48 protein-coding genes and 1 riboswitch (2 of these 49 running past the window's edge) are annotated in these 57671 nt (G+C 41.6%); of the genes, 20 read left to right on the top strand and 28 right to left on the bottom strand.

What is annotated here, in order from left to right:
- From KPY62_RS02630 to purF, 9 genes are all read left to right on the top strand, one after another.
- Positions 1 to 841: the 3' portion of an NAD(P)H-dependent glycerol-3-phosphate dehydrogenase gene (locus tag KPY62_RS02630; protein ID WP_216580700.1), read on the top strand. It extends 530 nt beyond the left edge of the window; only the last 841 of its 1371 coding nucleotides appear in the window; its start codon lies beyond the left edge, outside the window; its stop codon occupies positions 839 to 841.
- A 50-nt stretch (positions 842 to 891) separates the two neighbouring features.
- The gene (gene sixA / locus KPY62_RS02625; RefSeq protein WP_216580699.1) at positions 892 to 1347 is read left to right on the top strand and encodes a phosphohistidine phosphatase SixA; all 456 of its coding nucleotides are present in this window, start codon (positions 892 to 894) and stop codon (positions 1345 to 1347) included.
- Between the two features lie 191 nt (positions 1348 to 1538).
- Positions 1539 to 2726 (top strand): type II secretion system protein GspL, encoded by a 1188-nt coding sequence (locus KPY62_RS02620; protein ID WP_228730536.1) that lies wholly within the window; start codon positions 1539 to 1541, stop codon positions 2724 to 2726.
- Positions 2727 to 2750: 24 nt separating this feature from the next.
- Positions 2751 to 2960: a hypothetical protein gene (locus KPY62_RS13650; protein WP_228730535.1), complete on the top strand. Its 210-nt coding sequence runs from the start codon at positions 2751 to 2753 to the stop codon at positions 2958 to 2960.
- Between the two features lie 169 nt (positions 2961 to 3129).
- Positions 3130 to 3672 (top strand): type II secretion system protein GspM, encoded by a 543-nt coding sequence (gene gspM / locus KPY62_RS02615; RefSeq protein WP_216580698.1) that lies wholly within the window; start codon positions 3130 to 3132, stop codon positions 3670 to 3672.
- 176 nt (positions 3673 to 3848) lie between these two features.
- The gene (locus KPY62_RS02610; RefSeq protein ID WP_228730534.1) at positions 3849 to 4391 is read left to right on the top strand and encodes a DUF4870 family protein; all 543 of its coding nucleotides are present in this window, start codon (positions 3849 to 3851) and stop codon (positions 4389 to 4391) included.
- Positions 4392 to 4571: 180 nt separating this feature from the next.
- A complete protein-coding gene (locus tag KPY62_RS02605; RefSeq protein WP_216580697.1) occupies positions 4572 to 5615 on the top strand; it encodes a quinone-dependent dihydroorotate dehydrogenase in 1044 nt (347 codons plus the stop codon).
- 37 nt (positions 5616 to 5652) lie between these two features.
- On the top strand, positions 5653 to 6150 hold the full coding sequence (locus KPY62_RS02600; RefSeq protein ID WP_216580696.1) for a CvpA family protein: 498 nt from the start codon (positions 5653 to 5655) through the stop codon (positions 6148 to 6150).
- A 93-nt stretch (positions 6151 to 6243) separates the two neighbouring features.
- Positions 6244 to 7779: an amidophosphoribosyltransferase gene (gene purF, locus KPY62_RS02595; protein ID WP_216580695.1), complete on the top strand. Its 1536-nt coding sequence runs from the start codon at positions 6244 to 6246 to the stop codon at positions 7777 to 7779.
- A 137-nt stretch (positions 7780 to 7916) separates the two neighbouring features.
- Here purF and KPY62_RS02590 read toward each other — a convergent pair whose 3' ends face one another.
- The 6 genes from KPY62_RS02590 to yajC form a co-directional block, all read right to left on the bottom strand.
- Positions 7917 to 8276 carry an AzlD domain-containing protein gene (locus KPY62_RS02590; protein WP_216580694.1) on the bottom strand — a complete coding sequence of 120 codons (360 nt, stop codon included), beginning with the start codon at positions 8274 to 8276 and terminating at the stop codon, positions 7917 to 7919.
- Entirely contained in the window at positions 8269 to 8907 is a 639-nt protein-coding gene (locus KPY62_RS02585) for an AzlC family ABC transporter permease (RefSeq protein WP_216583054.1), read from the bottom strand. Before KPY62_RS02585 ends, KPY62_RS02590 begins: the two co-directional genes overlap by 8 nt.
- A 280-nt stretch (positions 8908 to 9187) precedes the next feature.
- Complete coding sequence (locus tag KPY62_RS02580; protein WP_216580693.1) at positions 9188 to 10606, bottom strand: MATE family efflux transporter; 1419 nt, start codon at positions 10604 to 10606, stop codon at positions 9188 to 9190.
- A gap of 325 nt (positions 10607 to 10931) precedes the next feature.
- Positions 10932 to 12227 carry a protein translocase subunit SecF gene (secF, locus tag KPY62_RS02575; protein ID WP_228730533.1) on the bottom strand — a complete coding sequence of 432 codons (1296 nt, stop codon included), beginning with the start codon at positions 12225 to 12227 and terminating at the stop codon, positions 10932 to 10934.
- A gap of 9 nt (positions 12228 to 12236) precedes the next feature.
- A complete protein-coding gene (gene secD, locus KPY62_RS02570) occupies positions 12237 to 14117 on the bottom strand; it encodes a protein translocase subunit SecD (RefSeq protein ID WP_216580692.1) in 1881 nt (626 codons plus the stop codon).
- A gap of 152 nt (positions 14118 to 14269) precedes the next feature.
- Positions 14270 to 14596 carry a preprotein translocase subunit YajC gene (gene yajC / locus KPY62_RS02565; protein ID WP_201622188.1) on the bottom strand — a complete coding sequence of 109 codons (327 nt, stop codon included), beginning with the start codon at positions 14594 to 14596 and terminating at the stop codon, positions 14270 to 14272.
- A 540-nt stretch (positions 14597 to 15136) separates the two neighbouring features.
- On the opposite strand from yajC, the gene KPY62_RS02560 reads away from it, so the two are divergent.
- From KPY62_RS02560 to KPY62_RS02550, 3 genes are all read left to right on the top strand, one after another.
- Positions 15137 to 16264, top strand: coding sequence for a CNNM domain-containing protein (locus KPY62_RS02560; protein ID WP_216580691.1), 1128 nt, complete (start codon positions 15137 to 15139; stop codon positions 16262 to 16264).
- Positions 16265 to 16651: 387 nt separating this feature from the next.
- Complete coding sequence (locus tag KPY62_RS02555; RefSeq protein ID WP_216580690.1) at positions 16652 to 17146, top strand: hypothetical protein; 495 nt, start codon at positions 16652 to 16654, stop codon at positions 17144 to 17146.
- Between the two features lie 306 nt (positions 17147 to 17452).
- Positions 17453 to 20464, top strand: coding sequence for a LysM peptidoglycan-binding domain-containing protein (locus tag KPY62_RS02550; protein ID WP_216580689.1), 3012 nt, complete (start codon positions 17453 to 17455; stop codon positions 20462 to 20464).
- 102 nt (positions 20465 to 20566) lie between these two features.
- On the opposite strand, the gene KPY62_RS02545 is transcribed toward KPY62_RS02550, so the two are convergent.
- Entirely contained in the window at positions 20567 to 21766 is a 1200-nt protein-coding gene (locus tag KPY62_RS02545) for a transglycosylase SLT domain-containing protein (RefSeq protein ID WP_216580688.1), read from the bottom strand.
- Positions 21767 to 22516: 750 nt separating this feature from the next.
- The gene (locus KPY62_RS02540; protein ID WP_216580687.1) at positions 22517 to 23395 is read right to left on the bottom strand and encodes a Nif3-like dinuclear metal center hexameric protein; all 879 of its coding nucleotides are present in this window, start codon (positions 23393 to 23395) and stop codon (positions 22517 to 22519) included.
- 289 nt (positions 23396 to 23684) lie between these two features.
- Between KPY62_RS02540 and KPY62_RS02535 the strand changes: the two genes are divergently transcribed.
- Complete coding sequence (locus KPY62_RS02535) at positions 23685 to 25004, top strand: S1C family serine protease (RefSeq protein ID WP_216580686.1); 1320 nt, start codon at positions 23685 to 23687, stop codon at positions 25002 to 25004.
- A gap of 112 nt (positions 25005 to 25116) precedes the next feature.
- Here KPY62_RS02535 and yfaE read toward each other — a convergent pair whose 3' ends face one another.
- From yfaE to KPY62_RS02460, 15 genes are all read right to left on the bottom strand, one after another.
- Complete coding sequence (gene yfaE, locus KPY62_RS02530) at positions 25117 to 25383, bottom strand: class I ribonucleotide reductase maintenance protein YfaE (RefSeq protein ID WP_216580685.1); 267 nt, start codon at positions 25381 to 25383, stop codon at positions 25117 to 25119.
- Between the two features lie 184 nt (positions 25384 to 25567).
- Positions 25568 to 26701 carry a class Ia ribonucleoside-diphosphate reductase subunit beta gene (gene nrdB / locus KPY62_RS02525; RefSeq protein WP_216580684.1) on the bottom strand — a complete coding sequence of 378 codons (1134 nt, stop codon included), beginning with the start codon at positions 26699 to 26701 and terminating at the stop codon, positions 25568 to 25570.
- A gap of 84 nt (positions 26702 to 26785) precedes the next feature.
- Positions 26786 to 26932, bottom strand: a complete 147-nt coding sequence (locus KPY62_RS02520) for a hypothetical protein (protein WP_216580683.1) — start codon at positions 26930 to 26932, stop codon at positions 26786 to 26788.
- Positions 26933 to 26977: 45 nt separating this feature from the next.
- The gene (locus tag KPY62_RS02515) at positions 26978 to 27334 is read right to left on the bottom strand and encodes a hypothetical protein (RefSeq protein WP_216580682.1); all 357 of its coding nucleotides are present in this window, start codon (positions 27332 to 27334) and stop codon (positions 26978 to 26980) included.
- A 564-nt stretch (positions 27335 to 27898) separates the two neighbouring features.
- A complete protein-coding gene (locus KPY62_RS02510) occupies positions 27899 to 28702 on the bottom strand; it encodes a DUF6602 domain-containing protein (protein ID WP_216580681.1) in 804 nt (267 codons plus the stop codon).
- Positions 28695 to 29159, bottom strand: a complete 465-nt coding sequence (locus KPY62_RS02505; RefSeq protein WP_228730532.1) for a Mov34/MPN/PAD-1 family protein — start codon at positions 29157 to 29159, stop codon at positions 28695 to 28697. Before KPY62_RS02505 ends, KPY62_RS02510 begins: the two co-directional genes overlap by 8 nt.
- A complete protein-coding gene (locus tag KPY62_RS02500) occupies positions 29156 to 30814 on the bottom strand; it encodes a ThiF family adenylyltransferase (RefSeq protein ID WP_216580680.1) in 1659 nt (552 codons plus the stop codon). Before KPY62_RS02500 ends, KPY62_RS02505 begins: the two co-directional genes overlap by 4 nt.
- Before the next feature lie 2 nt (positions 30815 to 30816).
- The gene (locus KPY62_RS02495; RefSeq protein ID WP_216580679.1) at positions 30817 to 31758 is read right to left on the bottom strand and encodes a nucleotidyltransferase; all 942 of its coding nucleotides are present in this window, start codon (positions 31756 to 31758) and stop codon (positions 30817 to 30819) included.
- Between the two features lie 157 nt (positions 31759 to 31915).
- Positions 31916 to 34192 (bottom strand): class 1a ribonucleoside-diphosphate reductase subunit alpha, encoded by a 2277-nt coding sequence (gene nrdA, locus KPY62_RS02490; RefSeq protein WP_216580678.1) that lies wholly within the window; start codon positions 34190 to 34192, stop codon positions 31916 to 31918.
- A gap of 544 nt (positions 34193 to 34736) precedes the next feature.
- Positions 34737 to 35096, bottom strand: a complete 360-nt coding sequence (locus tag KPY62_RS02485; protein WP_227677302.1) for a YbeD family protein — start codon at positions 35094 to 35096, stop codon at positions 34737 to 34739.
- A 397-nt stretch (positions 35097 to 35493) separates the two neighbouring features.
- A complete protein-coding gene (locus KPY62_RS02480) occupies positions 35494 to 36192 on the bottom strand; it encodes a class I SAM-dependent DNA methyltransferase (protein WP_216580677.1) in 699 nt (232 codons plus the stop codon).
- A 50-nt stretch (positions 36193 to 36242) separates the two neighbouring features.
- Positions 36243 to 36890, bottom strand: coding sequence for a thiaminase II (gene tenA, locus KPY62_RS02475; RefSeq protein ID WP_216580676.1), 648 nt, complete (start codon positions 36888 to 36890; stop codon positions 36243 to 36245).
- A gap of 280 nt (positions 36891 to 37170) precedes the next feature.
- Positions 37171 to 37314, bottom strand: a riboswitch (TPP riboswitch).
- A 195-nt stretch (positions 37315 to 37509) separates the two neighbouring features.
- A complete protein-coding gene (rpoD, locus tag KPY62_RS02470; protein ID WP_216580675.1) occupies positions 37510 to 39429 on the bottom strand; it encodes an RNA polymerase sigma factor RpoD in 1920 nt (639 codons plus the stop codon).
- A gap of 499 nt (positions 39430 to 39928) precedes the next feature.
- On the bottom strand, positions 39929 to 42232 hold the full coding sequence (locus tag KPY62_RS02465; RefSeq protein ID WP_216580674.1) for a DNA primase: 2304 nt from the start codon (positions 42230 to 42232) through the stop codon (positions 39929 to 39931).
- Between the two features lie 208 nt (positions 42233 to 42440).
- The gene (locus KPY62_RS02460) at positions 42441 to 43640 is read right to left on the bottom strand and encodes an outer membrane protein assembly factor BamD (RefSeq protein WP_216580673.1); all 1200 of its coding nucleotides are present in this window, start codon (positions 43638 to 43640) and stop codon (positions 42441 to 42443) included.
- Between the two features lie 661 nt (positions 43641 to 44301).
- Here KPY62_RS02460 and KPY62_RS02455 point away from each other — a divergent pair.
- The 6 genes from KPY62_RS02455 (at position 44302) to KPY62_RS02430 (ending at position 52353) form a co-directional block, all read left to right on the top strand.
- Entirely contained in the window at positions 44302 to 45525 is a 1224-nt protein-coding gene (locus KPY62_RS02455) for an RluA family pseudouridine synthase (RefSeq protein WP_228730531.1), read from the top strand.
- A 42-nt stretch (positions 45526 to 45567) separates the two neighbouring features.
- Positions 45568 to 46593 (top strand): polyphenol oxidase family protein, encoded by a 1026-nt coding sequence (locus KPY62_RS02450; RefSeq protein WP_216580672.1) that lies wholly within the window; start codon positions 45568 to 45570, stop codon positions 46591 to 46593.
- 82 nt (positions 46594 to 46675) lie between these two features.
- Entirely contained in the window at positions 46676 to 47281 is a 606-nt protein-coding gene (locus tag KPY62_RS02445) for a flavodoxin family protein (protein ID WP_216580671.1), read from the top strand.
- A 1035-nt stretch (positions 47282 to 48316) separates the two neighbouring features.
- Positions 48317 to 49801, top strand: coding sequence for a cytochrome c (locus KPY62_RS02440; RefSeq protein WP_216580670.1), 1485 nt, complete (start codon positions 48317 to 48319; stop codon positions 49799 to 49801).
- Positions 49802 to 50059: 258 nt separating this feature from the next.
- Entirely contained in the window at positions 50060 to 51655 is a 1596-nt protein-coding gene (locus KPY62_RS02435; RefSeq protein WP_216580669.1) for a flavin monoamine oxidase family protein, read from the top strand.
- 35 nt (positions 51656 to 51690) lie between these two features.
- The gene (locus KPY62_RS02430; protein WP_216580668.1) at positions 51691 to 52353 is read left to right on the top strand and encodes a c-type cytochrome; all 663 of its coding nucleotides are present in this window, start codon (positions 51691 to 51693) and stop codon (positions 52351 to 52353) included.
- A 154-nt stretch (positions 52354 to 52507) separates the two neighbouring features.
- Here KPY62_RS02430 and KPY62_RS02425 read toward each other — a convergent pair whose 3' ends face one another.
- The 5 genes from KPY62_RS02425 to tolQ form a co-directional block, all read right to left on the bottom strand.
- Positions 52508 to 53809, bottom strand: a complete 1302-nt coding sequence (locus tag KPY62_RS02425; protein ID WP_216580667.1) for a translocation protein TolB — start codon at positions 53807 to 53809, stop codon at positions 52508 to 52510.
- Between the two features lie 223 nt (positions 53810 to 54032).
- Positions 54033 to 54524 (bottom strand): FlgO family outer membrane protein, encoded by a 492-nt coding sequence (locus KPY62_RS02420; RefSeq protein ID WP_216580666.1) that lies wholly within the window; start codon positions 54522 to 54524, stop codon positions 54033 to 54035.
- 81 nt (positions 54525 to 54605) lie between these two features.
- Positions 54606 to 55571, bottom strand: coding sequence for a TonB C-terminal domain-containing protein (locus KPY62_RS02415; protein ID WP_216580665.1), 966 nt, complete (start codon positions 55569 to 55571; stop codon positions 54606 to 54608).
- A gap of 187 nt (positions 55572 to 55758) precedes the next feature.
- Positions 55759 to 56217 carry a protein TolR gene (tolR, locus tag KPY62_RS02410; RefSeq protein WP_216580664.1) on the bottom strand — a complete coding sequence of 153 codons (459 nt, stop codon included), beginning with the start codon at positions 56215 to 56217 and terminating at the stop codon, positions 55759 to 55761.
- Positions 56214 to 56936, bottom strand: coding sequence for a protein TolQ (gene tolQ, locus KPY62_RS02405; RefSeq protein ID WP_216580663.1), 723 nt, complete (start codon positions 56934 to 56936; stop codon positions 56214 to 56216). The genes tolR and tolQ overlap by 4 nt, the downstream gene beginning before the upstream one ends.
- Before the next feature lie 495 nt (positions 56937 to 57431).
- On the opposite strand from tolQ, the gene KPY62_RS02400 reads away from it, so the two are divergent.
- A protein-coding gene (locus KPY62_RS02400; protein WP_216580662.1) for an NCS2 family permease crosses the window boundary here: on the top strand, positions 57432 to 57671 show its start. Its footprint extends 1056 nt past the window's final position; the window shows 240 of its 1296 coding nt (coding positions 1-240); its start codon is at positions 57432 to 57434; the stop codon falls past the right edge of the window.

Genomic DNA, 57671 nt, shown 5'->3' with positions numbered 1-57671 from the left:
GACGCTAAAAAATATCGCCCCGTATATTACCGGGCAATCGATCGTGTCGCTGACTAAAGGTATGGAAAAAGATACCTTTGCGATGATGAGTGATATCATCAAAGAAGAGTTGCCAGAAGTGAACTTCGGGGTAATGTCAGGGCCGAATTTGGCTATTGAAATCATGAAGAATATGCCTTCAGCAACGGTCATTGCTAGTCATTCGGAGCCATTGCGTCACGCCGTACAAGCCGCATTACATAGTGCTTTTTTCCGGGTGTTTGCTAGTGATGATATACGGGGCGTGGAACTAGGCGGCGCACTCAAAAATATCTACGCTATTGCTATGGGCATGGCTGCCGCTTACGATGTCGGTGAGAATACTAAAGCGATGTTATTGACTCGAGCATTAGCAGAAATGAGTCGTTTTGGGGTAGAGGAAGGCGCTAATCCTTTGACTTTTTTAGGACTGTCTGGTGTTGGCGATCTATATGCTACTTGTAGCTCTGAGTTGAGCCGTAATTATCGAATAGGTAATATGCTTGGCCGTGGCATGAATATTGATGCTGCGATTAAAAAACTGGGCCAAACCGCTGAAGGAGTTAACACTATTCAGCAAGTGCATGAAAAGGCCAGTAAGCAAGGTATTTATATGCCCATTACTCATGCTTTATATGCGGTTATTTATGAAGACAAAGCAGCATTAGGGGTGGCTCTACATCTTATGGAAGCAGGCTTCCGTAGTGACGTAGAGTTCGTCATGGCGCATGATCACAGCAATGCTGCGCTTAGCGCACAAATGCAAGCGGCTGCACAAGATAATACTGACACTGACACTGACACTGACACTGATGATAAATAGCCGTAAAGGCTAAAGTGTTAAACGTTGGCAAGTGATATAGAAGGAAAGTTATGAAGATTATATTGATGCGTCATGGCCAAGCAGAAGATGAAACTCGTCCTGATAGTGCGCGCCAATTGACTGATTTTGGTCAGCAACAAGCGGCACGAACAGCGCAGTATATTACCGCCAACTATACGCTAGATTATTTAGTAGTCAGTCCTTACACTAGAGCCCAGCAAACCTTGGCCCAGTTACAGTCACGCGCTATCGATGTGCCAGTAAAAATCCAGAACAATATTACTCCCGCTGATGATGCGCATACTGCTTTGGCTACACTGGCTACTATTGACGCTGAGTGCTTAGTAGTGGTCTGCCATATGTCTATTGTGGCTTATATCGCCAGCTTGCTTACCGGCGATAGTCCAGAGAGTTTCGCTTTGGCAGAGGCACGCATCTTCGAGATGGAGTTTGTTATGACTGGCATGGCCACAGAGATCGATCGTTTTGTTCCTATTCAACCCTGAGCAGTCTTAATCACTCATAACTAGTAATAATAAGTGATAGCTAGTGATGATAGTTGGCCTTGATTGATAAAGTACGTTGATAGGGTTAAGATTATAAAGACGTTGTTGATGACAAATCTATAAACAAAATTCGATGCGCATAGCGTACCCTACATCAGATGTTTTGATAAATTGATTTAAGGATGTGCTTGGTGTTACACGTATGGTTAAGAGCGCAGCACAGTCCGCTTGCTGTTTGGCATGAGGCAAATAGTCAATGGCAAACGCTTGAGGGCTGGCAGCAACTGCAGGATTACGTTGGTTATAACGGTTATAAGACCAATAGCAGCAAGACCTTGTGCTTATATTTTCCTACTAGCCATATGCGACAAGTCGATACGGCGTTAAACACCACGCAGCTCAAGCAGTTGGGCAATACTGGCAAACAGTACTTGTTTGAAGAAACTTCGTTAACGCCGATAGAACAATTAGTATTACGGCAAACCACTCAAGCTAATCCGTCTCATCTTTATGCCTTGGCTCAGCACGATATTGAAGCTTGGCAACAAAGCGCCACTTTTGCCGGCTTATCTATTGGGGCCTTATTACCAGACTTTTTATTATTGCCGACGCCAGAAGAGGGTGCCGGACAGCAAGTAGTGCTTTATCAAGACCGCTTTACCACTTTATTGCGCCAAGCTGATTACCAAGGCGTAGCCGTTAGCTATTTGCCATTAATATTTGATCGATTAGCGCATTTAAGCGAAGTTTGCACTCTATCGGCTATTGAGTCTGACAGTGACGCAGGTAATAAAGCTACTAATAACGCTCCTAACCACTCTTTTGCAAGCTCAGTTGATCCTAACACCACTAGTTCGATCATTAATAGTGATAGTGATAGTGATAGTGATGGCCCAGTTGAAATAGTAAACACCGACTTGCCATTAGCGCTGTCTACTATGGGTAACGATAACCCTAATGTGTCAGCAGAGACCGCTCAGATTATTGCTGAACAGCAGCTATTGTTAACACTGCTAGCAGCTAAGCCTAAACCTGTCGAGCGCCCTCAAGGTCATACGCTTAATTTTTTTACTAAATTATCAGATGCTAAGCTTTCACCGTACTTACGAGTAGCGGTCATAGTGGCTTTATCAGCGCTAGTACTGCAAATCGCCACTGATGCTGTACAGTGGTATCGCTACGATGCAGCCGCTACCGCTACTCAGCAAACGATTGGCAAGCAGTATCAAGCTTGGTTTCCTGAAGAGCGTCTAAATCCACGTACTGAACTTGAAACTCAGCTGCGCCCGAAACTACGTACTGATACGCAAGCGTCCTCCTCTATGGCGGCAATGGCACGGATATCGCCCCTTATCAAGCAAGCATCGTTACAAGCGTAATCACTGAGTATACAGCCGACAGCTTTGAGCTTTACCCTGCTAGCGCCGGATCGTAATAGCCTAGATCAGTTCGCCGCCACTTTGAAGGAGCAAGGATTAAATGCTAATTTAGAGCGGATCAGTAGCAATGAGCAGGGACAATTTAGTGGTCAAATTATTGTCAATATAGCGGATAACTCAGCTAGTGAGTCTCTAGCTACTCAAGCCACAGCGGGCAATTTTACTGACTCTTGATAAGGGTTTCAAACTATTTGTTGCTAAAAGCGCTAGGCTAGAGCTGCCCGCTAGAGTAAAAGTTATGACCATTGAAAGGGTATTGGCTAAGATTTATTATTTATAAACAACTATTTAAAAAAGCGTTAATAGTCTTTAGTAGTAAAATCATCATTCACTAGGCTAGTTGATGAGTGTTTTAACGTGTCGCACTAAAGGGAGTATGCCAGTGGCAAGCAGTTGGTCAGCACGTCTAAGTCTTCAACAGGATCTGCTATGGTCACGCTGGCAAGCGCTATCAAGCCGTGATCAGGTGGCCTTGAGTGTTTTGATGGTGTTTTTGATTTTATTTGTTGGCGTTTATGGCGGCTATACGGTTCATCAAGCCGCTAAAGCCAGTAAAGAGGACTATCAACAGCGAGTAACAGATTATTTTTGGCTGCGCTCGCAAGCTACAAATATAGATAGTACGGTGCTAGATAGCCAAAATGATAGTAGTGCCCAGCCACCCGCTAGTAGAGTTAATACTCTATTAAATAGTTCTGGAATTGATAATGCGCAAGTAGTAGCGGAGGGTGACAAAGTGCAACTAAGCTTCACTAATGACAGTCAAGGGGTAGTGAGTGCGGCGTTAGCTAAGCTTGAGCGACAAGGATTACAGTTTAGCCAATTGACTATGCAGCAAGATCTCGCCAGCAAACAGATTCAGGTGCAAGCGACGGTCCCTTTTTAGTACTGATCTTGAAAGTAGCAAGATCAATCACAATTAAATCGTAATAAAACCACAATTCGTCCTTGTAGATAATAATAAAAAGTTATTAGTTATAAAAAGCCCTCAAGGGTAAAACTTATTAGTGGTTGTCGCTTACTATTAAACCTTACTATGAAACTTTATTAGGGATGTTCACTATGAACAATAATTCTGATCCTCATCTTGATCGTCGACCGGATACTAACGTTGACCTCAATGCTGAGCACACACCAGCCTATAATGATGCTTTTATAAGATCGCAACCAACCCATGACTTGTCGCAACAACCTGGCTCTAATCTGACTGATAGCCAGCAACGCTCGTTAGTTGGTTATAATCATATTACTTATCTGCTGTACATACTCAGCTACTTTACGGCTGGTCTATTGTGGATTGTGCCTATAGTAATCAACTATGTTAAGCGCCATGATGCTGATAACACTTGGCTGGCCACACATTTTGACTGGCAGATCAAGACTTTTTGGTACAGTATCTTCTGGTTTATTATTGGCAGTGTCATGGTATTATCAGCCTTCGGAGTGCTAGGTGTTGGTATGTTGGCTGAAAGCAATAACATGGCTTTTGGATCGTTTTTCATAGCAGGCTTAGGAGTATTTATCATTGGCATCGCCTTTATTTGGCACTTATACCGTATTATCCGTGGTTGGATAGCTCTCACTGATAACCGTCCTATTCCTTAATAATCCATATCACCCCTTATCTATAAACGGATGGCTGATAAGCCGATGCCGATGCCGATTGGCAATGCTGAGCATGAAACTTTAGTCTTCGTCCTGTTTAGCTGATATAATCGCTGCGATTATAGTTATGCATCAAATATTATTTGTCTTGTCTTTTTTTTAATTAGGTTAACTGTTGCTATGTCCTACGTTCTATTACGCCCGCTGTTATTCAAGATGGATCCTGAAAACGCTCATGATATTACGCTATCCTTATTGGATAAGGCTCATCGAGCACGGACTTTGGGCTTGATCTATGGCCAACATATGCAGCCGACCACTTGTATGGGTTTACAGTTTTCCAATCCAGTAGGATTGGCAGCTGGGTTGGATAAAAATGGCGACTATATCGATGCACTTGCTGAGCTAGGCTTTGGTTTTATTGAAGTAGGTACGGTGACGCCAAAACCTCAGTTAGGTAATGATAAGCCACGTATGTTTCGAATCAAACAAGCGAACGCTATTATTAACCGGATGGGCTTTAATAATCATGGCGTTGATTATCTAATTGAAAAAGTTAAACAGTGCAAATATAAAGGCAATATAGGTATTAATATTGGCAAGAATGCTAGTACTCCTGTAGAGAAAGCGGCAGATGATTACGTCTATTGTCTAGAGCGTGTCTATCCTCATGCTTCTTATATTACCGTTAATATCTCCTCGCCAAATACTGAAAATCTTCGTGATTTACAAAGCGGTGAAGCACTTACTCATCTGTTAGAGCGTATAAAAAATCGTCATAGCCAACTGGCTACAGAGTATGGATTCTATGTGCCGCTAGTATTAAAAGTAGCCCCTGACTTAGAGCCGTTACAAGTCGATTACATCTCGCAACAACTATTAGATTTTGAGATTGATGGTCTAATCGCCACTAACACTACCTTAAGCCGAGTAGGGGTTGAGGATTTGCGTGATGGTGACCAAATGGGTGGTCTTTCTGGGCGTCCAGTCAGTCACATTAGTACTCAAATATTAAGACAGTTCTCTGATCAATTAGAAGGTAAAGTAGCATTAATCGGTGTCGGTGGTATCGATAGCGGTGAAAAAGCAGTAAAGAAAATCACTGCAGGTGCTGAGCTAGTACAGCTTTATACTGGTTTGATATATCGAGGTCCAGGTCTAGTGCAGTCTTGTATTCAAGCTATTGGCGGTTATTATGATGCGTTGGAAACCGAGTTATCGTAAGGCTCAGTCAAGTCAATAACATAATAAGGCGGTGGTTATGAGTGGCATAGATATTATCATTGCCGTAGTGGTACTAATTGGTTTATGGCGCGGTTTTCAAGTAGGGCTAATAAAAACAGCAGTCGGTTTGGCTGGCTGGTTTATTGCTTTGATCGCCGCCACTCGTTTAGCAAGCTCGGTTGCCCCCCAGTTATCATCAATAGTACAAAACCCAGTTTTACAAACAGCCTTAGCATTTTTAGCAGTAGTCATTGTCATTCTGACAGTGATGCATTCGCTAGCCTTTGTATTCTCAAGTGCGCTAAGAACTTTGCGTTTAGGTATAGTCGATAAGATGGCTGGCGGCGTATTAGGCGCAGCAAAAAACGTGTTAGTAATCTTAGTTATACTAAGTATCAGCGCGCCATTATTAGTACAAACACCGCAATGGCAAGCTTCAGTTATAGCCCCTGAACTATTGCCTTATGCTCCTATAGGTAAGGCTTTAGCTGCTGATGTGTTAGGGGCTGCTTGGGATCAAATCAACCAATCCTAAGCCCTAATCAGTAAGCTATTCAACTATCACTACTTTGTGATCAAATTGACAATCACCTCATTACTACTATTTGTCTAACAACAGGATATATCTATGTGTGGAGTCGTTGGAGTTGCAGCTCATGAGCCAGTCAACCAAATTCTTTATGATGCGTTAACTATGCTACAGCATCGCGGGCAAGATGCGGCAGGTATCGTAACTTTGCAAGATGGACGACTATATCTGCGTAAAGAAAACGGCATGGTTCGCGATGTGTTTATGAACCGTCATATGCTTAAGCTAGTGGGTAAGTTCGGTATTGGTCACGTGCGTTATCCGACTGCGGGTACTTCAAGTAGTGCTGAGGCCCAGCCTTTCTATGTCAATTCTCCTTACGGCATAACTCTAGCGCACAATGGCAACTTGACTAACGCTGAGAGTTTGGCTAAGTCGCTGTATATTGAAGATCGTCGCCATCTTAATACTGATTCAGATTCAGAGGTTTTGCTAAATGTATTTGCTCATGAAATGCAAAGTTTAGACAAAACTCATCCAACTGCTGAAGATATTTTTTCTGCGGTAAAAGCAGTTTATGGTCGTGTTGAAGGGGCTTATGCGGTAGTCGCACTGATAACCGGTCATGGTCTATTAGCGTTCCGTGATCCTAACGGTATCCGACCATTGATTTTTGGTGAGCGTATAGCGGCTAATGGGGGTACTGAGTATATGGTTGCCTCAGAGTCAGTAGCGCTATCAAGCTCAGGATTTAAGATCGTTCGTGACGTTAAACCTGGTGAAGCGATCTTTATTGACCTTAATCATCAGTTGCATACTCATCAATGTGTAGAGCCAAAAGAGTATACCCCATGTATTTTTGAATATGTGTACTTTGCGCGTCCTGACTCTATTATGGATAATATTTCGGTCTATAAATCACGCTTACGTATGGGTGAAAAGTTAGGACAAAAAATTCTTAAAGAGTGGGGGGAGGATCACGATATTGACGTGGTCATTCCTATTCCTGATACCTCACGTACTTCAGCGATGGAACTGGCGCTGATGATGAATATTAAGTATCGTGAAGGCTTTATGAAAAACCGCTATATTGGCCGCACCTTTATTATGCCCGGTCAGCAACAACGCAAGAAGTCAGTAAGACAAAAGCTCAGTGCAGTACCGTTAGAATTTAAAGGTAAAAACGTGTTATTAGTGGATGATTCCATCGTCCGTGGTACTACTTGTCATGAAATCATTCAAATGGCACGTGATGCTGGTGCGCGCAAAGTATTCTTTGCTAGTGCAGCGCCTCCAGTGATATATCCTAATGTCTATGGCATAGATATGCCAGTGCGTAGTGAGCTTATTGCTGCTGGTCATACTGTCGAGGAAGTACGCGAGATCATCGGTGCTGATCGCTTGATTTTCCAAGATTTAGATGACTTAATCGATGCGGTAAAAGACACTAAGCATAGTACAGTTGAAGGCTTTGATTGTGCGGTATTTAATGGCTGCTATATCACTGGTCAAATTAATGAAGCTTATCTTGACCATTTACAAGAACAGCGTAGCGAAAGCGCTAAAACTGGCAAAAAAGGTATGCAAATAGTTGCCGATACCCCAGTAGATATGATGGGTATAGCTGAGCTATAAGATTTAATTGGTAAGCTTCGATGATTAGACTTCGATGATTAAGTTTTAATTATTAAGTCTCAATGACTAACTTTTATTAGCAATTATAACAAAAGGCTGGGTTCATATCGAATCCAGCCTTTTTATTTATTGCGTCGTTAGTTTAAAAAACGATCAAATAACCACAGCAAACCATTTAGAGCGGCGATACCAACCACCATACTAACTAGCAATTGACGGCTAATATGATAGATTGATAATACTAAAACCAGCGCTCCTATTTGCGCCAATACTAAATGCAGCTCCGCACTATTTATGGCTGTAGCTAGGCTTAAATTTTGATAGCTAATACTAGTTAGAACTAATAACACTAAGACGGATAACGGTAGACTCTCATTAAGTCGATGCAGCCAAGGCTGATCCATTAACTTCTGTGGGATTAACGCTGGAATAGCCCGAGTAATAAAAGTGACCGCTGCCATCGCTAGGGTTGCGGCTATTAAATAACTACTAGTCATTAGCCTCTCCAAGGGTTTTATTGAGCCAATAACCACGTGCCAATATTAGCAGCATACAAATGATGATAGCGACTAGTAATAGCCAGTTGCTGGTGAATAGCGAGGCCACAACTAAGCCGATGACCGCGATACCGATAGGGAAGTAGCGTTTGATATTTTGAAACTGCTCATAAGCCAAAATGACAAACAAACAAACCAAGGCAAAATCTAAATGCGGTACTAAATCGTCAAGAGCACTGCCTATCAGTACCCCAACGGTGCTTGCCAGCACCCACCAGCTTTGATTGAATAAACTTATTGGTAATATCAGCGCTTGCCGAGACTCAGCGGGTAAGCTAGTCATTACTGAGAAAGTCTCATCGGTTAAGGCAAACAGACAATAGGCTTTGGCCAGCTTATTAGTCGGCAAATACTTCAACAGCGGTACTCCATAGAATATATGGCGCAGATTGATGGCAGCGATATTAGTGGCGATGCTACCTATAGGTAAGCCTGCGCTTAGCATCGGTAAGCAAGCGTACTGTGCAGCGCCAGCATATAGAATGATACTGAGCATAATAGTGGCCCAGATAGGCACGCCTGCGACTTGAGCGAGTACCCCAAACGCTATACCAGCTGGCAAGTAACCCATAGCTACAGGAACGCTTTTTTTAAAACCTGCAGCCCATTGGTAACTGGGCTGCGCTTGAGAATAAGTGTCCACAGGATGTCCTAAGTGCTGATGATTTTATAAACAGTATGGTTCACTACAAAATCAATCATGATTATCAATTGCTTGTTAGTCTGGTAGCCTACTAGCTGTGGCTTGTTATTTTTACGGCTTATTTTACCGCTTTATTGTTAATAGCCATAGCTTAAAGGGCTACTTAACGCGCTACCTAATTTATTACTTAGTTTATTGCCTGATTTATTTATAAGTCAGGCTGTAAAATTTCATAACTACCCGTTCGTTGGGCTCGATATAGATACACTCCAAGTACTAACATCCTTAGTATTAATATGCACCAGACGCTGAGCCAAATACCAGTCATAGCATACTGCCGATACAGTAGCCAACTAATGGGGAAGAAGATAGCTGCCCATATTAACGCCGCATTGCGGATCACACTGCCAGCGGTTAAACCAAAGAATATTCCATCGAGCCAGTAAGCCCCTACGCCTATTATCGGTAATAATATGGCATAATTTTTATATGCATTAGCCAAACTTAGGACTGGCTCAATGTTAGTCATTAACTCTAAATATATCGGTGTAAACAACCACCAAATTAAACTAAGAACTATTGCTAATCCATAGCTGACTATGCCAGTACGTTTGACGATGATACTAAAGCGTTGCCAATCACGTCGTCCTGCCGCTTGACCAGTTAGAGTCTCACCGGATACGGCTACACCATCTAAGGCAAAAGCTGAAATACTCAATATCTGCAATAAGATGGCGTTGGCTGCTAGTACTAAATCGCCACTTTGTGCTGACAAGCGAGTGACCCAAGCAAAGCTCAAGGTCAGTATTAAGGTGCGAATAAAAATATCTTTATTTAACGAAAATAGCCTAAACATCTTAGACTTAGTAAAGCGCTCTGGGTCAATAGTAAATAGCTCTCGCCAGCTTATTTTTAGATTTTTACGGCTAAGCCATAACGCTAATAGTATCCCTGACCAAAAGGCTATAGTGGTTCCTAAAGCCACACCTGCTATACCCATTTGCATCACGTAAACAAAGAACAAGGTCAGAATGATATTAGCAACAGCAATAAATCCTTGTTGATAAAGCATGTATCGAGTTTTACCTTGTCCTGCAAACCAGCCGATAAAGGCAAAGTTCATCAGCTCAGCTATCACTCCCCAAAAGCGCACATTTAGATAGGTTTTTGCGGCTAGACCACTGTCAGGGTTGGCCGATAAGGCTCTTAAACCAAAGTCAATCAGCCAAGGCTTTGCAAGCAGTAATACGCCGCCAATAATAAAAGCTAACAGCAATGCCCGTTGTAGTATGGCCAATAAAGGAGAGGGGTTAATCGCAGTGCTGCTGCCACCACTGGAAGCTAGATGACGGTTATCGGCCATCTGACCTAACGCTTGAGCAGATAGACCAGAGGAGGCATATTGCAAGAAGTTAAAACTCACCAATAATAACGACAGCAGCTGAATAGCCAAACCCATACCAGCAAGCTTTGCCGCATCATCCATATTACCGACGATAGCAGTATCGATAACGCTTTGTAGCGGCATGGCCAAGTTAGCAAGCATAACTGGTACGGCAATACTGATGATATGCTGATAGCGAGTATCTATAGGGGCTAAAGTGGTTGATGCTATAGTAGAGGACATGGAGGAATCACTTAGGTAAAAACATAAAATAGTCTGCCTATCATCTTATTTTGAGCCTCGATGATAGTGCGACTTGATAAGTATTGGCTGTTGCACAAGCGCTGCTAACGATGACTATTAAAACTCTTATTTAACTCATAATAAAGACGTTATTCTAACGGCTGTTAATTAAAAGACTGTTAAAACAAATATTATTAAAAAGACAAAAGCACCTATAAGTTAGGTGCTTTTATCGATGTCGGTGATAAAGAACTAATGACTAGTGATTAACGAGTAGCAATCAATAATCAACAACGGTTAGCTCTAGACCCGCAATAAACGATATTTATTCTTGTTCGAACATTTTTGGATCATTAAAATTTACGATCTCTTCTTCAAACTCAGGTTTTACTTTTACTATGAAGTCATCACGTGATAGACCCATCGCCAATGGAATAGAGCTGGAGATATAAGTAGAAGAGTAAGTACCCGCTAGCAAACCTATAAATAGAGCTACTGAGAACCAGTATAGACCATCGCCGCCTAAGAACAGCATAGCCAATACTACTAGTAGTACGGTTGAGATAGTCATAATGGTACGGCGTAGAGTCTCAGTCAATGACAGATCAACCGTTTGACGTGGAGTCATACCTCGGACGCGGCGGAAGTTCTCACGAATACGGTCATAGACGACAATAGTATCATTCAGTGAATAACCAATCAGGGCCAAAATAGCCGCTAACACTGTTAAGTCAAACGGAAAACCGAACAGCGCAAACACACCAATCGTGACGATAGCATCATGAAATAGCGATATCACAGCGCCAAGAGCCAGTTTGAACTGAAAGCGCAAAGCCACGTAACCAAGCATACTAAGTAACGCTAACACTAAAGCCATAATTGAATTTAGGTAAATCTCATTACCTACTTGGCTACCAATAATATTGACATTATTGATTTCAACATTGTTATTTGGCAATGCTAAGGCTTTTTCGAGATTAGTATTGAGTCCACTAACATCGTCAGACTGTGGCGGTAAGCGAATCAGCAGCTCATCACGTGTTCCTAAGTACTGCACTACCGCATCGTCAAAACCATTATCAGCCAACGCTTTTACTACAGTGACTTGTTCAACAGGCTGCTGATATTTTATATCAGCTGATACGCCACCAGTGAAGTCAAGACCGAAGTTTAGGCCGTTGACTGCAATAGCAATAATACTAGCAATAACCAATATTATCGATAGAATGGCCATCGGCTTTTCTATACTCATAAATGGAATAATACGCTGATCACCAAGAGCTTTAATACCGCCCTCAGCATTAGCCGCTTCAAGTTCAGCGGTGCTATCCCTACCATCAATGGGCTCATAATTAGCTACTGATGATGGTGCTGTCAGTGCTTGTCTAGATTTTTCACCACGAGTTTTGCTATTAGCAGATTTCGTATTGGTTTCAACTTCTGCTTTAATAGTCGATTTATTGGTTTGGGTGTTGCTGCCCTTACCATCACGACGCGGATTATTACGACGGCGACGTGTTTTGTCACTAGGGTTGCTATTATTGCTGTCTGGACCACCACCTGAACTGTTTGAAGTCGGTGTGTTTTCTTTATTGGTGGGATTATTACTTTCAATCGCCATGTGTTTCTCCTAACCGATGCTCAAACGTTTGAGTGATTTGCGCTTACCATAAGCAAGTTGTACTAATGCGCGCGTGACCAAGATAGCAGTGAATAGCGAGCTGATGATACCTATAGCTAAGGTAATCGCAAAACCTTTGATTGGACCAGTACCAATAGCAAATAGAATAAAAGCAACTATTAAAGTAGTGATGTTGGCATCAAAAATACTACTAAAAGCACGATCAAAGCCGGCACTAATAGCGCTCTTTGGCCGGACGCCGTTGGCTAGCTCTTCTCGTATGCGCTCAAAGATCAGCACGTTGGCATCAACCGCCATACCTATAGTCAATACAATACCGGCAATACCAGGCAAGGTTAGTGACGAGCCTAAAATAGACATAATTGAAATAATAATTATCACGTTCACCGCCAAAGCAAGGTTGGCGATGACCCCAAACAAGCGATAGAAGATAATCATAAAGGCGAATACAAGCAAGTAACCTACTTGCGTTGAGAATAAGCCTTTATCAATGTTTTCTTGCCCTAATGAGGGACCAATAGTACGCTCTTCAACGAAATACATAGGGGCTGCAAGTGCGCCTGAGCGTAACAGTAGTGCCAGCTCTGCAGCTTCAGCACTGCTATCAAGACCAGTAATACGAAATGAAGACCCTAGTACTGCTTGAATATTGGCACGATTGATTACTTTAGTTTCAGAGTAAGGGGTACGTATTTCAGTTAACTCACCCGTTGTAGGATTCTCTTCATAAGTAATTCTTTGCTTATTTTCAATAAACAATACTGCCATCTGATCGCCAACAGCAGTACGAGTGGCATTCTGCATCAGCTTACCACCAGCACTATCCAAGGTGATACTGACTTCAGGCTGACCACTTTCTGGATCGATATTGGTCTGTGCATCCGTGACCTTTTCACCAGTGACAATAGCTTTACGCTCTAATAGTACTGGAGGACCATCGAGGGTCTCAAAAGGAAAGGCTTCAGTGCCTGCAGGAGCAATACCACCAGTGAAGTTTTCACTGCCTTTGGCAACCATTCTGAATTCAAGATTAGCCGTACGACCTAGTACACGCTTAGCTTCTGCAGGATCTTGAATACCAGGCAGCTCAACGACGATACGACTAGAGCCTTGTGACTGTACTAAAGCTTCCGAAACGCCAAGCTCGCTAATTCGGTTACGTAGAGTATTCAGGTTTTGATTGACCGCATAGCTGTTGATCTCATCTAGCTTAGCATCGTTATAGGCCATTATTAGGGATGGACCTTGCTCATCGATAGAGGATTGCAAGCTAAAGTCATTACCCATCGCTGCTTGTAGAATATTCTGAGCACGATTACGAGTGTCAGTATCAGCAAAATGTAAAGCGATACTTTGCTTTTCGGTTTTAATGCCCTTTATAGCCACACGTTCAGCACGCAAGCTACTACGTGCATCACGACTAGCACTACTCAGACGCTGCTTAATCGCTTCATCCATGTCTACTTCTAAGACAAAACGTACTCCGCCACGCAAATCCAAGCCCAGTTTCATCGGTCTAGCACCAATATCACGTAGCCATTGGGGTGTTGTTTGTGCTGAGTTTAAGGCGACCACATAGTCATCGCCTAAGTTCTGAACTAAAACCTCTTTGGCTTTTAGCTGAGTGACAGAGTTGTCGAGACGTAATAGCGCACTATTACCCTCAAAGCTACCACCTTTGTAGCTCACATTAGCTTCATCGAGCAAACTTTGTGACTGAGTCAAGACACTTTCAGATAGCTGTGTCCCAGCTGCAGCACTAGTAATTTGTACTGCTGGCTCATCAGGATAAAGATTAGGCGCTGCATAAAGACCGGCAACTATGAGCACGATGATAATGACGAAGTATTTCCAAGCAGGATATTGCATAATCACTTCTTTATGTTAATAAAATATTGGCGATGCAGGCCACAAGTAAGCACAAAATGACCGTAAGTAATGAACGGTCATTTTGTAGGATTATATAAGAGCAGGCTAATACAGTAATAAAGTTTCTAGACGGCCAGCGTTGTTGAACCAACTTAGACGCTTTCAATAGTGCCTTTAGGCAATACTGAGATGACCGAAGCACGTTGTACTTTAATATCGGTGTTGTTATTCAAGCTGACGATAGCATAATCGCCTTCTAGGGTTTTGATACGACCCATCAGTCCACCAGCGAAAATAATCTCGCTACCGACAGTAAGGGCAGTAACCATAGCGCGATGCTCTTTAGTACGTTTAGATTGGGGACGAATCACCAAAAAGTAAAAGATAGCAAAAAAGGCTACAGGAAGTAAGATTTGACCGAATATCGAAGCGCCGCCAGCAGTTTCAGCAGCGTGGGCTGACTGGATAAAAAAGCTCATAAGTTCTCTCAGTGAGTTGCAGATAACAATAAAATTAGACGCATAGTAACAAAAATTCTTCCACTTAGTAACTGTTAATCATAAGCTGAGAGTATATTTATACGCTAAGACAGACAGTTTTGAAAGATATTGACATGCAACTTAGCTCAGATATAAGGATTAGTCGTTCTATACACAAGAGTGAAAGCAAAACTTGAAAAAATAAAAATCAGATAAAATGACAAATTATTGTTAAAGCACAGCATCAATGCTACTATCAAAACGTTAAAATGGTCTATATTGAACGATAATAGTAGATTGTTTAATCCTTTTTAAGTCCTCTTAATATTCAGGTTACCTACCTTGTTGCCCATTTTTTTGTTTGTACCTCGTTTATGTCGTCAGCGCGCTCATAGTGAACCAGCGTCCGCGAAACCTCCCCCGACGACGCTTGCCTCTTTAGGCAGCTACTCATATCAGCATAACTACCAGCATAGTTATCTTAGGCTTTTTAGTAAGCCTTTAACTATAGTTGCGCTGTTGTTATTATCCCTATTATTTATGTTCCCTTATCCGGCTTTTGCTGCCGAAGCCCTCGCTGAACCAAGCACTAGCAATGTTATGCTGCTAATAGGCTTTGTTAGTATGGCGATTGGTCTGTCTTTTGTCTGTTCAATGGCCGAGTCTGTTCTGCTTAGCATGACTCCGTCATACATTGCAGATGTACAAGAAAGCAATCCCAAAAAAGCCAAAATGCTCAAACGCTTAAAACAAGATAGTGTTGATCAGTCTTTGGCGGCCATCCTAACTTTAAATACGATTGCCAACACTTTAGGATCTATTGGTGCTGGTGCGCAAGCAACAATCGTATTCGGTAGTGCTTGGTTTGGCTTATTTTCAGCTTTGATGACTCTGGCTATTTTAACCTTTTCTGAAATCATACCCAAAACTTTGGGAACGGTGTATTGGCGGCAGTTAAGCGGATTAGTAGCTTATTTCGTCCGCGGTATTATCATCTTGCTGTATCCGATTATTTGGTTGTCTGAACGTTTAACCAAACTATTGGTTGGTGGTAAAGACACCAATGTGTTTAGCCGTCGTGAGTTTGCCGCTTTAACTAGCATAGGGGAAGAGGCTGGGCAAATCGATCCGTTAGAGGCTCGTATTATTCGTAACTTGCTAGCCTTTGGGGCGATAAAAGTCGAAGATATTATGACTCCGCGTTCGGTCATGCTGGCATTTGAGCAAAGTAAAACAGTCGCTGAAGTGATGGCTGATCGACCAAAACTAACTTTTTCTCGCTTACCTATATATGAAGGTGACTTGGACAACATAACTGGTTTTGTATTAAAAACGGACATGCTACTGGCAAAAGTAAATCATGCAGTACACAAACCTTTAACTCAGTTTCAACGCGAAATTAGCTTTGTATTTTCCAAGATGAAACTTTTTGATCTGCTCGAATTGATGTTAAAGAACCGTATTCATATTGCCATTACAGTGGGTGAGTATGGTGAAGTCAAAGGGCTAGTTACTTTAGAGGATGTGTTCGAGACCCTATTGGGTTTAGAGATTGTCGACGAGATTGATCGGGTTGAGGATATGCAGGCGCTAGCACGGCAAATGATGGACAGACGAGTAGAGCGCTTAGGGATGAAGCTCAGCGATGATGAAGATTATCATAACTAGACTTTTTACTACTTATCTTATAAGCAATTAGATATACGGCTGTTAATATGGCATAACTGCCAATGTTACAGCCGCTAGCGCTAGTGTATAAATATTTATTTCAAAATGTTACAGTTGTTATAGCTATGACCTATCAATAGTCATATAGACCGTTACATGAGTGTTAGAAATTAGTGATAGGCTAAAACAATGACTACTTAAGGTCTACTCAACTGACCCTAAACCTCTAGTATTTAGCAATAGCAGCTTATATAAAGCCATTTCATTGCTCGCTATTAGCTAGTAATAAAAGTTAGTTAATAATAAAGTTTGATGAGCTCAGAACGATACCAATGGATTTTAACGACCTGTCAATAGTTAATCTTACTATTATCGCTAAGGATTACGATGCAAAATATATGGGTAAAACGATTGCTGACGGTAATAGTCAGAAGTACGAGCATAGCGGCAATAGCAGCTACAGCTATTACGTTCTCTATCAGTGCGCAGGCTGCAACTATGACTGAAGGCTTAGTACAGAATTATTCTGCGGCTATGAAAGCGGCAGCTAATAGTAAAAATATCAGTCAAGTATCACGTCTAGTCTCTGATGATGCGCTTATTTCTTTATCTAGAAAGGGCAAGTCTACTAGCTTGGATAAAGAGGCTTATCTAAGACTGTTACAGACAGGATGGAATCAAACTTCAAATTACCGTTATGAGATCAGTATCAATAATATAGTGACTACTGGAGAACAAGCAAAAGCTAACGTGACGACTACTGAGAGCTGGGTTAAAGATGGCCAGAATGTGTCTTTTGTTACTAATTCACGAGTGACATTAACGGTTGCTACTGGTAATGCAGTATTGCTAAGAGCTGTATCACAAGTCACTATTGATTAGAGTGATGGCTATTATAATAAAATGTCTTCAAGTGTAGAGTGGCTTAATCAAGCTAGTGCTCATCGGCCAAGCAATATAAAAGTTAACTTATATTGATTTATACTAAAGGGTGTTGAAGGGTGATAAGTAGACGGTGCTATGGTCGAATGTTCAATACCTATTAATATAAATCTACTACGCTCCCAGTGAGCGTTATCATTTTTTAAATATCTTTTAGATAGCTATGGTTTTTGCTTCGCTTTGCATACTATACTGTCAATTATTCATATCGGTACTCATACTAGCTGCTAGGAAACGCCAATTATCATGTCTAATGTGTTCTTTAAATCTCGCTCATTTATCGCTTTGCCTTTGACGCTAGCGGTATCGACGCTGCTTATCAGCGCTTGTAGTAATACTTCAGCAGTCAAAAATACTGGTGCTACTAATTCATCGCCAGTCATTACTAAGCGTCCTGCTAATCAAACAGCAGCTACTACTCAGCCTAATGTAAATGCTGGTGGTGACTATTCAACTGCCTATTTAGATGCGGAAAGCTTAGATGAGCTAGCGGATTTGCTTGAAGCCAGTGATATGACAATGGTTGAAGGTAATAAACTTGCGATTCAGCAGTATGGTGATTTGTGGGGTCGTTTGCGAGCTGGTTATCGCATGAATAGTGGCAACCCAGTCTATAATCAGCGCATTGAAGGTCAAAAAGGCTGGTTTACTAGCCGACAAGACTATCTAAATCGTCTAACGGCACGGGCAAGTCGCTATCTTTATCATACGGTGCGTGAAGCTGAGCGCCGTAATATTCCAACTGAGCTCGCTCTGTTGCCAGTCATCGAAAGCTCCTATGATCCAGGTGGTACTAGTAGCGCTGCAGCAGCAGGGTTATGGCAGTTCATTCCTAGTACGGGTCGTATCTATGGTCTAAACCAGAGCAGCACCTACGATGGTCGCCGTGATGTTATCGAATCTACACGTGCCGCTTACGACTTTTTGACGGCATTACATAATCAGTTTGGTAGTTGGGAGCTAGCCTTAGCCGCTTATAATGCGGGTCCAGGACGCATACAAAAAGCGATTGATGCCAATAGAGCTCAAGGCTTACCTACCGATTATTGGTCGCTTAGATTACCTACTGAAACTATGAATTATGTGCCACGCTTTTTGGCGGTTGCTGAGATTGTCGCTAATCCAGAGAAGTTTGGGGTTTATCTCCCAGCTATCGCTAACCGTCAGCATTTTCGTAGTGTGCCTGCTAACTATGGTGTCAGTCTGGCTGAAGTAGCCCAAGTGACAGGCGTGAGTTACGATGAGCTTGAAAGACTCAATACGGCGTTAACGTCTTCGCGCATTGATTCATCAGGCCCACAGCGGATCATTATTCCTAATGATGTCGATGTCAATATAGATGCTAAGCTTAGTAGCTTAAGAGGCAACGGCAGTAGTAATGTGATCGCCGCTACGACTACTTTTAATAATAGCCCAACAACTAGCACTCCTAATTATAATAGTAAGCCATATCCTAGCTCGTCATTGCCTGCGACTGGTGGTGGCTTAGCGGCATATGCGTCTAGCGCCAGTGTGCCGCAGCAAACCACCAGCTATATTACACCGACACCAAATCCAACTAGTAGCTCTGTTTATGGTAGTAATACCTCGTTTAATACTGAGCCTCTTATTACTAGTAAAGAGACTAACAAAATCAATGCTGAGCTTAAGAGTAGTAATAGCTTACCAACCACTTCAGCACAGATCACTCGCAACAACACTATTACTCAAGAGCCGCCATTGAGTAAAGAGGAACGTGACTTCATCGCTCAACAGATTCAAATGCAGACCCCTGAGCAGCGTGATATTGTCAGCTCCATCGATGGTAATATCAAGCTATCAGCGATACAGACGCAGCAGTCTATATTAGAAGCTAGTGGTAAAGAGAAGAAACTAAGCTTCCCTACTAAAGCGGCAAGCAAACCAAAACCACAAGGTCAACGTACTACTTATACGGTAAAACGTGGTGATACCTTATCTAATATTGCTAGCCGAGCAGGGGTTAGCTGGCGTGATATTACCGAGTGGAACCAGATAGATGCTAGTACAAATCTGTTATCCGGTAGTACTTTATATCTTTACAACGCCAAAACTATTGCCCCTATTAGTGACACGAGTAGCAGTGCTGCCAGCCAGCCTGACAGCTACGTAGTACAAAGTGGTGACACCTTGATCGGTACTGCCAATCGCTTTGGTTTGTCGGTTACTCAGCTGGCCACTTATAATAATCTAAGCAGCCGTGCTGACTTACTAAGAGGTCAGAAACTTTGGTTAATTCCTGGCAAAGTGACGCCTCCAATCAGTACTCCTGCGGCGCCATCGACTAAGCTTAGCAAGGCTAATGTAGCGACCAAAAATTATAAAGTAAAACCAGGTGACGGACTTATTGCTCTGGCTCGCCAGTTCAATATCTCTACTGAAGCTTTAGCTAGCTTGAATAATATCGGCACTACAGACTCATTGTATGTTGGTCAAACCTTAAAGATTCCTGCAAACGCTAATACTAATATAAGCAGTAGTAGCAGCTCTGCAAGTACTAGCAGCAGCTCAAGTTCAGCAGCTACTAGCAAATATACTGTCAAATCTGGCGAGACTTTGATTGGGATCGCTAATAGTATTGGCGTTAGTGCCGAACAAGTCGCAGCTATTAATAGTAGCTTCGATGCCAACGCTCGCTTGCAACGTGGTCAAACTATCAAAGTGCCGGCTTCTAAAGCGCAAGTTGATAATAAGTTAAACGATAAGCCAATCAGCTATAAAATCCAATCAGGTGATACTTTGACTGGGGTTGCCAAACGCTATAATATCGGCGTCAGTGACTTAGCATCAGCCAATGGCTTGACGACGACTTCAAACTTGATACTAGGTCGCAATATTACTATTCCTGCTGGTGGAAGCAGTAGTAGCTCTGCAAGTACTAGTAGCAGTTCTAACAGTAGTTCGAGTAGTGGCTCAAGTAGTAGTGGCAAAAAGCTGGGCAATACTGAAAATTATAAAGTACAATCTGGTGATGGCTTAATTGCTTTAGCGGGTCGCTTTAAAGTATCAGTTGAAGATCTAGCGGCTACTAATGGTATAGCGGTTAATGCACAACTGCAACGTGGGCAAACTATCAAAGTACCTAAACTGACGGTTAGCTATACGGTCGGCTCTGGCGACAACTTAATCAGCTTAGCTCGTAAATATGGGGTATCGACCCAAGAGCTTGCTGATATGAATAAAATACCAGCGGATACTATGATACAACGTGGCCAACGCTTGACTGTACCCAATCGTTAAAAGTTAAGTTAAGCGATGGTAATTAAAATCTAGCTACAAAAAAAGCTGCTCTTATAGATAAGAGCAGCTTTTTTATTAACGGTTTTTACTTATTAAAGCTTTTTAAGTAGCTGTAGTCTTAATAGTTTCCAGATAGCTCCTGATATTACTCACATAGTGCATAGCTTGTCCATAACGACTATTTGCCGCTTTATTATCTGATAAATACGCATAGACATTGGCCCAGCTCTTATCATCAATATCTTGTGCACGCAACTCGCTTTGAATACGTTTGACAGCATTGGGACCCATATTATAGCCAGCGAGGGCAAACCAAACCCGATCACTTTTGGGCACATCGGTAAAATCAGACTTCATTTCTTCTAAGTAACGAGCACCGCCACCGATGCTTTGATAAGGGTCTATACGATCAGCAACTCCCATAGCTTTTGCAGTGCTATTAGTTAGCATCATAATACCACGCACCCCAGTCGGTGAAACAGCATTAGCGTCTAAATGCGACTCTTGATAACCCATAGCAACCAGTAACTCCCAGTCGTGATTGTACTGCTGAGCTTGCTGTTTAAATGTTGACTGGTAGTTAGGGAGTTTTTCGGTCAAAGTCTGTTGAAAATGTTGCTGGCTATAAGCATCTTTTAATAAATCTTGATTATAAAATGAGGCTAGCTTTTGGGTATTATCAAGCTTAATGCTGTCACATAAAAAGTTACTGGCCTTTTGCGATAATGGATCATCAGTGTTTTTGAATGACCAATTAACTTTAGGGTTTAGGCCATTTTTAGTTAAGCTAGTATCATAACCACAGCTGACATTGATTGAGGGTAGGGCCAACTCATTTCTGAGCTCAGTACTAGCCGTAGTCAAGGCCATATCAGCAGTACCTGATTTTAACGCTTTTAAAGCATCTTCTTCATTAGCATAAGCTTTTAGCGTAATAGTGACCCCCAGCTCATCGGCATAGCTACGTACTAAGTCGTAGCCAAAACCATGTTGGAAACCATCAGTAGCGAAATAAGTGCTATCGCCAGGCACAGCAGCAATAGTCAAAGTCTTATCTGTCATGACATGGTCATAAGTAGAGACTTGATTATTCATAGTCGTCAGACTTTCAGCAGGCAAAGACAGTAAGGCAATACTAGTGACTTGCATAATCTTTTTGGTCTTAGAAAAACGGCTTGACGGAATGAAAGGAACGAGGTTACTTTTAGTGTTAAGTTCACGCCTGGCTGGACGCAGTAAATAATCCATACGGCGTTTAGCACTTTGCGCCGATACTTTGACATGATAAGTAATACGCTGCATAGAGGTCTCCTAATTTTAGCCATCCTGCTCACCCTAAACAGATATTCGACTTATTGAGCTTATTATAAATGCCCAGTTGAATGACGCTGTTAAACAGTAGAACACTCCTCAATTGACCTTAAGCCCATTGAACCAATGAGTGTGGGACTATTTGGTAATATAAAAGCCACTACTAGTTAATAGTAACTATCAGACAGCTATATATTACTTAGGTAAGGTCATGAATAAGTTATTGAAACAAAGATCTAGGCAATAATATCGATTTACTATAAATAATGACTAAAATCGAATTTATGGTCTGGCTGCTGACCAATGATGGCCGTTAACTTTTAATAAGATGCTTAAAAGTCAAAAGCATTAAGGTTTGAGCGGTGTGATCTTGTCCAGAATTGCTTTAAGTTGGCTATTAAAATCTCTATAGTGCCTGCTAATAATATAGTTAACGCTTAACTAGATACAGGCAAGTATATAAGATTATAAAAACTAACCTAGCAATTGCAATATCAGGCGTACAGAAATGGCCGCTGTTAAAATCGACTTTATTTCTATAGTTATAGGACTATGCCACTGTTGAAATTACTGTTAAAAAATAACAGTTAACCACACAGCCCTAAAGCCCCTGATGCTATAACCGGAAGCTACCATTGATGAAAAGTTTCATGACAAAACAGTCTCTTACTATTTCTTTGTATGCGGTCTATCTAATTATCATTCAAGTAAGGTTAACAAAACAGGGAAAAATCTTAACCATTAGGCAGGATTATCTATATCGACAAATGTCACCGTTAGCTTGAACTGCTCAGCGATTAACTCACCCAAAGCCTGAATGCCACCACGTTCGGTAGCATGATGACCACAAGCAAAGTAATCTAGCCCTAACTCACGCGCGCTATGCGTGGTTCTCTCAGATATCTCTCCTGATATATAAGCGTCGCAACCCATAATAGCGGCTTGCTCAATCATATCTTGTGCGCCCCCTGTGCATAGGCCTATACGTTCGATTTTTTTGTTATTAGCATGGTCTAATAAACTTGAATTATCAGCAAGACTGTCACTATGAGTAAAACGATAGTCACTGCAGATATGCAGTGGTGCTCGTCCTAACACTTGAGTAATAGTTGCCGCTAAATCGTCTGCACTCTGCGCTGCACAAGTAGCGATGTTACCGACTGGATGAGACTCATGCGGATACAATGGGCCGCTGATGGTCAGGCCAAGTATTTCAGCAAGCTTGGCATTGTTACCTATCAGCGGATGGGCATCGAGAGGCAAATGATAGGCGATTAACGAAATGCCATTCTGTATGAGCTTACGAATACGTTGGCCTTTGATACCAACGATAGGCTCAGGCTCACCTTTCCAAAAATAACCATGATGTACCATGATAGCATCAGCTTTAGCAGCGATAGCGGCATCGATTAGCGCCTCACAAGCGGTAACCCCAGTGATAATAGTTTTGATAGGCTGACCCGCGTCAACTTGTAGCCCATTAGGAGCATAGTCTTTAAAGGCGGCGCTCGATAAATACTCATCACAAAACTGCACTAAGGCTTGCGCCGTTATTGATTGAGTTACTGATTGAGTTGCTGGCTGGTTTTCTACACTAGTTGCAGAGTTTTTATAGGGCATGATGGTTCCTTGGGCTTAATTTTATTACGGAGATTTTAGCACAATTATAAAACCCTCGAGTTAGCATCCAAACCTAGCAAAGAGACTGCCGCTAACGATTAAGCTATAAGGGCTAGTAGAAAAATAATAGACAAATACACTAACTGAAAAGGTACACGATGCGTGACTCTTTTATGCCAATGCCAGTTATAATTTGCATAGGTGGCAATGTATCTATGGTATACGCTCATTGGCGTTCAACGCATAGCAACTGTTAGTATTTATTCATATAACTTTATAGAGGTCATTTATGTCGTCATTGCCTAATACCAAGAATAAGGCTTTTTTTTGGAAGTGGTTACCTTGGATGTTATTGCTAATCATGATCGCTGGTTTTATTTGGTTATTCATGAGTATGAAGAGCGCATCGAATGCTACTTGGGAGCCGCCTAGAACTACTGCTGCTCAGCAACAAGCCTCAGCTCCTGTCTCGGCAGATAATACCTCAGCGCCTATCTCTTCGTATCACAATGCGGTTGCCCGTGCTTCACAGTCAGTAGTCAATATTTATACTACCCAAACCGTGGCTGAGCATCCTTATATAGATGATCCTGTGATGCGCCAGTATTTCGAAGATAACAATCAACAAGATCAAGGCTCAACTAACCTAGGGTCAGGAGTCATTGTCTCAAAGGATGGTTATATCGTCACTAACGCTCATGTAGTCGAAAAGGCGGACGAGATTACAGTTGCCTTTAGTGATGGTCGTAAGAGTCGTGCTAAGGTTATCGGTACTGATCCAGATAGTGATTTGGCGGTCATTAAAGTAGAGATGACTGGACTTACGCCTTTAGGTTTTCGCGAGTCCCCTATTCGGGTTGGTGATTTAGCACTAGCTATTGGTAATCCATTTGGAGTAGGTCAGACCGTCACCCAAGGTATTATCTCAGCGACTGGTCGTACTGGTCTAGGAGTTAATAAGTTTGAGGACTTTATCCAGACCGATGCTGCTATCAATCCAGGTAACTCAGGGGGAGCACTAGTTGATGCTAATGGCGAGCTAGTCGGTATCAATACGGTTATCTTCTCACGCTCTGGTGGCTCGATGGGTATTGGTTTTGCTATTCCAACCGCTTTAGTTGAGCAAGTAATGAATGCGCTGATCAAAGATGGCCGTGTTAGCCGTGGTTGGTTGGGCATCGAGATTCAATCACAATTGCGTGATCCTACTCAACTTGAAACCTCCACTGGGGTTGAAGTGCTTAAAGTTATTCCACAAGGCCCTGCGGATAAAAGTGGTCTAAAAGTGGGTGATATCATATTGACTATTGATGGTGTTGAGATGACTGATGCCAATAGTCTTATTCAATATGTGGCACGCAAACCCCCTAATACTACATTAGTTACGCAGATTTTACGTAATGGTAAAAATGCCCAAGTCGATGTGCTACTAACAGAACGCCCAGCGCAACAAGTGGTTGAAGTACCAGTAGTCATTAATGAGGGTCTGAGTGGGCAGCCTAACTATCATGGCGAGTCAGAGAATAGACCTATGATGTCAAAAGAAGAGCGCGACCGGATGCGTGAAGAGTTATTAAAGCTATTTGAACAAGACGCTGTCGCTCAGTAGCATCAAGCTAGTAGTAGTCATAAAAAACGCGCTGCCTTTACTAAGACAGCGCATTTTTTATGGCTAGTATTTTTGTGGTGGCGATTAAAATCTTGTAGCAGTTTGCCTGATTTTATTCATCAATAAATTCATGATTAATATAGATAACCCCTTGTACTCGGCAGCAGCAGGGCAGTATCTCGTTGTCTTCAATCATTGCCAAAGGCACAAACGGATAATCAATCGGATGTGAGCTGGCAATACGTCGTACTCGGCAGCTGCCACAGTAGCCTTCTCGGCACTGAAAGTTGACATCGTGCCCCGTACGCAGTAAGCCATCTAGCAGGCTCTCATCGTCATGCAAGTAAAACTGCCGCTTACTAGTCATCACCCATGTCATAATGAATCCTGCATACTAAAAGGGAGTAAATAAAGTGTCTTTTATACTGTAATTATAAAACTCAGTTCTATAGCTAAAGTCCATAAATAAATTCTATATCTTTGCGATAAAGCCCAATTTTATAATTAAGCTTTGTAGCTGATGCTTATCGTTCAATCTTACAATTGAATCTTATAACTCAATCTTATAACTCAAAGTCATCAAAATCGCTGTTAGATAAGTCTGAATCAATCTGACCTACTAAGTAAGAGCTAATCTCTGTCTCTTGTGGCGCTACTTGGACGTTATCAGAAGATAACCAAGTATTGATCCAAGGAATAGGATTAGATTTCGATTTTGGGAACGCTGATGGCAAGCCAACCGCTTCCATACGTAAGTTAGTAATGTATTCGATATATTGGCAAAGAATGTCTTTATTTAGACCGATCATTGAGCCATCTTTAAAGAGATAACCCGCCCATTCTTTTTCTTGCTCAGCGGCTTTACGGAAGATCTCGATACCTTGCTCATGACACTCAGCGGCAATCTCTACCATCTCTGGATCATCTCGACCATTACGCATTAAGTTTAGGATATGCTGAGTACCCGTCAAATGCAGCGCTTCATCACGAGCAATTAGCTTGATGATCTTGGCATTACCTTCCATCAGCTTACGCTCAGCAAAGGCAAACGAGCAAGCGAACGAAACATAAAAACGAATGGCTTCTAAAACGTTAACCGCCATAATACAAAGATACAGCTGTTTCTTTAGCGATCTAAGATCCACAGTAACAGTCTCGCCATTAATATTATGGGTACCGGCACCATACAAGCTATAAAGCTGCGAGTTACGATACAGCTCATCATAATACTGGGCAATATCAGAGGCACGCTCAAGAATATGCTCGTTTTTCATAATATCATCGAACACTAAGCTTGGATCATTGACGATATTACGAATAATATGAGTATAGCTGCGTGAGTGGATAGTCTCGCTAAAAGACCAAGTCTCAATCCAAGTCTCAAGCTCTGGAATCGATACTAGAGGCAATAACACAATATTCGGGCTACGACCTTGGATAGAGTCGAGTAGGGTCTGGTACTTTAGGTTGCTCAAAAATATATGCTGTTCATGCGAGGACAAGTTGCCAAAGTCCATACGATCTTTTGAGACATCGACTTCTTCTGGACGCCAAAAGAAGGACAGTTGCTTTTCGATCAACTGCTCAAAGATAGGGTGCTTTTGTTGGTCATAGCGAGCGATATTGACTGGCTGGCCGAAGAACATAGGCTCTTTCATAGCATCATTTGGCGTTTGATTAAAGATTGAGTAAGTCATGAGGTTGGCCTTTGTTTTTATGCGTTTAGTAGGTGTTGTATACTGTGGTTTTAGCCCAGCAAAAATAAAATTTTGGTTATACTATTATAGATCGTCTAGTGTTACTCGAATAGGTGTTTGCTCGTCATTCATTCGCTGTTCAACTATTTTACCCAGCTCTATATCATCTTGTTCCTCAGAAACATCTACTCCACTCAATATATTTGTCTGTTCATGAATTTCGTAAGTCACCACAACTTCCTTTTTTCATTGATCTTGACTATTTTCCAAAAACAACTATAAATTCTCTAAAGATATCTGCTCTGGTACTTGTTCATTATTCATATAAGCTTTTAGCATTTCGCTTAACTCACCATCATCGAATGACTCTAGTTCATCGATATTATTCTTGCGCAGCGTATCTACTGCTGCTGGTTTTTGCAGCTCTTTTTTGCCCGATTTCTTTATGGGTTTTTTTGCTTGTCTAGGCGCTACTTTTTTAGGGTCTTCGTTCAAGCCTAACTGTTGACGAACTTCTTCGATATCAACAACCACTTCCACTATGCGTGAGTGCCCATCATTTCCATTATTTAGGTCGGAAAATACGTTAGGGATAAACAAACCACCGTCTTTGATGATTGCGGTATAGTGCACGTCTATGACCTCCGTCGTTTTCGTTATTGGTATGTATTTTAATTATAAAAGCTTAAATTCATTGGTTAAATATTATAAAACTTCAGCAGCTAATCCCGCCTACCGCTTGTATCTGCCTAGCCGCTGGCGTGCAGTCTATGGTGTCTGATAGTGTTCCAACGTTCGAGCGACCACTCCCAGCCACAGCCTACAACACCATCGTCGTCGACAGGATACCGCTATAGTCGGGGCTGAACGACCTCCTTAGGGCAGAGTTGGTCTTTCTTACAAGTATCACTATTTATGCTTATTTCGTAGGGTGCTTTTTAAGCACCGTTAAACTTAACTTTCAAACTATGGGTGCGTGGAACGCACCCTACATCACGAGCCAACATAAGCTATAAAGTTAAATATGTTTTTGCGTAGGCTGGGTTTTTAACCCAGCATCTTACTCTTGCAAGGTTACAACGCTGGGTTAAAAACCCAGCCTACAACAACCGCTACGATCTAAGGGTAGGTTGGTGTCGAGGAACGAGACCCAACGGAATTAATGGTCAGTTATTTTTCTATCAAATTCTACAAATCTTAAATCTCTTTATCAATCTTTTCGCCGATTACATTAAGATAGGCTTGCAAATCAATAGCTGGAATAGTACCGATAGCTTGTTGTAAGTAGCGTGTTAATTGCATAAAGAAAGTGATTAAAGAGTTTTCAGGGCGACTAAAATGTATTTCGTTGAATTTTCGTTCTTCATAGTATTCATTTATACGCTTACTAAAATCCTTCTCTTCAGGATTCTCTTTACCACTGTAATCTACAGAAAAACTACCTGTCTCAACAGCACAACCTAAATCAATTGTTTGTAATCCTTTTAGTTTTGATATGTTACTTTCGACTGTCTTATTCTGTTTATAAGTGTTGCTAGTTGCTAATATACCTCCTACTATTTTTGTAAGGGGTCTCGCTGGAAGTAGATTTCCAGAACTAATCATCGATGTAGATGTTCTATCTAACGACCTAACACTAGCTATTTTCTCACCCGCATATTCTATGTTTCCATAAATATCAGGCTTAACTTCAAATACAGCATATACACCTTCAGCAGGAATATAGTGAAAACCATTCTGTGAAAAAATAAAAGGCGTAAAATAATTATCGTATATCACGATATCAATTTGATGGCTAGTATTGCCGTGATAATCAATAACGATAGCTTTATCTACACTATATCGGTTAGGAAGATAATGCTTTAACCATTCAATCCAAGCGTTTTCTAATGCATCACCCTTCGAGCCAGGATGTTCTATAAAGCTTCTATTGGTACTTAATTGAGCTTTCATTTGCTCCTGCATACCTTTAAATAGCTCGGGCAGTTCAATATTACTCATATATTTCTAACCTATTATTGTTAAGAATAAAGAAATTGAAATCCCTCAAACTATTGTTAGTAATACTCAAAATAAGTAAGACAGGATTGTCGATCTTTACATTTTTCTCATGAGCTATGCTAATCATGGCATTTAAATCTGTCGAGCTATACCATGCTTCACCATCTGGATGAGTATGCCACTCACCGATATAGTAGAGTCCTTTGTGTATGAATAGTTTTTCAAACTCGCACTTCAGATAGCCAGACTCTCTAGTAAACTCAATTCGACTACTCTTAAAAATCCCTGCTGTGATAGATTGTTGAATATGTAAGGTTTTAAAGTCATGAGAATATTTGCCAATCAAAAAACCGCCATACTCTTTGGGGTAGTGCCCACAGCTTGACTGATAAATACTTTCTAACAAGCTATCATCAACAACTAACTTCAGGTTCTTATAGTGCCTAGTAATAGTCAAAACTTACTCACTTTTAAGCATTCGCCGTTATCATGATAGTTGATAACAAAATTCCTTAATTCATGATTGTCAGTCATATTATTAATTTGTTTTAAAGCAAATTGTACAAGGGTAGAGATATCATTATAAGAAGCTCTAAAAGTCGGACTCCAACAACCTATAGGGTTATATAAGTCTTCAACGTCATTCTCTAAAATACTATCAAACTGATGTCTAACAAACTTATAAGTATTTGGCGATATGCCACAAACTAGTGATTGAGCATGATTAGTAACAGATAAGTTGATAATATTAGCTGTAATATTAAGACTATCTAAGATATGCATCAAATCATCGTCAGTAGAACAATCAAATATGTAATCATAGTTTGATAATTCTTTTTCAAGTTTATTAGAAAGAAGTTTAGCGTAAGGTTCAGACTTAAGGTGTTCTGTAATAAGACTTCTTGTTGCTCTGACTTCCACAAACGGTGATATTCTATAAAGCAAGTCGCATAGCTCATCTACCTTATTATTGTAAGGGTACATAAATTCATATTCTGAACGACAAATATTCTCAGGTTCCTTAATATCGTAATCGACCAAAAATATATTTTTACACCCACATCTTACTAATGTTTTAGAAACATTACTGCCAACTGCACCAACACCAATAATTAATATCTTCGAATTAGTCAATACTTCACTAAACGCACCACGACCAAAAAAATATGAATAAGAAGAGTTATTCGTTATTGCCCAATTTATTACAGTATCTTTTAAAATATACTGCTCTTGATTCTCAATATTAATTTTACTTTCAAAAAAAACTTCATCTATGCTTACTAAAGCTACTTGCCAGTGCGCTTCATTGTTTGCAGTGTCAAAACCTATAAAAATAGGCAGTGGTTTAGATGTATCGAAGCTACTGCTATTTAAAAAAATATACTTCCATAAATAACTCAAAAAATCTTGACTAAATTTTCCATTAAATTGTGACCAGTTATTGAATGAAAATCGTTGATTAACAGCTGGCGCTTCTTCCAAAAAAATGTATATACCTTGTTCACTGCTACTTGCTTTAAGATAGTAATTACTCCAGTCGCAATCTTTTATAGTAGGTTGAGCTGAGTCATTGAAACTTTGAACAAGGTGGTTATTAATAGTGTACTGGTTATAGTTGGAGTTAGACAATAGTTTGATAGAGACTGTACCAAACTCACCTTTTTTAAAGCCTTCTTCTATATTAGTAAATTGATAAGAGTAAAAGCTACTATCGAACTTACTATTATCAACTATTAAATGCTCATAATGACTATCTGTTTCTTCTTTGATTATATATTTAGTAATCCAGCATTTGATAGCATTAAAGTCCTGCATTAACTTTTGTCTAAAATCAATACAATGTTCATTATGAAAACATACTGAGCCATTACTCATTACATGACTATATTCAATCAGATCAAGATTATTAAAGCTTATGGTTTCAGAACCACTAAATTTAAATGGATATTGAGAATTGATTGTTACTTCAAAAGTTATTTCTTCGTTAAGGCCCTCAAAGTCAAAAGCTATATTGAAACTTACGAGATTTTTATCGAAGTTAAAATCTCGTAAGTTAGATACGTAGCTTATGCTACTAATAGTATCTAGTAGCTCTTCTCTAGAGAATCTCATATCTAACCAAAACGCTGTGTAGATGAAGGAGTAGAAACTGGGCTAGCTCCAGCAACACCATAGCTCAAACTATTATTGTTAGCTTCTTCAGAAAATTTCTCGTTTTTATCGAAATAGTATTCAATTTGTTTTTCGTTGTTCTCAATATTGGTTAGCATGAATTCAAAATCACTTTTTAATAATGTTTTTTGATATGAATCTAATGTACTCATTAAATCATTGTTGCTGTTACCCGGGTCAGGCAGTTTAAATGTAGAACTTTCAATATTATCTACAATATATTGGAGAACAGTCTTAAATTGTTCCCATAAATTACCTGTAGGTAAGGTACTGTCATAAGCTTTGATAACTAAAATTTCAAAGAAAAATGACTTATATTTCTTAGATTTTTGAAATTTCCAGATCTTCAGCAATCTAATAATTTTTCGTTCATTATCCTTACCATTTATATGATTAATCTGACTTTGGATATTAGTTTTTAAATACCCAGTCTCCGATGGATCTAAGGAGTTGATATGAAGGTTTAGGTTTCTTGTTTCGGCATAGCCATCTATTCGTGTTTCTCGAGCAGGTACAATATCTATATCAATACCATCTTCTTCAAAGGCTAGTCCAATAGAAACACCTTGCTTTCGAACAGTAGTTCTATCATTAAATTTATCATTTAACTTGTCATAAATATCACTGAACATATCTTCTAATGTATTAAAGCTTTTATATTTAAAAGGTACAACTGCATCTAAATCAAACTTTGTATTAACAGCAGTATGTTTACTATAAGACCCTGAATCAAAAGGACTATAAATTTTGCTACCGTATTCGGCATTTAAGAAATCTTTAATTTCATTACGTCTATCTCTGTATTTATCAAAAACATCTTTTATGTGCTTCATCTTATGTGTTTCAAGTACTTCTTGCAGGTAGTTACTTTTATAGTCAGCCATTATCTTAGTCCTTTAAATAGTGTTCACAAATCCATCTCAATAAATTAGTACTGGATAGCAGGCTTAACCTTAAAGCTAAACCCGCCATCCATCAGAAATTCTATTTTAAGAATTTCTCTTGCGACCCTAAAATTGACATGCAATTTTTTAACGGTTCTCAAATCTTACAAGCGCCACCAGCACAATCATCTTCCATATCGGCTTGGGCGTCGTTGGCACCATCACGAGTGTTGTGATAATACAAAGTTTTTACGCCTAGCTTATACGCCGTCAACAAGTCTTGTAGGAGCACTTTCATCGGCACGCGGCCCCCTTCATAGTGTGATGGGTCATAGTTAGTATTAGCTGAGATACTTTGATCGACAAACTTTTGCATAACAGCCACTAGCTTGAGGTAGCCATCATTGTTAGGCATTTGCCATAGTAGCTCGTACTGACTACCTAGCTTTTCAATCTCAGGCACTACTTGCTTTAAGATGCCATCTTTTGACGCTTTAATAGACACTAAGCCGCGTGGTGGCTCGATGCCATTAGTAGCGTTGGCAATCTGACTAGAAGTCTCAGACGGCATCAAGGCAGTCAAAGTCGAGTTGCGCAGACCATGAGTAGTGATCTCGGTACGCAAAGTTTCCCAATCAAGATGCAATGGCTCTTGGCAGATTTTATCAAGATCCTTTTTATACGTATCAATCGGTAAGATACCTTGCGAATAAGTGGTCTCATTAAAAGCTGGGCAAGCGCCTTGCTCTTTTGCTAATTTATTGGAGGCTTTTAAGAGATAGAATTGCAAGGCTTCAAAGGTTTGATGCGTCAGACCAAGCGCACTACCATCTGAATAGCGTACGCCATTCTTAGCAAGGTAATAAGCATAGTTGATCACTCCGACACCTAAGGTACGGCGACGCATACTGCCGTTCTCAGCAGCTTTGACCGGATAGTCTTGATAATCAAGTAGGGCGTCAAGAGCACGGACGATCAGCTCAGCTGGCTCTTCGATATCGCTGACCTGCTCAACTTTGCCTAAGTTAACCGCTGATAGAGTACACAGAGCAATTTCGCCTGCTTCGTCATTGATGTTATCGAGTGGCTTAGTCGGTAGCGCAATCTCCATACATAGGTTGGACTGGCGGATAGGCGCCACAGTGGGGTCAAACGGGCTATGAGTATTGCAATGATCGACGTTTTGAATGTAGATACGACCAGTGCTGGCACGCTCTTGCATCATTAAGCTGAACAGTTCCGTCGCTGGAATCTTACGCTGACGAATAGACTCGTCATTCTCATACTTAGTATATAGCTCTTCAAACTTATCTTGATCTTCAAAGAACGCATCGTACAAGCCCGGAGTATCGCCCGGTGAGAAGATAGTGATGTCTTGGCCTTTGATTAGGCGAGTGTACATAGTCTTGTTTAGCTGTACGCCATAATCCATGTGACGGACACGGTTGTCCTCAACGCCACGGTTATTCTTCAGTACTAATAGCGACTCAACTTCTAGATGCCATAACGGATAGAATAGGGTAGCCGCACCGCCCCGTACGCCGCCTTGTGAGCAACATTTGACCGCAGTTTGGAATAGCTTGTAAAAAGGCACACAGCCAGTATGTTGAGCTTCGCCGCCACGGATAGGGCTACCAAGGGCACGAATACGGCCAGCATTGATGCCGATGCCAGCGCGCTGCGAGACATAGCGTACGATGGCGCTAGTAGTGGCGTTGATAGAGTCAAGGCTGTCACCACATTCAATCAGTACGCAGGAGCTAAACTGGCGTGATGGGGTGCGCACACCAGACATAATCGGCGTAGGTAGCGAGATCTTAAACTGTGAGGTGGCATCATAAAAACGCTTTACATAGTCCATACGCTCAGCTCTATCGTAGCTAGCGAACAGACACATGCCTACTAGCACATACAAGAATTGCGGGCTCTCATATACAGTCTTAGTGACGCGATCTTGCACTAAGTATTTACCAGCCATTTGCTCAACAGCAGCATAAGCCAAATTCATATCACGCCAGTGATCGATGTAATCATTAAGCTCATCAAACTCTTCACGGCTATAATCAGCTAGAATATGGGCATCATATTTACCAGCATCGGTTAAGGTTTTGACTTGGTCATATAAATGCGGTGGGGTAAATTTGTTATAAGCGATTTTGCGCAGATGGAAGATAGCCAAACGTGCGGCTAGATACTGATAATCAGGAGTAGATTCTGATATCAAGTCAGCAGCAGACTTAATAATAGTCTCATGGATATCACGAGTCTTGATACCTTCATAAAACTGAATATGCGACTTTAGCTCAACTTGTGATACCGACACATTATCTAACTTGTGAGCTGCCCACTCGATAACTTTATGGATTTTATCTAAATCAATAGGCTCTAAACGTCCATCGCGTTTGGTCACTTGAATCTGGTCGATATGTGTCATGCTACCCTCGTAAATAATTGCTTATATTATTCGCCAAGCGGTTAAGTCCGCGAAGCGTTTATTATCAAATGAATAATCAAACTACTAATAATCAACAGCTTAGCTGAGCTTTTTAAGGCAAAAACAGGCTACTGCTCACTATAGTGATAAAAATCACTGAGCACTACATATAGCGTGTTTATTAGTAGGTAGGCACAATATAGCGGGAAAATTTTGAAAATACTAGGTTGATTTTATATGTATTATATGTTGCGAGTAGAGCCGATTGGCTGGTTTTTGCTCTAAAGAACGATGGGGCAAGGGCTAGGCAGAATTAACAAAATATTAAAATAATTTATAAAAAATAGATTGGGTTTTGCTTTATTGAGCTTGGCATATTTGTCAAGAATAATAGTAATTATTATAGCGATAATAAGCCTAAAATTAGCGGAGCTGATTGTAGCGCAAATCGTAAAAAATCGCCACCCATAAGAGTGACGATAGTGATGCTAAAAAGTTATTTCTATATTTTGTTAATGTCTTATTTCACTAATGGCTTTGCAGCTTATACCACCATGCGTACGGTTTTTGCCTCATCAAGAGCAGCATAAAGGCTGTTAACTTGCTCGGCAGTAGTCAAATATAGATTGACACGGGCAGAGTGAAAACGACCGGTTTTTGAAGGTTTAACTTCGATAGAAGCTAGATCAAAATCGGGGAACTGGCTACCTAAAATTAGCTTTATTTCATTTAGTAAGCTCTCATGCTCACCTTCATGACCAATAATGCTCATCGGATAATCCATTGGGAAGTCCCATAATTCTGGGTTCTGGATATCCGTTTTTTTGCCTTTTAAGTTATCGGTACTGTTCTCTAATTCGGCTATATTGAGCTCTTTTTTAGTGGTTTGTTGCTTATCACTCATTAGGTAATCCTTATGGCTAATTTCAGTTTTAATTTCAGTTTTAATTTCAGTTTTAATTTCAGTTTTAATTCAACTTCTCAAGGCAATGCACTATAGTAAATTTTTTGCGTGACACCTTTAATAGGTGAAAACAGCAGCCACAAAAAAGCTGAGAGCGACTCAGTCTTTCGATGTATTTAACTTTTTGTTAGGCATGACTAATGATAGTAGCTGTTGTATGCATGGTTTATAGTGGCAGTTAAGCGGTTATTCAAGGGTTGTAAGGGTAAAGGCAATAGGCCGTTACCGTAAAGCGCCGGTTGATCTTTATCTACCTAAAGGCTAGCTATGCTTGCACCACTTAAGCTAGGCTCTTGGCATTAACAGAGATGGGCTGCCAAAAATAGTCATCAGTTAGCTATTTTTTAGAAGCACAGATAGCCACATAGTCGCCACGGTCATAACCTACAAGCACTTCTTGTACCTTATCGTTGGCGTACATAGGGTGAGTGAGTAAAGTCTGCGCATACTGAAAGTCGACGAAGCCATTGCTTTGCATAAGGGCGATTTTTTCATCAGAGGTGCGCCAGTTGGCCGATTTAACCAACTCGATAGGATAAGGGTCGGCGGGTGCTATATGCTCAAGTAGCGGGTGTTGCCAAGTGTCTAATGAGCTGGCCAAGTTGTATAAGCTGGCAAAGCCACTCTCCTTTGGTACATCGATAAGCACCAGCTTACCGCCACGCTTTAAGGCAGCAAAAGCTTTTTTAATACACAAGTCTAAATCAGTAATATAGCTGACACTGCCATTGAACATAATGATATCGAACTTATTGGCCTCAATCTCACATGTTTCCGCAGGACTGATATCGACTTCAATACCGCGCTTTTCAGCGACTTCTGCCATATCTTTTGAAGGCTCAATGCCGTGTTTGATATGGATGTCATAGTCCTTCGCCAACAGCATCTCAAACAAGCCACTACCACAGCCAACAGATAAGATCTCACTGTGCTTATCCAAAAAATGGGCGACTAATTTTAACTCGCTAGTAAGTAAATTCTGGTTATCAAAAAACCAGCTGTCGTAGGCGCTTGCGTGTTCATCGAATGCAGCCATGATAGTTATCCTCCAAAAGGTTTATAGTGATGGGTTGATACAATAATTAACTAAGTCCGATCTAAAGCCATTTGCCAAAAATTAACTTCCATCCGTGAGGCGGTGTTAAATAACTGTTGAAATTTGTCTGCTTGCGAGGGGCTTGCTTGGGCTAATAACTGATTAATATAAGCCTCGTTTTGGATGGTGATCGCCTGAAAGTCATCGCTAGCAAAGACATCAATCCATAATTGGTAAGGATTATTGGCAATAAATCCCTGAGCTTTAAGGCGTTTACCGATTTCGCCATAGCCCATCAAGCAAGGAGCAATAGCGGCATAGAGCTCAGCAAGGGAGCCTGACATAGCGGCATCTAACAGATAGCGGCTATAAGCGATAGTGGCGACAGATTCAGCCGTGTTTTCTACCTCTTCTACTTTTATGCCCCACTGCTGACAAAAATCTAAATACATGCCTATTTCCATATCTAGCATAGCGTTAATGCCTGATTGCCCGATACGCATTTGGGCTAGCGTAGTGCTTTTGTAGACGCTTAAAGCCATTATCCGAGTGTAGTGCAACAAATATAAATAGTCTTGCACTAAGTAATGGCGAAAGCTGTCAGGATCGAGAGTACCTGCGGCGAGCTGATTGACGAAGTCATGCTGAACGTAACTATCCCAAGTCGGGCAGTTATCACGTAAGATTTGATAGTTCATAAGATTAAGAGACCTATAAAAAGTGTAAAGCTATTGTCGACATCAATTAGCAATCAGTCATCAGTGAGGCTGCACGTATAAGCTAGTGACAAAGTTGTTAGCTTAGGCTGCAATAAGCACAAATAAGTAGCACAAGCAAAATAATAACGAGGGTTAAAATAAGTACTTAGCAGGTAATGAGCAAGCAATGAGTAGGCAATGAGCATGCAAAAAACAGCTACAAAAAAACCTCAGCCGTTTATAGTGAATAAACGACTAAGGTTTTACTAAAAGGTATGGGCAAAGAGTCACGCTTGTTTCCTACGTCAGTGTTAACTGCATCAGGTTCGCGGGTAATTCTCAGCAATGGTTATCATAGTGCCACTAGAGCCAAAATAAGCTCTAAAAGGGACATCTAATAGCCAAAGCACCCCGACAAGGTTGGCTGGTTTTTTTAAGCTAAATATCTAAGTTAAACGCTGGTTGGTTAACCTATTGGCCTCTATGATAGACGAACTCAGTCATCATAAGCAAGCCATACTCAGAGTTAACTGTACCTATCTAGCAGACACAAAAAAGCTGAGACTTAGCTCAGCTTTTTTGTGATTAATCAGGACTGTTTAAGCGACTGGTCTAAAGATTAGTCATTTTCAAGGAACGAGCGTAGATGCTCAGAACGTGAAGGATGACGCAGTTTACGTAGCGCTTTGGCTTCAATCTGACGAATACGTTCACGAGTAACATCGAACTGCTTACCGACTTCTTCCAAAGTGTGATCCGTTGGCATATCGATACCGAAACGCATTTTTAGCACTCGTGCTTCACGTTCAGTCAAGTTACTCAATACATCACGAGTCGCTTCACGTAGACCTGCTGAAGTCGCATCATCGACTGGGCTAGAGATAGTTTGGTCTTCAATGAAATCGCCCAAATGCGAGTCCTCATCATCACCGATTGGCGTCTCCATAGAGATAGGCTCTTTGGCAATCTTCAGTACTTTACGTACTTTGACTTCGTCCATCTCTAAACGTTCGCCTAATTCCTCAGGCGTCGGCTCACGGCCCATCTCTTGCAACAGCTGGCGAGAGACACGGTTGATCTTATTAATAGTCTCAATCATGTGTACTGGAATACGAATAGTACGCGCCTGATCAGCGATAGAGCGGGTTATTGCCTGACGAATCCACCAAGTGGCATAAGTCGAGAACTTGTAACCACGACGATATTCAAATTTATCGACCGCTTTCATCAGACCGATGTTACCTTCTTGGATAAGATCCAAGAACTGTAGGCCGCGGTTAGTATATTTTTTGGCGATAGAGATAACTAGACGTAAGTTAGCTTCCACCATTTCTTTTTTGGCGCGGCGAGCTTTAGCTTCACCGATAGCCATACGACGAGCTACGTCCTTCATATCGTGAATTTCCATGTCGAGCTTTTGCTCGTAATCACGGATTTTACGTTGCAGGAGAATAACATCGTCAGTGACTTTTTCTAGAGTCTCAGCGAATGCAGGCTTACCTTTAAGACGTTCAGTTAACCAATCAACGTTAGCTTCATTACTAGGGAAAGTCTTACGGAACTCTTCACGCGGCATACGACCACGACGAATCACCAAGCGCATGATTTGACGTTCTTGTTTACGCACATCATCATAAACGTCATGCATAATAGCCATAACTTGATCAGACATGCGATTATTGAGTTTGAGCATCATAAAGCGTACGGCAAGCTGCTCGTAGGCTTCGTTAGCTTGTACGCTGCCACGACCAAAATCAAGCAAAGCTTGCTTGGCAGTCATGAATAAGCCTTCGATCTCTTCTAAACGAATACGGACTTCTTCTGGATCGATACCGCTGGTTTCTTCTTCTTCGCTCTCATCTTCTGCGTCATCAGCATCGTCTTCGTCATCATCTTTATCAGCTTTAGCTTTAGCCTTAGCTTTGACAACTGGCATTTTTTCTTTTTCTTTTTCTCTTTCTCGCTCTTCTTTAACTCGCTCTTTTTCTAGTTTTGCAGCGGCTATATCTGCTTCGGTTTCAGGATCTAAGAAGCCAGTGATTACGTCAGAAAGTTTTTTATCACCTTCTAAAACGCGCTGATATTCATCGAGGACATACTGTACAGTACCAGGCCAATATGACATGGCATGCTGAACGTCACGAATACCTTCTTCGATACGCTTAGCAATAGCGATCTCGCCTTCACGAGTCAGTAGATCGACTGTACCCATCTCACGCATGTACATACGTACAGGGTCAGTAGTACGACCTGGATCAGTCTCAACCGCTGCCAATACTGCTGCTGCTTCGTCAGCTGCTGATTCATCGTCACTCGAATCGTCGTTCATCAAGATATCATCGTCGTCAGGTGCAGACTCAAATATCTTGATACCGACATCAGTCAGCATCTGTACAATATCTTCGATTTGATCACTTTCAGTGATAGAGTCGGGTAGCTGGTCATTAACCTCAGCATAAGTTAAATAGCCTTGCTCTTTACCCATTTGGATTAAGGTGGCTAGCTGAGATGTGGACTTAGAAACTGACTTATCGTTCATAAATACTCACTTTTGCGTCGGACATTTTCGCATTATGATAAGCTAATTCTGGCTTTGACCAACGGATCTAGTGAATCGATCACAGCTAAGCACAGTAATTATAAATAATTATCAATAATAACGAAAATGAGTTGATATGAATAAAAAACTCAAAATACTACAATAATAAAACTCAAAAAGCAGGTAACGAGTAAAATATGGTAAAACAGCCGCAACGCTTTAACTAATGTTCTATTTCACTATTACTCACCAGTCGAGCATAGCGTCTTTTAGGGAGTAAAAAGGTCAATCCAAAACCCCTTTTCATCATTAAATAGTAACACTACCAATATAGCGACGGCGTAGTTTAACACAGACCCTAGTCTTCAAACATAACTAGTGCATTTACTATGGCGCTATTAGCACAGACATTATCAGCCATAATCATAAACAATGGGGACAATCGGGTTGCTTTTAAAGGCCTGACGTCTGCTTTGATTGATTAAGCACTAAAAACTCATTAAATAATGACCATTTGTGCTGACTGCTCTGCTTGCTGCTCACGCAACCAGTCATTTAAGCGCTGGGTCTGTTTGCGTACGATAGCCAGTTTGACATGATCTGGATTTTTGATCAGCTCTTGCATCTTTTTTTGTAGATGTAGTTTGAGCAGCTGCATCACTAGATTTTCAACCAGCTCATCTAAGCTCAACACATTGCGCGCACTTAAAGTTTTATAAAAAGCCCCCCAACTCCGGCTCAACGATACTTGAGTAATTGGCTTGAGATTAGATAAAATGAAATGCGCTGCTGCATTCGCATCACTTGGCAAGTAGTTTAAGCAGCGCTTGATAGTGCTAACCATATCCAGTAAGGCAGCGTCCTGTAAATCCTCCCATGCCAGCGCCCGAAAGGCATCAGTAGCTGCTCTTTTCTGAATATGGGCAGGGAACTGTAATCGATCGATACCAGCCTGTTGCCAAATCATCGCAATAGGATCATCGACTAGAGCGCTAGGCTGAAACAAAAAACACAATTGTAGTTGCTGACTGATGGTCATATCGCCATCGAAATCTAACAAGGCATCTTTGGCCTCGATATTCTGACTGCGCTTGCCACCTAGCTTTTGATAGATATCGTTATTGAGCAAATAGCGAAAACTACTTCCTTTCGGCAATAGCGTAGTCAAAGTGCGTACTTGTGACATCAGCTTAGCTTTACCTTCTGCTAAGCTCAAGTCATAGCGCTCGCTCAGATAAGCAAAGATATACTGCGATAACGGCATGGCATTGGCAATCTGCTCACGCATAGCCTCAGCCCCTTGACTGCTAATAAAAGTATCAGGGTCATGATTATTAGGTAAGCTTAAAAATCGCAGTTCTTTATCATCACCAAGGACAGGCAGTGCAATTTCAAGAGTACGCCAAGCTGCCTTTTGACCAGCGCTATCGCCATCAAAGCTTAAGGTCAAGGTCGGATTAAGAGTCAATAGACGGGCAATTTGGCTCTCATTAATAGCCGTACCCATAGAGGCAATCGCCCCGTAGATACCGGCTTGATACAGGGCGATCACATCCATGTAGCCTTCGACTACCAGCCAATGGTCTGCGCGCTGCTGGCGAGACTCATAATAGCCATAGAGTACATGTTGCTTATGAAATACTGGCGAGTCAGAGGAGTTGATATATTTAGGTTTAACTTCATCATCGAGTGCCCGTCCAGCAAAACCAATGATTCGGCCCTGATTATCACGGATGGGGAAGATAACCCGATCACGCAGTAGGTCATAGTCCCGTCCTGAATCTGAGCTGCGCACTAAGCCTAGGGCCTTGAGACCAGCGATATCTTGCGGAAACTCATGCTCTAGATGCTGCCAACCAAAAGGCGCGTAACCTAAGCCAAAAGTATCCAAACTCTGCTCAGTGACGCCGCGAGTCATAAAGTAATGCTTAGCGTGCGGGTGAGTGTTTAGATTACGTTGATAAAATTGCTGGATCTGTATCAGTAGCTCATATAAGTTGCCGTCTTTTTCACTACTATCATTGGCGCTCGACACTACAAATGAGTCATCGCTCAACCAAGTAGGTGCAGAGTGTTGTGGTTCAGCTGACGGGTAGTCAGCAGGGTGATAGTGGTTCTGATCATAAGGGCTACTGCCGTAATCTGGATTGCCATATTGTTCATTACCGTACTCTCCAGTACCGTAATCCATATCACCAGCATTGCTGTAGTCGATATCTGAGTAAGGAATATAGGGCGTTACGCTCAGCTCATTAGCGCTGTGCTCATAAGTAGGGTAGCCGGTGTTACTGTTGTCAGGTTGGCCACTTCGCTGTTGATTATTATCACTATAATCAGTGGTACTAGACTCAGACGACAGCTTGGACGATGGCGTAAATGACGGCTTAGTAGAAGGCGCTGGCGCTGTTCTAGGACTAGAGCTAGGTTGTGGCGAGTTATACGCTGGCTGGCTGGCTGATCTATTAACGGCTTTGGCTTTGCTGCGCTGATAACTAACGTTTTGCTGATCTTCTTCGGGAATTTCTATCCCCGTCTGCTTGGATAGCTCTTTAACCGCTTCCATAAAAGTTAGGTTTTCGTAGTCACGCAAAAAGCTAATAGCATTACCACCGACGCTACAGCCAAAGCAATGATAGATGTTCTTTTGCGGATTAACATAAAACGAAGGCGACTTCTCACCATGAAACGGACAACAGCCCTTATACTCGCTACCAGCGCGTTTAAGCGTGGTATGACGACCAATAATGCTGATAAGATCAGCTTGGCTACTGAGTTGTTCGAGGATGTGGTTGGGAATACTCATGAGAGAAATATTTTACCCTAAGACTGCATAATTAAAGGTTATTACGAATATTTTATTCTAGGATAGTAGCTACTCTATAGACCCTATCATAAATAGAAGACTAAAAGTGCTTAGCCAAAGCTCAAAAAGTAAGGCCAACATAGTAGTTGACCTTACTTTTATAATTTATCCTAATAGAAATGATAGTGACTAGTTTTGTGACAGCGACTTATCGTTCATTATTAGTATTGCCTGGATTCAGCTGAATACGATCGCGGCCACTGTCATTAGGCAGAGTAGTGAGGCGAGTCGGATTGGTATTTAGCGGATCGACGGCAGCTTCTATAGCAGCAGCGCTAGCACTACCTTGTCCAGAAACCTGCTCAGTAGCACTTTCAGGCAGACCTAAACCGATATTGATTCCACCACGGCGAGTTGGTAAAGTGCCAATGCCCGATATAGAAGTGTTGGCGCTAGGCAATTGCAGTTGCGCCGCATTAAGGACAGTTTGGGTTTTGGTAGCACCGCTATACTGACCTTCAGCGTTGGAAGTATCAGTCATGCTGGCCCGACCTAATTGACCGAAGGTTAGCTTGTTCAACCATGAGCGATCGGCTCTAGTATCGAGCTTGACTTGCCCATTGCTAGTCAGCATATTTGGATAGTTAATCTGCAGCAGCGTGCGGTATTGCTCAGCTAGATCATTCAATCCTAACTGCTTATTGCTATAAGCTAAAATAGCAATGGCATTTGGTACTGACTCGCTAAGAGGATAATATTGGAAAGCCCACTTAGCACGATTGGCAGCGGCGACATAAGCCTCACGTTTGATATACCAATTGGCCGCAGTCAACTCACTCTCAGCGAATTGATTATAAATAAAAGTCATGCGTTGAGCGGCATCAGGGGCATAAGGGCTGTTAGGATATTTATTAACCAGCTCTTGAAAGTTGGCAAAAGCAATACGCAAATAAGCGGTATCACGCTCAGCTTGGTTGGTTTTGAACAGTTTAATGCCTTCAGATGAGCCTTGCATATTAGCCACACCGCGTACGTAATAAGCGTAGCTGACTTGTGGGTTTGAAGGATAAAGACTTATAAAACGCTCAGCACTAGACGCTGCCGTCTCATAATTACCCGCAGCAAATTGCGCATACATGATATCGAGTAGCGATTGCTCGGCATATTGGCCTGTGGGATAAAAGGTACGTAGACTGTTCAGATCTTCAATCGCTTGAGTATAGCGACCCTTATCAATCTGATCAACAGCATCACGATAGTAAGCTTGCTCCGTTTTTTCGGCGGTTTCAACCGCATCGACATCTTTACTAGTCAGATTCTTAAAAGTCTGACAGCCCACTAAATTTACGCTTAATGCCAGCAAAGTTACTGATGATAATTTGATAAAGGTGTTGCCTAAAGGACGCATACTTCTCTCCGCACAAAATGCATAACAGCAGCAATGCCATCATACTTATAACAGGTTAATGATAAAAAGGCAGCCCTAGCCAAGTACCGTAGAGTCGTCTGCAAAACAATGGATAAAGCCATCTGCAAATAACGGGGCATGGCTTATGCTAACGCTAGCAACAAAATCTTGCTTACTTTATAGAATAATAGCAGTCTAGTCTATTTTTTCATGGTTTATTTTAGTCAGTTGCAAGCAGCTTGATGTCCTACTACCCTTATTTGATAGCCTTTAGCTAGAACAATAAACCGTTTAAGAAAGCACAATGATCTTGCTAGTTTAGCACGAGCAACGATAATGGGCGACGAAGAATCCAGTCGACGCTGTTAAATATACAGTAAATTACCACGATGTTATATTGTAGAGAGTTAATAGCGTGCTAATAATGACTACATAATTGAGCAATTATTGCTAGGGCAGCTCAAGCATTAGAGGCGGTTGAGCCATCAAAAATAACAGATAACTCACAGTGGCTATAGGGCTTGAGCATTTGCCATGCTACACTAGCCAATAACTAAACCGGCTTTTTGTTTCGGCTATTGCCTATTGGCTAGATAGTCAGATAATTATCTATATTTTTCATAAAGTCCACTATCGTGGCTTTACTATGTATGAATTTGCTATGAATGATAATGCTATGAATAATAATCCAGCGCTAGATGACCAACGAGTTGCAAAAGATTTGTTAGCTACTGATGAGCTATCTGATAATAATGCTAATGACGAGCTCGGCTATGACCTTGACGATGGGGTTGCGGTAGACTTCGATGATGAAAACGCTGAGCTACTTGACGATGATGAGTTGCTTGATGATGAAGACGAAGATCAAGATGAAGAAAGCAGTTATAGTGATGAGCCGCGCGTAGCGGGTCAGCCGATACCAGAAGTGATTAACGTCACTCATATCGTTGCAGAAAACGAAGCAGGCTTACGTATTGATAAAGTGGCTTCACTGATATTTACCGACTTTTCGCGGGCGCAACTGCAAGGTTGGATTGCTGATGGCAGTTTATTACATAATGGTAAAGTGCAAAAATCAAAGCAACGAGTAAAACCTAATGATGTTTTACACTTATCGACTACTCTACAGCAGCACGGTGAAGATCAGCCAGAAAACATCGACATCGATGTGGTTTATGAGGATGAGGCGGTATTAGTCATTAATAAACCAGTCGGCATGGTAGTGCATCCTGGAGCAGGCAATCAGACGGGTACTTTAGTCAACGCCTTGCTTTATCACTATCCTCAGCAGCATCATTTGCCACGTGCTGGACTAGTCCATCGTATCGATAAAGATACTTCGGGGCTACTACTCATAGGCAAAACTAAGCCGGCGCAAATGGCATTGATGGCGCAATTAAAAGATAAATCAGTTTATCGTCACTACCAGTGTGTAGTAGCTGGTGATCAGGCCAGCTTGATGCGTCACCGTCGTATCGATGCCCCTATTGGTCGCCATCGTAATCAGCGTACTAAGATGACCGTGATGACCGCAGGGCGTGATGCGGTGACCCATTTATTAGAAGTCACTGCTCTTAATGACAATTATACTTTATTAGATGTGGGTCTTGAGACTGGCCGTACTCATCAGATTCGGGTGCATTTAAGCCATATCACTTATCCTATAGTCGGTGATCGGGTTTATGGTGGTCGTCGCCAGTTGCGGGCAGGGCTAACAGACAAGCAGCGTGAAACTATTACTAACTTCCCACGTCAAGCTTTGCATGCTTATGCTTTAGGGTTTGTACATCCAACGACTGGTGAAGATATTGAAGTCACTACCCCTATTCCTGAAGACATGCAGCAGCTAATCGCCGTCCTAAGCGACGGTTACTTTCCTGAATAAAAATAGGTAAATAAGCTGTTTATAAAAGGCGGGCTATAACAGATGATCGATAAGTTGCCTATTAATGTTTATCCTGATAATAGTCAGGCAGTTAAGCCAGTGCCTATAACTGTGCTGGCTCGGCTCGATGATATTATAGTGTTGCAAACGGCCGCTTTTAGTAAAGCGAGCTTATTATCAGCTGTGGTTGCAGCTACTGCTATAAGTTCTGATGCTGATAGTGGCAATAATGGCAACGCCATCGATGATACTAATAGCTGGGATGCTGAAAACTATCAGCATATGCTCGCAGAAGGCCGGAGCAGTTATGCTGCGCTAAATCTAGGTCTACACGTACAAGATAACGCTGAGCAAGTACTGCAAAACCGTATGCGGTTATTGAGCGCTATTAATGCACAGCTAGCGAGCACACATCAGCCTATCAAGGCTTTGCACTGGGTTAATCAAGTGCATGGTAAGCAAGTCCACGATATTGATGCCACTATGCTAACTATGCAACCGGTGAATGCTGATGCTATGGTCAGTTACCAAGACAATATTGGCTTAGCTATTATGACTGCCGACTGTGTACCTATCGTAATATATCAGCCTACTACTGGACAGATAGCAGCCATTCATGCTGGCTGGCAAGGGCTGGCTTGTGGGGTTATAAAAGCTACAGCTGAAAGCTTTGATCTGAGCGCACCGATTATGGCTTGGATTGGGGCCTGTATCAGTCAAGAGCATTACCAAGTTAATGCAGAAGTAGCAGAACGTTTACTGACCGGCTGTGTCGATAATTGGTTATTAGCGCCAGAGGCTATCGACAATTTTCAGTCTTGGTTCTGCAAGTCTGTTGATACTGATACCGATGCTAACAACAATGCGGGTAAGCTAAAGCTTGATTTACCAAAGATTGCCGCCGCTCAGCTGCAGTCATTAAATATTACTGTCGCCAATGAGTTGCCAGCTGACTGTAGTTATAATGACAGTCGCTATTACTCTTATCGGCGTCAAACTCATAGACAACAACCAGCAACGGGGCGCATGGCGTTGATTATTGCCCGCAGTGACCCAATAAAAAGCTAGCTGCTGACAAAACAGTGAGCGTTAGTTATTGTAGCACTGAGTTTTTGCTAACAGACATCATCAATTTATTATTAGAGTTTGTATGAATACATCTATAGAGCCCCCTTTAGTACCTCCTAACAATACGATATCCATAGCGGTTATTTACCATAGTAACTATGGTCATACTAAGCGGGTCGCTGAAGCTATAGTGACTGGTGCACGCCAGCAGTTGCCAAAGCTTCAGGTTAAAGCAGTAGATGTTCATGAGGTCGACTGGGATTTTGTAGATCAAGCGCACTTATTAGTATTCGGAAGCGCAGTATATATGGGTAGTGTGCCCGCCGGCTTTAAGACTTTTATGGATGAGACCTCAAAGCGTTGGTACAATCGTGAGTGGGAAGGGAAGTGGGCGGCAGGCTTCGCCAACTCAGGGGGTTTGAGCGGTGATAAGTTGGCGGTATTACAGCAAATCTGTCTTTACACTATGCAGCATGGTATGAACTGGATTGGTTTACCTTTGATGCCTACAGGTCACAAGGAGCATGATCTAAATCGACTATCTAGTTTCTTAGGTTTGATGACTCAGTCAGGAGATGCCTCTCCTGAAGAAACCCCTTGCAAAGGTGATATTGATACCGCTATTTGGTTTGGTGATCATTTAGCCAAGACTATTATTAAGCATCAGCCAGCAGCCATTAAGGGTTAGCATAGTGAAATATAGGGGAAGTAGCAGTAGTATAGCGAGTCAATGTTTATAATCAGTAGTCGGTTGAATGCAGTGTTATCAGCAAATTTTATAACTAAATTTTGCAACTGTACTTTAAGGTAAGTGCTTTAAGTAAGCTGCTTAAATAAGCGCTTTAACCATATTTTATAAATAACTTTTACTAGCATCAAAGGGCAGATATCTTAATAGATATCTGCCCTTTTTAGTGCTGGTGAATTTACCCATAACTTTAAAATCGGCAAAGCTTTTAGCAACTAGAAAATAGCTATTTGCCACTATTGTAAGCATTAACAGGAATAGGGCTGGCACCAAGCTGTATGTTTTGACAGCCATTTAACCCTATCGTTAGTGTCAATAGCCCAGTGAGCATCAATATCTTCATATAATTTTAAACCTAGGATAACTAAGAAGTAGAAGAGGCGTAAGTATAGATAGAAGTCACCAATGCATTCGCAGGTTTTCTAATCAGCTATTGCCTGTCAGGGGTTATCGATAACTTAACGCCATTATAGCTATGACTAATTTGCTGTCTATCCCTATCAAAATCTCATAATTCGCCCGTAATCTTGTAGTGATTATGTAAAAACTATAAATGTCATGAAGCTAGCAGTTAATAGCTACTCTACAAAATTACTTAATAAATAGCACGTAGCGTTTAGCTACGTTAACAGCTTGTTAAGCTTAGTGGCTGTTTTTAATTAACTTTATTAATAAGTTATCAATGTGGTGAGAGTCGATAACATTAATGTTGCTAAACTTACTTAATCAATCACTATTTTTACTTTTGTAAAATAATAGAATAAATAGGGTACTATTCAAGCAATATTAGCGAAATAGTTCTAAATTGCTAGCTAAGGAATAACGCTAATGCTCTGTGACTACTGACTGGTATAAACCGCCTGAAGCAGGATTATTCTAAGCATTTATAAGTAGTTATAACATTATAATCGTAAAATATTGAAGATAATTAAAACACCAGCAAGCTACTTAGGTTGCCAGCTATAAGAGGAAATTATGAAGCCACTTTCTATGATGTTGTCGATGCTTACCGTCGGTATCATCTCCAGTGCCGCCATGGCTGATGTCGCTACCTCACCTGTTGTTATCGCCAACACTAACAGTGTCGCTAATGCCAGCAGCCTACCGGAAGCAAGCAGCCTGCCCAATGTCAATCCAACTAACAGCGACTTAGCCAATCGTGGCGCTTACATTGCGCGCGCTGCTGACTGTATGGCCTGTCACGGCGAAGACTATACTGGCGGCTCACCAATTGCCACCCCTATGGGCGATATCTATTCTACTAATATCACCCCGTCCAAACGTTATGGTATCGGTAAATATACTGAAAAAGATTTAAAAAACGCTCTGCAAAAAGGTCGTACCCCTAAGCATATGCTATATCCTGCCATGCCATATCCTTCTTACAATGGTATGACTGATGAAGACATCAATGCTCTGTTTGCGTATTTACAGACTGTACCAGCATTCGATGAAGCGCCTGAGCACAAAACTAGCTTACCATTCCCGTTTAATTTTCGCACTCTAATGTTAGGGTGGAATGCTATTAATATTCCTTCTTCACACAAGCGTGAAGGTTTAACTGAGCCTCAGAAACGTGGCGAATATTTAGTCAATAATTTAGAGCATTGTGGTACTTGTCATACACCGCGTAACAGTACTATGGGCTTTAATAAGGGCATGTACTTATCGGGTGCGCCTTTAGGTAACTGGTATGCCCCTAATATCACTCCTGACAACGACAGTGGTATTGGTAGTTGGACTGAGCATGACATTGTCACTTATTTGCGTACGGGTAAGCTTGATAAGCGTGCCTATGCTGGCGGACCTATGGCCGAGGCAGTGGCACACAGTACCCGTTATTTAAAAGACGAAGATTTAAATTCTATAGCTTCTTATCTAAAAGTCGTACCGGCAATTGCTACTGAAAACAAAATCACTGCTGTAGATATCTCAAAGCTACCAAATCCAGTCAATCAGTCAATCACTCATGACCTTATTGCGCAAAAAGACTATCTAAAACAAGCTAAGGCTAAGGTCGATGGTAACTCTGCAGAAGGTTTGTACCTTGCTGCTTGTGCTAGCTGTCATGGGGTCAATGGATACGCTCAGCCAGATGCAGGTTATGCCCCTATCGTGGGCTTAACTAGTTTGCGCCGTGAGCAGCCTAATGCCATTATTAATGTGATCGCACATGGGGTTAAAGGCGGTACTAATACTAGCCCGAGTATGCCAGGATTTTCAGAAGATTTGAGCAGCGCACAGATAGCCGATATTACTAACTATGTACGCGTCAACTTCGGTGGTTTGCCTAGTAGTGATGTCAGTGCTGATGATGTTGATCGGGTGACGACTGCTGAGCCTGAGCAGCCTTTTTTAATCAAATATGCTGGCTTTTTAGCGATTTTAGGTATTCTCATAGCTTTAATAGTCATTGCCTTTATTATTCGCATTATGATCCGCTCACGTCGTCGTACTTAGCTACAAAGCATAAGTGATAGCTTATAAGTTACAACTGATCATTTGCAAGGTATAAGCTATTGGTTTAAAAAGCATTAGCTTACCGTATTAATTTTAAAAATAGCTATAACAAAATTAGGGTCAATGACGAGGGGGTAGGGTATTTATTTATGATTGACTATTATTTTGAGTAACAGCAAAGATAGAGTGCTACTCAATAGTAATCGTACTACTAAATACAGCCTACAGTCATACTAGTTGTCCCATAAGGATAAGATCATGAAAGATATGCTTCAATCACCCACTCGGCGTCAACTGCTGTCAATGATTGGTAAGACTGCTGGCGCAACGGCAATGTACCAAGCGATGACCACTTTGGGTTTTGCCTCAGAGTCTAGCTTTAAACAGGGCATGGACTTATCTGGTGCTCCTGCTGGCGCTAGTATTATTATTCTCGGGGCCGGCCTTGCTGGACTCACTGCGGCTTATGAGCTACGTAAAGCGGGTTATAGCGTCAAAGTACTAGAGTACCAAAATCGTGGTGGCGGTCGTAGCTGGTCTGTCAATGGCGGTGAGAGTTACACTGAGCTTGGTGGCGAAACGGTAACTTGTGATTTTGAAGAGGGTAATTATCTCAATGGTGGACCTTGGCGTCTGCCAAGCCATCACTATGCCGTTATGAGCTACTGCAAAAAATTCGGTGTGGCGATGGAACCTTTTATCCAAGATAACTCTAGAGCCTATTTGCATCGTACTAACCACTTCAATGGGGTGCCGCAGCGTTTAGGAGATGTACAATCTGACGTCAGAGGCTATGTCTCAGAGCTATTATCAAAAGCAGTTAACGTCGGTAGCCTTGATCGATCAGTGAATACTGAAGATAAAGAGATGCTGCTTGAGGGCCTAAAAGGCTGGGGCGTGCTCGATAAAGACTACCGCTATCTTCGCAGTCATGAGACGGGTACTTACCGTGGTTTTAGCGTCTATCCGGGTGGTGGCTTGATGCCTGATGCTAAGCCTTCGAAGCCTATTCCGCTTGATAGTTTATTAAACTCGGGAATGTGGGCTGACTTATCTAACTTCACTATTGAAAACCATCAGCCAACGATGTTTCAGCCTGTAGGCGGCATGGGTAAAATTGGCGATGCATTCACTCGTGAATGCCGTGACATGATCACTCTCAATGCCAAAGTGACCAAAATCGAGCAGGATGATACTGGGGTTACTGTACAGTATGTCGACAGCAATGGTGGCGGCAATGAGGCCAAAACAGTGCGCGCGGACTGGTGTATTTGTACCATTCCCTTAACCATATTGACCCAGATGGATATCAATGTTTCAGCGCCTATGAAGCAAGCTATGGCCGCTGTGCCTTATGACACATCATTTAAAGTAGGACTTGAGTTTAAACGTCGCTTTTGGGAAGAGGATGAGTGGATTTATGGTGGGGTGACTTATACCGATATGCCTATCACCCAAATATCTTATCCTTCGCAGAATATGTTCAAAGATGGCACAGGGGTATTACTTGGAGGCTATGGCTTTGGTGAGACTTCTTATAAATTTAATGCGCTAACGCCGCAACAACGTATTGATGCCGCTTTAGCCTATGGTAAGCATATTCATCCACAGTATCCTAAAGAGTTTAAGGCGGGTACTTCGGTGGTCTGGCATCGTATTCCATGGACGCTCGGCTGTTATGGTATATGGAGTGCATCTAGTCGCGAGCAGTACTACGATACGCTGTGTAGTATTGATAATCGTATTGTATTAGCAGGTGAGCATTGCTCACATATTCCTGCATGGCAAGAAGGGGCAATTTTGTCCGGACTCGACACTGCTAATCGACTACACAAAAGAGCGAAGGCCGTATAGCCATCCGTCATAGATAAAGAAATAAAGAGGTGACTATGAATTATTTTAAATATCCACTTGTGACGGTTATTGCTAGTGTTAGTTTGGCTATGTCAGCATTGACTGGCTGCTCGTCTACAGATGCAGATGCGCCAACGATAGCAGAACCTGCAGTACAAGCTAATGGCACGGATTCTGCCAATAATAATGATGACCCTAAAGCTTATGATGTTCAATCTAGTCGTAATGATGGCGCTTGGGGCGGGGTATATATGACTCGTGAAGAACTCACTGAGAAGCCGGTCAATATTGTGGATACTAGCTCATTACCAACGATAGCAGATGATCCTGAACTGAAACAGTGGCAAGCTATATTTGGTACAGACAACTCCTATAGTACTAATGATGGTGAAAAACTATATCATGAGTCTTGTGCGGCCTGTCATATGCATAAAGGTGAAGGTGCTATAGGTGCCGGTTATTATCCTCCGCTAGCTAACAATAGTAAGATGGAGTCTAAATACTACGTGATTGATATTTTGATCAATGGTTTTCGTGGTATGCCATCGTTCCATACTATGATGGATGATGAGCAAATGGCAGCAGTGACTCAATATATTCGTACGGATTTGAATGGTTATAAAGATCCAGTTACTGCCGCTGATGTGGCAAAACTTCGTCAAGATAATCCACCAGGTCATGATCCTTCCGACGATTAACGGCTATAGCTGGTTTTTTACAGTAAGCCACTAGAATATAATAAGCCACTATAATTAGTACTCATAAAAAAAGCGTCCGATACTAGTATCGGACGCTTTTTTGTTCATAACGCTAACTATCATAAGGGCGTTAGGATTTAACAGTTGTTAGTTGTTAGTTGTTAGGATTGGCTGACCATACAGGTGAGCGGATAGTTCCTTGACCAGATTTACCAAAAGATGCCCCGCCATTAAGCGACTTAATAGTGATCACTCCTTTGCCACCTTGTGACGATGCGTAGACCACACGCTTACCATTAGGTGAGAAACTGACCCCTTCATCGAGACCGGTGTTACCAATGTTAGTAATTATGGCGCCATTATTATCCATAATAGCTGCTGAGCGACCACTCAAGAAACCAATTTGGGTACCATCACTGCTGTATTTTGGCGTAGAGGCATAGCCACCTCTAGAGACTTTACTGATACGCCCTGAGTCAAACTCATAACGATAGATCTCAGGTCTACTAAATGCCGCTTTGTTAGAAGCAAATACAAAAGATTTGCCATCAGGAGCATAGCTTGGTTGCGATTCACTAGAAGGCCAGTTAGTCAGCTTTCTTAAGTTGCCCCCACCAGCATTGATCTCATAAATATTTTCGCTGCCTTCAAAGCTTCCCGAAAATATAATTTTGCTGCCATCAGGAGAGAAAGACGGGCTGATACTAGTGCCATTGTAAGGGGTGATATGGCTGGCACCGCCGCCGTTAACATTCTGTACATAGATCGTCTGATAAGACTTATCACGCAGTACTGAATAAGCTATTTTTGCACCATCAGGTGACCAAGCTGGAGCAAAGATAGAACCTTTTACTTCAGTAATAGTCTTAGCATTCTCGCCATCCGCATCCATCACTTTTAGGCGTGAGACTTTGTTTTTACCTACGCCCGTCTCTTCAATATAGGCAATGCGGCCTGAGAAGTCACCGGGTATACCAGTGATTAGCTGATATATTTTGTCAGCGATAACGTGGCCCGCATAGCGCATACTCTCTTTATTGTTATCAGCGCTTAAGGTCTGTTTGCCTTCAAGCAAGCGCCCGGCTTTGACATCTATTACTTCATAATCAGTGATGATCTTACCGCGATCAGTGCGGGTGCTACCCACTACTAAGTAAGGAATACCAGTATTTTGCCAAACTGGTAAGGTTCCTGCCAACTCACTGATACTACGAGGTTGTTGTGGCAATCCGGTACTAGTGGCTTTTAATTCTGTACGATTCAAATCGTTTAGCACCACTGCAGACATAACCGAATCACCAGCAAAAGGCACAAAAGCCACTTGATTTTGTTCGACAGGAATTTCATAGTCCAACTGTAATACTACAGGAGCGGCAAAGGCAGTAGGGGCGATAAGTAAACTTGTGACGCTAGCCAGTAGCACTGTTAATAATTTTTTGTGAGTATGTAAGGCCAAATCAAGCTCCTATTAGCATTAAGATAAGTGTGTCATAAAGGGTTAATTTCATTGAGGATAAGTTTAATATGAAACTAATATAGCAAATGTAACAAATTACTAAAATAAAAATCAAAACGGGTCAGCTAAAATTGAGTTAATAGGCAATAAGGGAGCTGATATTTAGTTTTAAGTAACCGACTATTGTTGTAGAAAAGCTTTGTTATAAGGAACATGAGTATTATTACTTCTGACTATTAGTAATTATCTCATAAAGGTGGTCAGCAATGCGGTGAGCACCATAACGTAAACTATAGTCATCATAATCTAAAATCAAATGTTGTTCATTGGCAATGATTTGCCCTGAATGTATATCGACAACTTTATAATTGATGATTATTTTAGCATTATTAACAGTGGTAGCGCCTGTAATAAGATAGTCAGCAGCAATATCTGGCCCTTGTGATCGATAACTGGTATCGGCAACATCATTAGGAGAGTGTAAGGGCAAATTTTCGCTAATGATAGTCAGCTCAGTGCGCTGCAGATCCTTTATTATCATCGGCGATAAGATACTATCACTAGTAAAAGGTATAAAAATAGCGGTAGCGGGTGGCAGGCTTGTATCAAGATTTAGGGATGCGGGGATGTTCTTGGCCGTTAATAGGGGCGACGCAAATAAGCTTAAAACCGCTATTGAGATGACAAGCAATATTTTTATAGGGTGAAGTCTCATCCGACGAATCTCCTAGATTAAGCTCCTACACTAGGCTCCTAAAGTAAGCTCAGTTATTAGCTCAGTGAGCTTTTATCAATGCTAGTTACTGCCATTAAACTGAATAGTAAAGGTAGGGTATTTAGGGTCATCAGTATCAATAGGTAGATTACGAGCCCCTCTTACCGCTTGCTTGGCGGCTTCGTTGACCGCCTCATTGGCACCAGAAGCAGAAACGCTGACTACATCACCATTAGCATTAACAGTGATAGATAAGGTAGTGCGCTGAGTTGAGCCTTTAGCACCAGTAGGAGGGCTATAGTTGCGTTTGATTAAATTGACGATCTCACCATTACTAGCACCACGACTGCCCCCTGAGGACTTGTTACTAGTTCCAGATGAACTGCCAGCACTTGCTGTTGACTGACCGTCTGATAGATCAAAGCTCTTGCCTGAACTGCCTAATTCGATATTTATATTACGATCGTCTCTAGTAGGTTTGTTAATCTTGACTTGATCAGTACTTTTGGCTCGGGAGTCTGCAGACTTTTTTTGCTCGTCAATTTGTTCTTGATCGGCTTGAGTTAGGTTTTCCAGACTACTGTCATCTAAGTCTGTAGTCCACTCAGCAATACTGCGATCATAATCTCTTGATTGCTCAAGTAAGCGCTGTTGCTGTTCTTCACTCATTAGCAACGGTCGAGTCGCAGGCTCATTAGATTGGGTGAACACTGAGGATTGTTGTGAGTTTGACTGCGAGCTACTTGGATTGGCAAAGCTATTATTAGATTCGTTCATTGGTATAGTTGCTGAGTTACTACTAGCACTAGAGGATTGTGCTTGGGCAGCAGCACGGTTGGCCAATATCTGCCCTTGCATCTGTGCCAGCTCTCCTGGAGATACCATAGTAGTCTCAATACTGCCAGCTGGTTCTATTTCAGGCTGCTGATAAGTATAGATTAGTACGCCAAGCACTATACCATGCGCCAGCAAACTGAGTAGCATAGGCAAGGTGAGCCCATTGCCTTCAGGTTCGGTTGGCACGTAGACGGCAGGGGCATTGTTCATGGTATAAACACTCGTGGAGATGCAGTAGTAAAAAATCGATAATGGCTTTATTAACCCGCTACTTTCAAGCCCTAAAGCTGGCTCTTAGTAAATTAGCCAATCAATAGTTAGTCATTATTTTAGAGTCACTATTTTAGGATCATTGTTTTATGGCTGTTGCTTTATGGCTGTTTTTTAAGGATCGTGATTACAGTGTAGGGGTGGCCAAAGGCGCACCAGTCAATAGCCCTACCTTTTGGATACCTGCTCGTTGCAGCGTCGCCATTAAAGTCACGATATCGCCATACTGATTGTTTTGGTCAGCGTTAATCATAATCTGTACAGGTTGGCCGCCCTCAGCATTACTCTGAGCCTGCAAATTAGATAGAGTATCGATCAGCTCAGGCTCACTAACTGGTACATCCATATTGTCTTCATAACTGATAAAAGTTTCACCACTGCTAGTCAAAGAGATGATAACCGGTAGCTGATTTTGACTCAAGCTAGCGGTTTGCTCTTTGGGTAAGTCGACATCTACACCAGTAGTGAGCATAGGGGCAGTTACCATGAAGATTACTAATAGTACTAACATCACATCGATGTAAGGTACGACGTTCATCTCAGCATTGAGTGGGCTTTTCTTGCGGCTATAAGGACTTGGTTTCATAGACCAGTACCTTGACTGATCGCCGTAGTAGGCATAGCGGCTGCTAGGTTTTCTGTACTAGTTTCACGCTGCAGCATACCCGTCATCTCATCACAGAATAGGGCGCGCGACTCATAGAGTCGGACTGATTTAGCCGTAAAATGATTATAAGCAAGTACCGCTGGAATAGCCGCAAATAGGCCCATCGCCGTGGCAATTAGCGCCTCAGCAATACCAGGAGCGACAGAGGCTAGAGTAGCTTGCTCAGTTTGTGACAAGCCTAAAAAGGCATTCATAATACCCCATACCGTACCGAACAAACCTACATAAGGCGCTACCGAACCTATACTAGCAAGCGTGGCTATACCAGATTCTAATTGCTGCTGCTGACGACCGAGTCCAACCCGTAGTTTACGCTCAACGCCGTCGATGATATCGTCTTTAGGTTGGCGTTTTTTATGCATTCTTAGATATTCAGAAAATCCTACATAAAAAATCTGCTCAAGGCCTTGGCGATCAGGTGATCCTTGGATACCTTGATAGAGTTTAGCCAAGTCTTCTCCTGACCAAAACCAAGTCTCAAATTGTTGATCAAAGTTTTTAGCAGTACCTAAACGGGAACTCAGACGAAAGATAATCACCCAACTTAGTAAAGACGCTAATAATAGCAGTCCCATAACAATCTGCACCAATAGACTGGCTTGGGTGATAAGGTCAATAATATTTAAAGATTCAGGCATACGAAAAACTCATGGGTAATTAACAATAAACCAGTATCAGTGGCACTTTTGCATTTGGCCACTAGTGTACTGCTAAAAATGCATACTGGACAGTCGTTTTATGAAATTTGTAATGACAAGTTAATAAAAATATAATATTGTTTCTAGCGATAATCTAATTGTAGCTATACACTTACAAAGTAACTGTAGCGATTTCAATTGTAAATTAATTCCTAATTAAGGTTATACTTTGTTACTGAGATTTTTATGAGCTCTATATTGCCAGCATTGTCAGGGTTAAGGCTGCATTTACTGAACAATTAGTATCATAATTCAACTTAGTTTAAAACGCCATCTACAGTCGCAATTTGGAAGCGTCATCTACAGTCGCAATTTGGAAGCGTCATTTTATCCTTAGTTTATAAGCGACATCTATAGTTGCAATTTGGAAGCAGCGTTTACATTCGCAATTTGGAAGCGACAGACACTTATCAACGCAATTTGGAAGCGATACTTATGAATGCTATTGAACGCTATTTTGGAATTAATGGCGAAAACACCACCATCAAAACAGAGGTTCTCGCTGGTATAACCACGTTTTTGACGATGGCTTATATCATTTTTGTGAACCCTAACGTGTTAGCAGATGCTGGCATGGATAAAGGTGCGGTCTTCGTTGCTACTTGTCTAGCAGCAGCGATAGGTTGTTTTATAATGGGTATTTATGCCCGCTTGCCAGTGGCTCTAGCCCCCGGC

This window comes from Psychrobacter sp. TAE2020 (genome assembly GCF_018919485.1).
Lineage (GTDB): Bacteria > Pseudomonadota > Gammaproteobacteria > Pseudomonadales > Moraxellaceae > Psychrobacter.
Note: the sequence above shows the minus strand (reverse complement) of the source record. Positions and strands in the feature narration are given on the sequence as shown.

Bases quoted from the DNA above. Each gene is read 5' to 3' on its own strand.
- KPY62_RS02440 (WP_216580670.1), top strand. From the start codon at position 48,317: ATGAAGCCACTTTCTATGATGTTGTCGATGCTTACCGTCGGTATCATC.
- KPY62_RS02585 (WP_216583054.1), bottom strand. From the start codon at position 8,907: ATGGGTTACTTGCCAGCTGGTATAGCGTTTGGGGTACTCGCTCAAGTC.
- KPY62_RS02545 (WP_216580688.1), bottom strand. From the start codon at position 21,766: ATGCAGCGTATTACTTATCATGTCAAAGTATCGGCGCAAAGTGCTAAA.
- yajC (WP_201622188.1), bottom strand. From the start codon at position 14,596: ATGAGCTTTTTTATCCAGTCAGCCCACGCTGCTGAAACTGCTGGCGGC.
- sixA (WP_216580699.1), top strand. From the start codon at position 892: ATGAAGATTATATTGATGCGTCATGGCCAAGCAGAAGATGAAACTCGT.
- tenA (WP_216580676.1), bottom strand. From the start codon at position 36,890: ATGAACTATCAAATCTTACGTGATAACTGCCCGACTTGGGATAGTTAC.
- KPY62_RS02430 (WP_216580668.1), top strand. From the start codon at position 51,691: ATGAATTATTTTAAATATCCACTTGTGACGGTTATTGCTAGTGTTAGT.
- KPY62_RS02435 (WP_216580669.1), top strand. From the start codon at position 50,060: ATGAAAGATATGCTTCAATCACCCACTCGGCGTCAACTGCTGTCAATG.
- tolR (WP_216580664.1), bottom strand. From the start codon at position 56,217: ATGAAACCAAGTCCTTATAGCCGCAAGAAAAGCCCACTCAATGCTGAG.
- KPY62_RS02605 (WP_216580697.1), top strand. From the start codon at position 4,572: ATGTCCTACGTTCTATTACGCCCGCTGTTATTCAAGATGGATCCTGAA.
- KPY62_RS02420 (WP_216580666.1), bottom strand. From the start codon at position 54,524: ATGAGACTTCACCCTATAAAAATATTGCTTGTCATCTCAATAGCGGTT.
- KPY62_RS02465 (WP_216580674.1), bottom strand. From the start codon at position 42,232: ATGAGTATTCCCAACCACATCCTCGAACAACTCAGTAGCCAAGCTGAT.
- KPY62_RS02600 (WP_216580696.1), top strand. From the start codon at position 5,653: ATGAGTGGCATAGATATTATCATTGCCGTAGTGGTACTAATTGGTTTA.
- gspM (WP_216580698.1), top strand. From the start codon at position 3,130: ATGAGTGTTTTAACGTGTCGCACTAAAGGGAGTATGCCAGTGGCAAGC.
- yfaE (WP_216580685.1), bottom strand. From the start codon at position 25,383: ATGACATGGGTGATGACTAGTAAGCGGCAGTTTTACTTGCATGACGAT.
- secF (WP_228730533.1), bottom strand. From the start codon at position 12,227: ATGGCGATTGAAAGTAATAATCCCACCAATAAAGAAAACACACCGACT.
- nrdB (WP_216580684.1), bottom strand. From the start codon at position 26,701: ATGACTTACTCAATCTTTAATCAAACGCCAAATGATGCTATGAAAGAG.
- KPY62_RS02580 (WP_216580693.1), bottom strand. From the start codon at position 10,606: ATGTCCTCTACTATAGCATCAACCACTTTAGCCCCTATAGATACTCGC.
- KPY62_RS02450 (WP_216580672.1), top strand. From the start codon at position 45,568: ATGATCGATAAGTTGCCTATTAATGTTTATCCTGATAATAGTCAGGCA.
- KPY62_RS02495 (WP_216580679.1), bottom strand. From the start codon at position 31,758: ATGGCTGACTATAAAAGTAACTACCTGCAAGAAGTACTTGAAACACAT.
- KPY62_RS02455 (WP_228730531.1), top strand. From the start codon at position 44,302: ATGAATGATAATGCTATGAATAATAATCCAGCGCTAGATGACCAACGA.
- KPY62_RS02590 (WP_216580694.1), bottom strand. From the start codon at position 8,276: ATGACTAGTAGTTATTTAATAGCCGCAACCCTAGCGATGGCAGCGGTC.
- KPY62_RS02560 (WP_216580691.1), top strand. From the start codon at position 15,137: ATGTTCCCTTATCCGGCTTTTGCTGCCGAAGCCCTCGCTGAACCAAGC.
- KPY62_RS02510 (WP_216580681.1), bottom strand. From the start codon at position 28,702: ATGAGTAATATTGAACTGCCCGAGCTATTTAAAGGTATGCAGGAGCAA.
- purF (WP_216580695.1), top strand. From the start codon at position 6,244: ATGTGTGGAGTCGTTGGAGTTGCAGCTCATGAGCCAGTCAACCAAATT.
- KPY62_RS02610 (WP_228730534.1), top strand. From the start codon at position 3,849: ATGAACAATAATTCTGATCCTCATCTTGATCGTCGACCGGATACTAAC.
- KPY62_RS02555 (WP_216580690.1), top strand. From the start codon at position 16,652: ATGCAAAATATATGGGTAAAACGATTGCTGACGGTAATAGTCAGAAGT.
- KPY62_RS02415 (WP_216580665.1), bottom strand. From the start codon at position 55,571: ATGAACAATGCCCCTGCCGTCTACGTGCCAACCGAACCTGAAGGCAAT.
- KPY62_RS02500 (WP_216580680.1), bottom strand. From the start codon at position 30,814: ATGAGATTCTCTAGAGAAGAGCTACTAGATACTATTAGTAGCATAAGC.
- tolQ (WP_216580663.1), bottom strand. From the start codon at position 56,936: ATGCCTGAATCTTTAAATATTATTGACCTTATCACCCAAGCCAGTCTA.
- rpoD (WP_216580675.1), bottom strand. From the start codon at position 39,429: ATGAACGATAAGTCAGTTTCTAAGTCCACATCTCAGCTAGCCACCTTA.
- KPY62_RS02550 (WP_216580689.1), top strand. From the start codon at position 17,453: ATGTCTAATGTGTTCTTTAAATCTCGCTCATTTATCGCTTTGCCTTTG.
- KPY62_RS02480 (WP_216580677.1), bottom strand. From the start codon at position 36,192: ATGGCTGCATTCGATGAACACGCAAGCGCCTACGACAGCTGGTTTTTT.
- secD (WP_216580692.1), bottom strand. From the start codon at position 14,117: ATGCAATATCCTGCTTGGAAATACTTCGTCATTATCATCGTGCTCATA.
- KPY62_RS02445 (WP_216580671.1), top strand. From the start codon at position 46,676: ATGAATACATCTATAGAGCCCCCTTTAGTACCTCCTAACAATACGATA.
- nrdA (WP_216580678.1), bottom strand. From the start codon at position 34,192: ATGACACATATCGACCAGATTCAAGTGACCAAACGCGATGGACGTTTA.
- KPY62_RS02460 (WP_216580673.1), bottom strand. From the start codon at position 43,640: ATGCGTCCTTTAGGCAACACCTTTATCAAATTATCATCAGTAACTTTG.
- KPY62_RS02485 (WP_227677302.1), bottom strand. From the start codon at position 35,096: ATGAGTGATAAGCAACAAACCACTAAAAAAGAGCTCAATATAGCCGAA.
- KPY62_RS02535 (WP_216580686.1), top strand. From the start codon at position 23,685: ATGTCGTCATTGCCTAATACCAAGAATAAGGCTTTTTTTTGGAAGTGG.
- KPY62_RS02540 (WP_216580687.1), bottom strand. From the start codon at position 23,395: ATGCCCTATAAAAACTCTGCAACTAGTGTAGAAAACCAGCCAGCAACT.